Annotated in this window: 51 protein-coding genes, 1 tRNA gene and 1 pseudogene (2 of these 53 running past the window's edge); 36 read left to right on the top strand and 17 right to left on the bottom strand. The window is 71.2% G+C overall.

Features of this window, described 5'->3' with window-relative positions; genetic code table 11:
• A protein-coding gene (locus BS80_RS30990; protein WP_035804513.1) for a LysR family transcriptional regulator crosses the window boundary here: on the top strand, positions 1 to 871 show its 3' portion. It extends 53 nt beyond the left edge of the window; only the last 871 of its 924 coding nucleotides appear in the window; the start codon falls outside the window, past its left edge; it ends in the stop codon at positions 869 to 871.
• Positions 872 to 1019: 148 nt separating this feature from the next.
• Positions 1020 to 2390 (top strand): tetratricopeptide repeat protein, encoded by a 1371-nt coding sequence (locus BS80_RS30985; RefSeq protein ID WP_051967446.1) that lies wholly within the window; start codon positions 1020 to 1022, stop codon positions 2388 to 2390.
• A gap of 104 nt (positions 2391 to 2494) precedes the next feature.
• Here BS80_RS30985 and BS80_RS30980 read toward each other — a convergent pair whose 3' ends face one another.
• Entirely contained in the window at positions 2495 to 3106 is a 612-nt protein-coding gene (locus BS80_RS30980) for a TetR-like C-terminal domain-containing protein (RefSeq protein ID WP_035804511.1), read from the bottom strand.
• A 113-nt stretch (positions 3107 to 3219) separates the two neighbouring features.
• Here BS80_RS30980 and BS80_RS30975 point away from each other — a divergent pair, with 113 nt between their 5' ends.
• From BS80_RS30975 to BS80_RS30965, 3 genes are all read left to right on the top strand, one after another.
• Positions 3220 to 4422 carry an alpha/beta hydrolase family protein gene (locus BS80_RS30975; RefSeq protein WP_035804509.1) on the top strand — a complete coding sequence of 401 codons (1203 nt, stop codon included), beginning with the start codon at positions 3220 to 3222 and terminating at the stop codon, positions 4420 to 4422.
• Positions 4423 to 4991: 569 nt separating this feature from the next.
• Complete coding sequence (locus tag BS80_RS30970) at positions 4992 to 5381, top strand: aggregation-promoting factor C-terminal-like domain-containing protein (RefSeq protein ID WP_035804507.1); 390 nt, start codon at positions 4992 to 4994, stop codon at positions 5379 to 5381.
• A gap of 159 nt (positions 5382 to 5540) precedes the next feature.
• Complete coding sequence (locus tag BS80_RS30965) at positions 5541 to 6695, top strand: carboxylate-amine ligase (protein WP_083975591.1); 1155 nt, start codon at positions 5541 to 5543, stop codon at positions 6693 to 6695.
• Positions 6696 to 6771: 76 nt separating this feature from the next.
• Here the strand turns inward: BS80_RS30965 and BS80_RS30960 are convergent, their stop codons facing one another.
• Entirely contained in the window at positions 6772 to 7845 is a 1074-nt protein-coding gene (locus tag BS80_RS30960; protein WP_035804505.1) for a glycoside hydrolase family 19 protein, read from the bottom strand.
• A gap of 279 nt (positions 7846 to 8124) precedes the next feature.
• The gene (locus BS80_RS30955) at positions 8125 to 8718 is read right to left on the bottom strand and encodes a TetR/AcrR family transcriptional regulator (RefSeq protein WP_035804503.1); all 594 of its coding nucleotides are present in this window, start codon (positions 8716 to 8718) and stop codon (positions 8125 to 8127) included.
• Between the two features lie 122 nt (positions 8719 to 8840).
• On the opposite strand from BS80_RS30955, the gene BS80_RS30950 reads away from it, so the two are divergent.
• From BS80_RS30950 to BS80_RS30940, 3 genes are all read left to right on the top strand, one after another.
• Positions 8841 to 9953, top strand: a complete 1113-nt coding sequence (locus tag BS80_RS30950) for an FAD-dependent oxidoreductase (RefSeq protein ID WP_035804502.1) — start codon at positions 8841 to 8843, stop codon at positions 9951 to 9953.
• 112 nt (positions 9954 to 10065) lie between these two features.
• A complete protein-coding gene (locus BS80_RS30945; protein WP_035804496.1) occupies positions 10066 to 10923 on the top strand; it encodes a YwqG family protein in 858 nt (285 codons plus the stop codon).
• Positions 10924 to 11297: 374 nt separating this feature from the next.
• Entirely contained in the window at positions 11298 to 11579 is a 282-nt protein-coding gene (locus BS80_RS30940) for a hypothetical protein (protein ID WP_157536711.1), read from the top strand.
• 104 nt (positions 11580 to 11683) lie between these two features.
• Here the strand turns inward: BS80_RS30940 and BS80_RS30935 are convergent, their stop codons facing one another.
• Complete coding sequence (locus BS80_RS30935) at positions 11684 to 12787, bottom strand: beta-propeller fold lactonase family protein (RefSeq protein ID WP_035804493.1); 1104 nt, start codon at positions 12785 to 12787, stop codon at positions 11684 to 11686.
• 391 nt (positions 12788 to 13178) lie between these two features.
• On the opposite strand from BS80_RS30935, the gene BS80_RS30930 reads away from it, so the two are divergent.
• A complete protein-coding gene (locus BS80_RS30930) occupies positions 13179 to 13643 on the top strand; it encodes a hypothetical protein (RefSeq protein ID WP_035804491.1) in 465 nt (154 codons plus the stop codon).
• Between the two features lie 149 nt (positions 13644 to 13792).
• Here the strand turns inward: BS80_RS30930 and BS80_RS39970 are convergent, their stop codons facing one another.
• The 4 genes from BS80_RS39970 to BS80_RS39965 all read right to left on the bottom strand — a co-directional run bounded on the left by BS80_RS39970 (position 13793) and on the right by BS80_RS39965 (position 16932).
• Positions 13793 to 13984 (bottom strand): response regulator transcription factor, encoded by a 192-nt coding sequence (locus tag BS80_RS39970; protein WP_332262223.1) that lies wholly within the window; start codon positions 13982 to 13984, stop codon positions 13793 to 13795.
• Between the two features lie 345 nt (positions 13985 to 14329).
• Complete coding sequence (locus BS80_RS30920) at positions 14330 to 15340, bottom strand: AraC family transcriptional regulator (protein WP_035804484.1); 1011 nt, start codon at positions 15338 to 15340, stop codon at positions 14330 to 14332.
• Between the two features lie 374 nt (positions 15341 to 15714).
• Positions 15715 to 16491: an integrase core domain-containing protein gene (locus BS80_RS30915; protein WP_035804483.1), complete on the bottom strand. Its 777-nt coding sequence runs from the start codon at positions 16489 to 16491 to the stop codon at positions 15715 to 15717.
• A gap of 126 nt (positions 16492 to 16617) precedes the next feature.
• On the bottom strand, positions 16618 to 16932 hold the full coding sequence (locus BS80_RS39965; protein ID WP_083975589.1) for a hypothetical protein: 315 nt from the start codon (positions 16930 to 16932) through the stop codon (positions 16618 to 16620).
• A 373-nt stretch (positions 16933 to 17305) separates the two neighbouring features.
• Here BS80_RS39965 and BS80_RS30910 point away from each other — a divergent pair, with 373 nt between their 5' ends.
• The 6 genes and pseudogenes from BS80_RS30910 to BS80_RS30885 all read left to right on the top strand — a co-directional run bounded on the left by BS80_RS30910 (position 17306) and on the right by BS80_RS30885 (position 23083).
• The gene (locus BS80_RS30910; protein WP_051967444.1) at positions 17306 to 18874 is read left to right on the top strand and encodes a hypothetical protein; all 1569 of its coding nucleotides are present in this window, start codon (positions 17306 to 17308) and stop codon (positions 18872 to 18874) included.
• A 230-nt stretch (positions 18875 to 19104) separates the two neighbouring features.
• A complete protein-coding gene (locus BS80_RS30905; RefSeq protein WP_332262208.1) occupies positions 19105 to 20016 on the top strand; it encodes a tetratricopeptide repeat protein in 912 nt (303 codons plus the stop codon).
• Between the two features lie 46 nt (positions 20017 to 20062).
• Entirely contained in the window at positions 20063 to 20662 is a 600-nt protein-coding gene (locus tag BS80_RS30900; protein ID WP_063772123.1) for a hypothetical protein, read from the top strand.
• A pseudogene (locus BS80_RS41290) lies at positions 20659 to 20793 on the top strand (ADP-ribosylglycohydrolase family protein); the annotation flags it as partial. The gene BS80_RS30900 and the pseudogene BS80_RS41290, both read left to right, overlap by 4 nt.
• A gap of 566 nt (positions 20794 to 21359) precedes the next feature.
• A complete protein-coding gene (locus BS80_RS38275; RefSeq protein ID WP_157536710.1) occupies positions 21360 to 21899 on the top strand; it encodes a hypothetical protein in 540 nt (179 codons plus the stop codon).
• Entirely contained in the window at positions 21896 to 23083 is a 1188-nt protein-coding gene (locus BS80_RS30885; protein ID WP_083975588.1) for a PrsW family intramembrane metalloprotease, read from the top strand. Before BS80_RS38275 ends, BS80_RS30885 begins: the two co-directional genes overlap by 4 nt.
• Before the next feature lie 90 nt (positions 23084 to 23173).
• On the opposite strand, the gene pip is transcribed toward BS80_RS30885, so the two are convergent.
• Positions 23174 to 23998 (bottom strand): prolyl aminopeptidase, encoded by an 825-nt coding sequence (pip, locus tag BS80_RS30880; protein WP_083975587.1) that lies wholly within the window; start codon positions 23996 to 23998, stop codon positions 23174 to 23176.
• A 90-nt stretch (positions 23999 to 24088) separates the two neighbouring features.
• Positions 24089 to 25636 (bottom strand): alpha/beta hydrolase, encoded by a 1548-nt coding sequence (locus BS80_RS30875; protein ID WP_035804477.1) that lies wholly within the window; start codon positions 25634 to 25636, stop codon positions 24089 to 24091.
• 93 nt (positions 25637 to 25729) lie between these two features.
• On the opposite strand from BS80_RS30875, the gene BS80_RS30870 reads away from it, so the two are divergent.
• A complete protein-coding gene (locus tag BS80_RS30870; RefSeq protein ID WP_035804475.1) occupies positions 25730 to 26668 on the top strand; it encodes a MerR family transcriptional regulator in 939 nt (312 codons plus the stop codon).
• A gap of 644 nt (positions 26669 to 27312) precedes the next feature.
• Here the strand turns inward: BS80_RS30870 and BS80_RS30865 are convergent.
• From BS80_RS30865 to BS80_RS30850, 4 genes are all read right to left on the bottom strand, one after another.
• On the bottom strand, positions 27313 to 27813 hold the full coding sequence (locus tag BS80_RS30865; protein ID WP_035804473.1) for a hypothetical protein: 501 nt from the start codon (positions 27811 to 27813) through the stop codon (positions 27313 to 27315).
• Between the two features lie 5 nt (positions 27814 to 27818).
• A complete protein-coding gene (locus tag BS80_RS30860) occupies positions 27819 to 31706 on the bottom strand; it encodes an RHS repeat-associated core domain-containing protein (protein ID WP_051967442.1) in 3888 nt (1295 codons plus the stop codon).
• Positions 31703 to 33370, bottom strand: a complete 1668-nt coding sequence (locus BS80_RS43225; protein WP_456298583.1) for a WXG100-like domain-containing protein — start codon at positions 33368 to 33370, stop codon at positions 31703 to 31705. The genes BS80_RS30860 and BS80_RS43225 overlap by 4 nt, the downstream gene beginning before the upstream one ends.
• Before the next feature lie 16 nt (positions 33371 to 33386).
• Positions 33387 to 33471: transfer RNA gene (locus BS80_RS30850), tRNA-Leu, on the bottom strand.
• A 476-nt stretch (positions 33472 to 33947) separates the two neighbouring features.
• On the opposite strand from BS80_RS30850, the gene BS80_RS30845 reads away from it, so the two are divergent.
• On the top strand, positions 33948 to 34457 hold the full coding sequence (locus BS80_RS30845) for an ATP-binding protein (protein WP_063772122.1): 510 nt from the start codon (positions 33948 to 33950) through the stop codon (positions 34455 to 34457).
• Positions 34458 to 34478: 21 nt separating this feature from the next.
• Here BS80_RS30845 and idi read toward each other — a convergent pair whose 3' ends face one another.
• Complete coding sequence (gene idi, locus BS80_RS30840; protein ID WP_035804469.1) at positions 34479 to 35087, bottom strand: isopentenyl-diphosphate Delta-isomerase; 609 nt, start codon at positions 35085 to 35087, stop codon at positions 34479 to 34481.
• Positions 35088 to 35647: 560 nt separating this feature from the next.
• On the opposite strand from idi, the gene BS80_RS30835 reads away from it, so the two are divergent.
• The 16 genes from BS80_RS30835 (at position 35648) to BS80_RS30760 (ending at position 54525) form a co-directional block, all read left to right on the top strand.
• A complete protein-coding gene (locus BS80_RS30835; protein ID WP_035804467.1) occupies positions 35648 to 36403 on the top strand; it encodes a phosphocholine cytidylyltransferase family protein in 756 nt (251 codons plus the stop codon).
• The gene (locus BS80_RS30830; protein ID WP_035804465.1) at positions 36391 to 37452 is read left to right on the top strand and encodes an iron-containing alcohol dehydrogenase family protein; all 1062 of its coding nucleotides are present in this window, start codon (positions 36391 to 36393) and stop codon (positions 37450 to 37452) included. The genes BS80_RS30835 and BS80_RS30830 overlap by 13 nt, the downstream gene beginning before the upstream one ends.
• Before the next feature lie 91 nt (positions 37453 to 37543).
• A complete protein-coding gene (locus BS80_RS30825; protein ID WP_035806324.1) occupies positions 37544 to 38281 on the top strand; it encodes a CDP-alcohol phosphatidyltransferase family protein in 738 nt (245 codons plus the stop codon).
• 161 nt (positions 38282 to 38442) lie between these two features.
• The gene (locus BS80_RS30820; RefSeq protein ID WP_035806323.1) at positions 38443 to 39288 is read left to right on the top strand and encodes a glycosyltransferase family 2 protein; all 846 of its coding nucleotides are present in this window, start codon (positions 38443 to 38445) and stop codon (positions 39286 to 39288) included.
• Positions 39289 to 39422: 134 nt separating this feature from the next.
• Positions 39423 to 40346 carry an ABC transporter permease gene (locus BS80_RS30815; protein WP_232246721.1) on the top strand — a complete coding sequence of 308 codons (924 nt, stop codon included), beginning with the start codon at positions 39423 to 39425 and terminating at the stop codon, positions 40344 to 40346.
• A 4-nt stretch (positions 40347 to 40350) separates the two neighbouring features.
• Entirely contained in the window at positions 40351 to 41160 is an 810-nt protein-coding gene (locus BS80_RS30810) for an ABC transporter ATP-binding protein (protein WP_232246788.1), read from the top strand.
• A 282-nt stretch (positions 41161 to 41442) separates the two neighbouring features.
• Entirely contained in the window at positions 41443 to 42378 is a 936-nt protein-coding gene (gene hpnC / locus BS80_RS30805) for a squalene synthase HpnC (RefSeq protein ID WP_035804464.1), read from the top strand.
• Between the two features lie 41 nt (positions 42379 to 42419).
• Complete coding sequence (gene hpnD / locus BS80_RS30800) at positions 42420 to 43277, top strand: presqualene diphosphate synthase HpnD (protein ID WP_051967690.1); 858 nt, start codon at positions 42420 to 42422, stop codon at positions 43275 to 43277.
• Between the two features lie 118 nt (positions 43278 to 43395).
• Entirely contained in the window at positions 43396 to 44814 is a 1419-nt protein-coding gene (hpnE, locus tag BS80_RS30795; RefSeq protein WP_035804460.1) for a hydroxysqualene dehydroxylase HpnE, read from the top strand.
• Positions 44815 to 44882: 68 nt separating this feature from the next.
• Positions 44883 to 45971 (top strand): polyprenyl synthetase family protein, encoded by a 1089-nt coding sequence (locus tag BS80_RS30790; protein ID WP_035804458.1) that lies wholly within the window; start codon positions 44883 to 44885, stop codon positions 45969 to 45971.
• Between the two features lie 190 nt (positions 45972 to 46161).
• Positions 46162 to 48087: a squalene--hopene cyclase gene (gene shc / locus BS80_RS30785; RefSeq protein WP_232246786.1), complete on the top strand. Its 1926-nt coding sequence runs from the start codon at positions 46162 to 46164 to the stop codon at positions 48085 to 48087.
• A complete protein-coding gene (locus tag BS80_RS30780; protein ID WP_063772121.1) occupies positions 48084 to 48782 on the top strand; it encodes a phosphorylase family protein in 699 nt (232 codons plus the stop codon). Before shc ends, BS80_RS30780 begins: the two co-directional genes overlap by 4 nt.
• A gap of 2 nt (positions 48783 to 48784) precedes the next feature.
• Entirely contained in the window at positions 48785 to 49813 is a 1029-nt protein-coding gene (hpnH, locus tag BS80_RS30775; protein WP_035804456.1) for an adenosyl-hopene transferase HpnH, read from the top strand.
• A gap of 153 nt (positions 49814 to 49966) precedes the next feature.
• On the top strand, positions 49967 to 51127 hold the full coding sequence (gene ispG / locus BS80_RS30770) for a flavodoxin-dependent (E)-4-hydroxy-3-methylbut-2-enyl-diphosphate synthase (protein WP_035804455.1): 1161 nt from the start codon (positions 49967 to 49969) through the stop codon (positions 51125 to 51127).
• Positions 51128 to 51212: 85 nt separating this feature from the next.
• The gene (gene dxs, locus BS80_RS30765; RefSeq protein ID WP_035804453.1) at positions 51213 to 53135 is read left to right on the top strand and encodes a 1-deoxy-D-xylulose-5-phosphate synthase; all 1923 of its coding nucleotides are present in this window, start codon (positions 51213 to 51215) and stop codon (positions 53133 to 53135) included.
• Positions 53125 to 54525 (top strand): aspartate aminotransferase family protein, encoded by a 1401-nt coding sequence (locus BS80_RS30760; protein ID WP_035804452.1) that lies wholly within the window; start codon positions 53125 to 53127, stop codon positions 54523 to 54525. The genes dxs and BS80_RS30760 overlap by 11 nt, the downstream gene beginning before the upstream one ends.
• An 18-nt stretch (positions 54526 to 54543) precedes the next feature.
• On the opposite strand, the gene BS80_RS30755 is transcribed toward BS80_RS30760, so the two are convergent.
• Positions 54544 to 54816, bottom strand: coding sequence for a DUF6343 family protein (locus BS80_RS30755; protein ID WP_035804450.1), 273 nt, complete (start codon positions 54814 to 54816; stop codon positions 54544 to 54546).
• Positions 54817 to 54979: 163 nt separating this feature from the next.
• Between BS80_RS30755 and BS80_RS30750 the strand changes: the two genes are divergently transcribed.
• Both BS80_RS30750 and BS80_RS30745 read left to right on the top strand, forming a co-directional pair.
• A complete protein-coding gene (locus BS80_RS30750; RefSeq protein ID WP_035804448.1) occupies positions 54980 to 55225 on the top strand; it encodes a hypothetical protein in 246 nt (81 codons plus the stop codon).
• 116 nt (positions 55226 to 55341) lie between these two features.
• The gene (locus BS80_RS30745) at positions 55342 to 55545 is read left to right on the top strand and encodes a hypothetical protein (RefSeq protein ID WP_035804446.1); all 204 of its coding nucleotides are present in this window, start codon (positions 55342 to 55344) and stop codon (positions 55543 to 55545) included.
• Between the two features lie 210 nt (positions 55546 to 55755).
• Here the strand turns inward: BS80_RS30745 and fabG are convergent, their stop codons facing one another.
• Complete coding sequence (gene fabG, locus BS80_RS30740) at positions 55756 to 56529, bottom strand: 3-oxoacyl-ACP reductase FabG (RefSeq protein ID WP_035804444.1); 774 nt, start codon at positions 56527 to 56529, stop codon at positions 55756 to 55758.
• A gap of 453 nt (positions 56530 to 56982) precedes the next feature.
• On the opposite strand from fabG, the gene BS80_RS39955 reads away from it, so the two are divergent.
• Positions 56983 to 57671: the 5' portion of a MarR family winged helix-turn-helix transcriptional regulator gene (locus BS80_RS39955; RefSeq protein ID WP_083975585.1), read on the top strand. 220 nt of this gene lie beyond the right edge of the window; 689 of the gene's 909 nt are visible here — the first part of the coding sequence; it begins with the start codon at positions 56983 to 56985; the stop codon falls past the right edge of the window.

Here is a 57671-nt window from a genome sequence, read left to right as displayed (position 1 = left end):
ACTGAACTTCGGTCGGGCCGCCGCCCGGCTGCTGATCGCCGGCCCGTCCCTGTCCCAGCAGATCAAGGCGCTCGAACGCGACCTCGGGGTGGTCCTGTTCGACCGTGACCGGCGCTCGGTCGCGCTCACCGCGGCGGGAACCGCGCTGCTCCCGCACGTGCACGCCCTGCTGGAGCAGGCCGACGACCTGCGGCGCCGGGCCGGGCGGCTGGCCGGTTCGGAGCCGGTCCGGCTGGGCTACGTCACCTGGCTGCCGCCCGATCTGACGGCGCGTACCTCCGCGGTGGCCCGGGTGCACATCGATGCCTGGGTCGCGCCCTCGCACGCCCAGGCCGCCCGGGTCGCCGACGGCAGCCTGGACCTCGCGGTGTGCTGGGTGCGCGACCAGGAGCTGGAAAAGCTGGGCCTGGTGGCCCGGTTGGTCGGCGTCAACCGGCTCCACGCCGTGTCCGTGGCGGGCGGCACCGGTGCCGTGCGCGCCCGGGACACCGCGGTGCTCCTGGACGACGACGTCAACTCCTGGGCGTCCTGGAACGCCTATGCCGAGGAACTGGTCCGCGACACGGGTTCCCGCGCTGAGCACATCGCGGACGGCGGTGTCATGGGCGCGGCGTTCTTCGACCATGTCCGCCGCCTCGACCGGCCGGTCGTCAACTCGCCCAAGGGAGGGACGGTTCCGCTGCCGCCGGACCTGGTTCAGCGCCCGATCGTGTCGCCGCAGGTGCACTGGACCTGGTCGCTGGTCCGGCGTGCCGACGAGCAGCGCGTCGAGGTGCTCGCCGTGGTCGACGCGCTCTGCGAGGCGGTCGGAAACCTCGGACCGCACGGAGCGCCCGGCCCGGACGTCTGGCGGCCGGCGGGCGACCGATAGCCGCGCTGACCAGGGCTGGAAGGCTGGGCCTACCAGGAGGGAGGCAGCTGGTCCTGGCCCTCTACGAAGTGCCCTGCCTACGGTGGCGGAGTCGACCCGGCGGCCGCAGCCGCGGCGGGGGACCGGCGCCCCGGGGGACGGACCAGTCGTGATCGCCGGTGACAGCAACGCCATCGCCTCCTCCGGCAAGAACGCCGGAGCCGTCAGCATGAAGGTCGTGAACGAATTGGTCGGCAAGCGCGAGACCGAGCCAGGCAAGGCCACCTTCGAGACCACCATTGACGGCGACGACCCGCACCGCACAACGGAGTTGGTCGGCGCCGCCCGGATCCGGGCCACCGAGCTCCTGCTCGAGGCGATGCCGGCCGACACGGAGGACCCCGCCGACTGGCCGGCCTGGCAGAGCCTGCTGCCGCGCATCGAGTCCCTGGCCATGCGTTCGGACCCGCAGGCCGACGACACGGACTCGATCATGCTGTTCACCGGCGCCGGGCTCTTCCTCCTGGATCAGGGCGCCGCGAACCGCAGCATCGACTACCTCCAGCGGGCACTGGACTGCTGCCACCGGACCCTGGGCGCGGACCATCCGACCACCCTCGCCGTCCTCGACAATCTCGGCCAGGCATGCCTGTCCGTCGGCGACGCGGACCGGGCGATCCCCCTGATGGAGCTTGCTGTCGCAGGGAGCATCCGCGTGCTGGGCGACGACGACCCCGGGACGCTGATCTGCCGCAACAACCTCTCCCACGCCTACCACGCGGCCGGAGACCTCCGGCAGGCGATCTCCCTGAGCGAAGCGGTCCTGGCCGACCGCGAACGCGTCCTGGGGGCCGACGACCCCCTCACCCTGACCAGCCGCAACAACCTCGCCGGCTTCTACCAGGCCGCCGACGAGCCGGGGCGGGCCATCGTGCTCCTTGAGCAGGCGGTCGCCGACCACGAACGCCTCCTCGGCCCCGACCACCCCCACACCCTGGCCACCCGCGACAACCTGGCCGTCTGCTACCAGAACGCCGGGCACGTCTCGGGGGCGCTCCTGCACTCGGAGCGAACCCTGGCCGACCACGAACGCGTGCTCGGCCGCGACCATCCCGACACGCTGACCAGCCGCAACAACCTGGCCTTCGCCTACCAGGAGGCCGGGGATCCGGAGCGGGCGATCCGCCTGCTGGAACAGAACCTGGCCGACACCGAACGCGCCCTGGGGCCCGATCACCCCCGGACGCCGAACGCTCGCAACAACCTCGGTGGCGCACTCCAGTTGGCCGGCCAGGTCTCGCGAGCGATCCCGCACTTCGTCCGCGCCCTCGCCGACCGTGACCGCATCCTCGGACCTGACCACCCCGACACGCTGGTCAGCTGCAACAGCCTTGCGCACGGCTACATGGCGGCCGGGGACAACGACGGACTGGCCCGGGTCATCTCCCGGATGCTCGCCCACAGCATCCGCGTGAACGGCAAACGGCACCCCGTGACCCGGGCCCTGCGCGACTTCCTGGAGAGTCGCCCTGACGCCTGACGCCTGACGCCTGACGCCTGACGCCTGACGCCCGACCTCGACGCCTGACCTCGACCCAACTCCACGCCTTCGTGACCTTCGTGGCCTTCGTGGGCAGCCGAGCCTCAAGCCGCGATCGCGGCCAGGATCTTGTCCGTCAGCCTGTCCAGGTAGTCGGGCGCGGTCGGCGCGTGCACGACGGCGAGCCGCCAGTAGAGCGGGCCGACCAGCAGGTCCAGCGCGAGGTCGCGGTCGACGTCGGCGGGCAACTCGCCGCGCTCGACCGCTCGTTCCAGCAGGCCGACCGCCCTGGCCCGGCGGGGGTCGCGTACGGCGGTGAGGAGGCCCTGCGCCAGTTCGGGGTTGCGGCCGCACTCGGCGAGCAGGTCGGGGATGATCCTGGCGGGGAGCCGGTGGCGCAGCGCGGCGGCGGCGTCGGTGACGAACGCGAGGACGTCCCCGCGCAGGGTGCCGCTGTCGCTGATCTCGACCGCGCTCGACGTGACCTGCGAGACCAGGGTGAGGGTCATCGCCAGTTTGGACGGCCAGCGGCGGTAGATGGCGGCCTTGCCGGCTCCGGCGCGCTTGGCGACGGCTTCCAGAGAGAGTCTGGCGTAGCCGACCTGGGCCAGTTCCTCGAAGAAGGCGGCCGCGATCGCCTCGGTCACCGAGTCCTGGAGGACCGGTCCGCCGGGGAGTCTGCGTTCGGGGGGCTGGGGTGACGGTTGGCTCGGCATGTCCCGAAGCTATCACGAGACGGAACGGTTGCGTCTCGACTACACGGGCGCTAACGTCTCCCTCGTAGCCGAGACGCAACCGTTCCGTCTCGACAGAAGTCGAGGAGTGCGCCATGAAGTTCCTGTTCGAAGACGAGTCGTTCTCCTTCGAGACGCTGCGCGCGGCCGGGTTCGCCAACGACGGCGGCGCCGACCTGGGCGAAATCGTCTCCACCGCCCGCAACATCACCGACGGTGACGAGGAGGCATGGCTGCGCGAGTGGAAGAACACCGCGCAGCGCGTCCACGCCATGGCCGACCGCGCCCAGGCGGCCGGGCACCGGGTCAGCGCCCGTGAGGCCCTGCTGCGTGCCTCGAACTACTACCGCACCGCCGAGTTCTACCGCCGCGACGACCCGGCCAACGACCCCGAGGTCAAGCTCCTCTCCACGCTCTCCCGCGAGACCTTCGCCGCCGCCGCGGCCCTGATGGACACCCCCGTCGAGGCGGTGCGCATCCCCTACGAGTCCACCAGCCTGCCCGGGTACCTCTTCCTCGTCGACGACTCCGGCGCCCCCCGCCCCACCGTCATCTTCACCAGCGGCTTCGACTCCACGCTGGAGGAGTCCTACTTCGTCGTCGCGGCGGCCGCGCTGCGCCGCGGCTACAACGTGCTCGCCTACGACGGCCCCGGCCAGGGCGCGGCGCTGCGCGAGCAGCAGTTGGTCTTCCGCCCCGACTGGGAGGCCGTGGTCACCCCGGTGGTCGACTACGCCCTCACCCGCGACGAGATCGACGCCGACCGGCTGGTCCTGATGGGCTACAGCCTCGGCGGCTTCCTCATCGCCCGCGCCGCCGCCTTCGAGCACCGCCTGGCCGCCCTCGTCCTGGACGACGGCCTCTACGACTACCACGACGCCAACGTCCGGATCATGCCCCCCTTCCTGCGCGACTGGGTCGAGGCCGGGCGCGACGACCTCGCCAACCCCGTGGCCGGCCTGCTCATGGCGGGCAGCACCCAGGCCCGCTGGGCCCTGCGCAATGGGGTGTGGACCTTCGGCGCCACCTCGGTCGCCGATTACATCCGCCGCACCGCCGACTACACCCTCGACGGCGTCGCCCGGTTCATCGACTGCCCCACCCTGATCCTGGACGCCGAGAACGACCAGTTCTTCCACGGGGAGCCCCAGCGCGTCGCGGCCGCCCTGACCTGCCCGCACACCCTGATCACCCTGCCCGAGGCCGAAGGTGCCGGAGAGCACTGCCACGTGGGTGCCATGTCCCGCTTCCAGCAGGTCACCTTCGACTGGCTGGACACCACCCTTCCCACCACCTGACCGACCCATCCACATCCACATCCACACTCTGAGTGCGGCCGAATCCGCACATCAAACCATCCCAAATCCCTCATAAACGGACATCGGAGGCCGCCGGCTCGTGACGGTGCTCACTCGCCGGATGTGTCTACGACGGTGGTTAGTGGATCGAAATTCCGGCCCGGCAGGTTTGGAGCCGCGTACGTCTCCCGCGCGGCCGACGTGATCATGGCGTCGGCCGCGTCTCACGTGTTTCCGCAGGTCAGCAGCGCGTGAACGGGATCGAAGACGCGGCGGAGGCCGAGGTTTGAGCCCCGGAGCGACGGGCAAAGGTGGCTGCCTGGCATCCGCAGGAGGCCCCTGCGGCTACGACGCACCGTCGTATCAGGGGGTCTTGGAACGCGCCCCGGGCCCCGCTAACAATGGCTGAGTCGCCAGATGCGGCGGGTGGCAGGTCCACCCCCGCAGAACCGCTCGGCACCCGCGTCAGACGCGAGGTCGCCTCCGTGCCACACCCCGACCGCCTGGGCCCATCGGCCCGCGGGACACCGTGGGGACCGGCACCCCGAATGATGAGGACGTACTCCCACATGCCCGTGATCACCACCCGCATGCGCAAGTCCGCCACCCTGCTCGTCACCGCCGCCGGCATCGCCGCGCTGGGCGCCGCGGTCGCCCCGACCGCGGCCTTCGCCGACACCCCGCAGTCCATCGCCGCCGGCATCGTGCCCGCGAACCAGCTGGCCTCGTTCGACCAGATCGTCTCCCACGAGAGCGGCTGGAACGTCACCGCGACCAACCCGTCCTCGGGCGCCTACGGCCTGGGCCAGGCCCTGCCGGGCAACAAGATGGCCAGCGCCGGCGCCGACTGGCAGACCAACGCCGCCACCCAGATCAAGTGGACGTACGACTACATGAACTCCCGCTACGGCAGCCCGAACCAGGCCTGGGCCTACTGGCAGGTCCACCACAACTACTGATCCGCACTCTCCAGGAGTCGGATCGCCGGGGCCCGGCGCGCACCAGCGGAAGCTGTCGGCGCGTTCGGGCCCCGCAGTGCTTTGTCCAGCCGTTGCCGAAGGCAGCGCGGTGTGGCACCCCCGGATGTGCTGACCGGGCGGACGTGGTACCCCGGAACCATGGACGCAGGAACCGGCAGAGCAGGCGTGGACCGGCCCTCCCCGAGCCCGGGTGACCGTCCGACGGTCGGGGTCGAGGAGGAGTACCTGCTGCTCGATCCGGAGAGCGGCCTGCCACTGCCCAGGGTCGACGCGGTGCGCGAACTCGCCGGGCTGCACCCCGCGATCGACCACGAAGAGTTGCAGAACGAACTGCTGCAGGCACAGGTGGAGGTCGCCACCCCGGTCTGCCACGACCTGGAGGAGGTCGGCGGCCATCTGCTGCGGCTGCGCCACGCCCTGGCATCCGCCGCGGAGGCCGAGGGCTGCCGGCTGGCCGCCTGCGGCACCGCCCCGTACGCGCCCGCCGCACCGCCGTTGATCGTCGATGCGCCGCGCTACCACTCGATCAGGAAGGTCGTGTCGCGGCTGGCCGACGAGGCGATGATCAACGGCATGCACGTGCACGTCGCCGTCCCGGATCCGCGGACCGGGGTGGAGGTGCTCAACCGTCTTCGGCCCTGGCTGCCGGTGCTGACCGCGCTGTCGGCCAACTCGCCGATCTGGTACGGCTCCGACACCGGCTACGCGAGCTGGCGCACGATCGTCTTCGGACGCTGGCCGATCAGCGGGATCCCACCCCACTTCGCGGACGCGGCGGACTACGAGAGCCGGATCGACCACCTGCTCGCGGCGGAGCTGATCCGCGACCGCGGGCAGCTGTACTGGCAGGCCAGGCTGTCGGCCAAGTTCCCGACCGTGGAAGTGCGCGCGATGGATGTGCAACTGCGCGCGGACGAGGCGGTGATGCTGGCCGGACTCGTACGGGCGCTGGTCGCCAGTGCGACGCGGGATGCCGCCGCCGGGCGCCGGTCGGATCCGCGGACGCCGGAGAGCCTCGAAGGCGCCGCCTGGCACGCCGCCCGGTACGGCCTGGACGGCACCCTGCACGACCCGGCGAGCGGACTGGCCCGGCCGGCGGCCGAGATCGTCCGCGGGATGCTGGACCACCTCGGCCCGGTCCTGGACGAAATGGGGGACACCCGGGCCGTGGCGCCGCTGGTCCACCGCCTGCTGGCCGAGGGAAACGGCGCCGGGCGGCAGCGCCGGTACCTGGCGGAACAGGGACGCGCCGGCCTGATCACGATGATCGCTGCGGAGAGCGCGGCGTCCTGAGCCCGTCCGGTTTCGTCACGCGTGTCCGCCGCCCCTGCCGGCAAGCGGGCAGGGGCGGCGGTGTGGGGGCGGTGGGTCAGCAGGTGAGGTTGGAGCCTGCCGGGACGCCGAGGATCGAGGTGAAGGCCTGGTAGTCGTTGACCCGGTCCTGCATCTCGGCGGTGTTGCCGCCGTTGCACTCGATGCTGCCGTTGATGGAACGGATGGTCTGCCCGAAGCCCGCGCTGTTGACCATGGCGTCGTGCGCGGTCATCGTGCCCGGGCCGGTCTGGGTGTCCCAGTACCAGAGGCCCGTCTTCCAGGCGGTGGCCGCATCCGTCTCGACCAGGCCGGGATTGTCGAGCAGGTCCACGCCCAGCGCGTCACCGGCCGCCTTGTAGTTGAAGTTCCAGCTCAGCTGGATCGGTCCGCGCCCGTAGTAGGCGTAGGTGCCGGCCGGGCAGCCGTAGGGCTCACTCGCGCAGTAGTTCCCGGACTTGTCGATCTCGGTGACGTAGACCAGCCCGCCGGTCTCGTGGTCGACGTTGGCCAGGAAGGCGGCCGCCTCCTGCTTCTGCACCGTGGCGCTTCCGGTGGTCGCGAAGCCCGGGTAGGCGCTCAGCGCGGCGACCAGGCCGCTGTAGGTGTAGAAGCCGTTCCGGTTCGGGAACATCTGGTTGAACTGGGCCTCGCTGACCACGAATCCGCCCGTGCCGCCGGAGCCGCCCGAGCCCGAGCAGGCGTAGGGCGACCAGTACCAGGTGCTGATGGTCGGGTCGTACCCCGGGTTGTCGTGGGTGGCGATGTAGTACTGACCGTTCGGGCCGTACTGCACGATCGCGCCGGTCGTGTACGCCTGTCCGGCCACCCACGCGGGGTACGAGCAGCCGCTGCCGCCGCCGGTGGTTCCGCCGCCGCCGCCCGCGTCACAGGTGCCCTGGTCGGCCCAGACGCCGGCACTGCCACCGGGGGTGTCGCCCTGGGTCCACCACTTCGCCTGCCAGTTGTGGGAGTTGTACGAGCTGCTGTTGCCGTTGACGTAGACCGTCGACGAGCTCCACGCCGCAGCGCAGGGCGTCGCCGCCGTGGAGGAGGAGGCCGGCAGGAACACGGCCAGCCCGGTCGTGAGGAGCAGAGCCGACAGGAAGGCCACGATGCGTGGTCTGTTCATGGTGTCACTCCTTCGTGCGGGTGGGGCCGCACGTGGGCGAGGACGGGGAGAGCCTCCCTGAGGCGAGCGCGGAAGCCGGCCGGGGCGGCCACCCGCACTAAACCCGAATCGGTCTAGACCTGTCAATGCATACGGCAGGAAAACGCCGACCGTCGAAGCAATGGAAATCCCGCCCCCCGCAGCATGTTTGACGGACCGGCTGATCGAGACTGATCGAGACCGCTTCCGCGCGCTTTCAGCGCCTGCCGGCAGTCGGGCCCAAGGTTGTCGCAGACCGGGTCAGTTGTCCGGATGGGAGGCCGCCCAGCCGTGTTCGAGCAGGGCGAAGGCCTCGTCGGCGGCTCGGCGCGGTTCGGCGTGCCGCAGGATGAGGCTGCGGGACTCCAGGGCGAACCTGGCCAGGGCGGCGCAGCTGACGTCGTCCTCGGGAGCGCCGACGGCTTCGGCGATGGCCCTCGTCAGGGTCGCTTCGTGGCGTGTCCACATGTGGTTGGCATAGTCGCGCAGTGCGGGCGTTTCCTGCACCATGCGCGAGAAGTCGGCGAACCGCGGGTCCGCGGCATGGACGGCGAACTGTGTCTGGCCCAGCAGGAGGTACTCGCGCAGGGCCTGCGGGATCGACTGGCCCGGGGTGCGGTCGCGCACGGCGGCGACGAGTGCCGCTTCCAGGTCGTCGTCCTGATCGAAGACCAGGGCTTCCTTGCCGGAGAAGTGCTTGAACAGGGTGGTCACCGAGACGTCGGCGAGGTCGGCGATGTCTTTGACCCCGACCTGGTCGTAGCCGCGCTCGAGGAAGAGCTCGAGTGCGGCGTCGGCCAGGGACTGGCGGGTCTGGGCCTTCTTGCGCTCGCGGCGCCCGGTCGGTTCGGTCACTCGCTCACCATACCGTGAAGTGCATTCACTGTGAAAGTTTAGTCGTTGCACTTTTTTAGCGAGTGTGGTTTCTTGGTGATGCCGGGCCTCCCGGCGGCCCACACATCACCGGAAGGACCCCCATGACCCCTGCCCGCGACTCCCGCATCGCGATCGTCGGCGCCGGCCTCGGCGGACTGACCTGCGCCAGAGTCCTCCAGCAACACGGCCGCGCCGTCACCGTCTTCGAGCGCGAGGCATCCGCCGACGCCCGCCCGCAGGGTGGCAGCCTCGACATGCATGCCGACACCGGCCAGGCCGCCCTGCGGTCGGCGGGGCTCCTCGACCGGTTCCACGCTCTCGCCCGTCCCGAGGGCGACGAGTGGCGCGTGCTCGACTTCGCCACCGGTGCTCTCCTCGCGCCGCGTCAGGGGCCGACCCCCGGCGGCGGCCGGCCGGAGATCGACCGGGGCCAACTGCGCGGCCTGCTCCTGGACTCGCTCACCGAGGGCACGGTGCGGTGGGACCGCGCCGTCAGCGGGGTCACCCCGCTGGCGGACGGCACCTGCCGACTGCTCTTCGGTGACGACACCGCCGAGGACTTCGACCTGGTGGTCGGCGCCGACGGCGCCTGGTCACGCGTCCGCCCGGCCCTCTCGCCCGCCGCACCCCACTACACCGGTGTCACCTTCGTCGAGACCGGGTTCGACCAGTGCGACACCCGCCACCCCGACCTCGCCCGGCTGGTCGGCAACGGATCGATGCTGGTGAAGGGCGTCCGCAGGTCCCTGGTCGCGCAGCGCAACAGCAACGGTCACATCCGCGTCTACATCGCGTTCCGTGAGCCGCAGGACTGGCACACGGCAGCCGGTCTTGACCTCGGCGACCAACAGGCCGTGGAGGCACACCTGTTGAGGATGTTCGACGGTTGGGACGAGAGCCTGCGCGACATCCTGCGGAACAGCGACAGCGGCTTCGTCAACCGGTCTCTGTTCGTCCTGCCCGCCGCGCACAGCTGGGAGCACGTCCCCGGCGTCACGCTGCTCGGCGATGCCGCGCACCTGATGCCCCCGGTCGGGCTGGGCGCCAACCTCGCCATGCTCGACGGCGCCGACCTCGCCCACGCCCTCGTCGCCGAATCCACCCTCGACGACGCCGTCCGCGCCTACGAGAGCATCATGCTGCCTCGCTCGATCGAGGCCGCGACGGCAAGTGCGCAGGGGCTCGACCACCTCGTTCCCGCGACGGCCGCCTGAGCCGACTCACACCGCCCCGGGTCAGGAAACCCTGTCCAACAAATCTTCGGAGCCTCTTGAAGACGGCTCCCGCCGGCGCCTCGCTGTCGGAGGCGTCCGGCATCATCGACGCATGATCTCGTGGAACGCCGAACTGTCCGCCCTCGCCCGCCAGCACCTGCCGGAGGACGTCGCCGAGAAATGGACCAGCCTGCTCCGGCCATGCGCGCGCCTCGCGGCCGGCGCCGACGGGAGGGCAGCCGGCCGGCTCGGCGGTGTCCCCGAGCTGCCGGCCGGAACCGAGTGGCCGGTGTGGAAGGGGAACGGCCCGCTGTCCTTCGTGGCCGCAGTCGACTGCGCCGCGCTGCCGACCAGCGAGCTGGACATACCGCTCCCGCAGGACGGCACGCTGCTGTTCTTCTACTTCGACGGCCAACTCGACGACGGCGAAGCCCTGGTCCTCGTCGATGACCGGGAGAGCTGGGACGGTGCCCGGGTGCTCTACGTGCCCGCCGGCACGGAAACCGTCGAACACCCCACCCCGGAAGGACTGACGGCCTATCCGGAGGTGCGGCTCACCGCGGAGGTGACGGCCTCCGACCTCGGCCCGTGGCACCCCGACACCCGGAGCGCCTTCAGCCCTGGCCCCGGCTGGGATCCGCGCGACCACCCGATCTGCGCCGGGCCCTTCGTGGAGGCCGTTGAAAAGACCTGGGACGGCCCGTGCCACCGCATCGGCGGCCACCCGATGTCGGTCCAGAACCCGGTCGAGTACGAGGTCGCCCACGCCCTCCTCGGCGGCCAGGCGGCGTGGGACTCCCCGGAGCTGACGAGCGAGGCCCAGCGCTGGGTGCTGCTCGCGCAGATCGACAGCGACGCCGACGCCGACATGATGTGGGGAGACGTGGGCTCGCTGTACTGGCTGATCCGCCGCGAGGACCTGGCCGCGAAGCGGTTCGACGAGGCGGTCTTCACCTGGCAGTGCTGCTGATCGAGACCTGTGCTTCGGCCGAGGTCGACAGCGCGCCGAGTCGGTGCCGCTTCCGCAGTACGGCCCGGGTCTGACTGCCGGCCCCTGACCGCAGGGGCCGCCCGGTCGCCGACCACGAACTGTCTGTGCAGCCGGTTGTCGTGGTGTCCGCGGACAACAGCGTCAGCCGCTGGGGCACAGCGGCACAGCGGCACCGCGGCACCGCGCTCCAGCCGGACCTGGGATCCGTACCAGGCCCGGCACTACCTCGGCCACCTCGCCCGCCACCTGGAGCGTCCCGACCACCGCGACCGTCAGGACCTGGCCTGGTGGCGGCTGGCCGACGGCCTGAGCATGCCCGCCCGCCTCCTGGCCGTCGCGCTGTGCTGTGCGAGGTGCTTCTGTACCCGGCCTCAAGAATCAGCCTCGGCGCGGGGGCGGTCGAAGGTGACAGTGGTGGGCCTGCCCGTTCGATCCTCACCCGCCAACTACTCCACGGCCCGTTCGGTGGGCCCGAGAAGTTCCACACGTCGCTCGCGCAGGCACTCCTGGCCGGGCTCATCACTCCCAGCTGCTACGTCCTCGCCCTCACCGCCTGGGGCCAGCGGCTGCTCTTCGCCCGCCTCGTGCTCCCGCTCCGCGGACAGCTCCCCTGGGCGACCCTGACGCCGGAGTGACGGCCACACCGGTCGGGGCCGAGTAGAGGCGGCACCGCCGGGCCGCCGCCTCGCCGGGGGACACCGCGGTGGGCGTCCCCCGGCGCGGTGGTCAGAAGCAGTGGTCAGAAGTCGAAGATCTGCAGCTCGGCGCCGTTGCTGTCCCCGCCGGTGCCGTACATGGTCTGGCCGTCGGGGCCGATCGCCAGGCCGACGAGGTCGTCGACGTCGAAGCCGAAGACGTCCTCGTTCGGGACCTCGGCGCCGGTGGCGGTGTCGAAGGCGAGCACCGAGGGGGCGCCGGACGGGTAGGAGTTGGCCACGAAGAGCCGGGTGCCGTCGGCGGAGACCAGCGGGGAGGCGAGCTGGGAGTAGCCCTTGGTCAGGGTCAGGTGGGCCGTCACGGTGTCGTGGTTCAGGTCCACCCGGATCGCGGTGCCGTCGCCGACCGCGTTCACGGCGTAGAGCGAGCTGCCGTCGGGCGTCAGCGCCAGCCCGTCCACCTGCGCGTTCGCGGTGCCCGGGACGGTGCCGAGCACGGTGGGCACCGCGCCGGTGGTGTCCAGGTGCACGATGCCGGTCTCGGTGCTGACGTACGCGCTCCTCCCGTCGGGTCGGACCGCGATCGAGCGAGGGTCGCCGCCGGGCAACTGGACGCTGCCGGTGACGGCCCGGCGGGCGGTGTCGTAGACCCAGACCAGGCCCGCCGTGGGCACCGAGGTGCCCGGCGCCGGACCGTCCTGCGTGACGTAGACCAGGGGGCCGTTGACCGCGATCGTCCCTGCCACGCCGGGGCCCCAGCCGGTGGGGCGCGGCTCGTCCGGCAGGTCCAGCGAGTTGAGCACGCGGTCCCGGCCGGTGTCGATCACGGACAGGGTGAGCCCGTTGAGCACGTACAGCCGGCGGCCGTCCGCGCTGAGCGCGGGACGGTAGCGGGTCCACTTCTCCATGCCCAGGTCGATCGTGGCCACCACCCGGTCGGCGACGGTGTTCACCACCCTCACCCGGGTGTGGTTGTCGGTGTCGTTGGCGATCGTGTAGGCCCGACGGCCGTCCGGGCTGACCAGCGGCGTCCCCGGCGGCAGGAAGCTGCTGCCGATCTTCACCAGACCTTCGGTGCCAGAGACCGGGACCGGGTCGGCTTGGGCGATGCCGCCCGAAACCGCGAGCAGCGCCCCGGCGGTCACCAGGGCAGTGGCCCAACGGGCCACCGTACCAATCGACTTCATCGTTTCCCTCCCCAGTTGAAGCACCGCTGAATGCGGTGCCTCGGGCAGGCTATTGCACCCTGGTACCCCAACGCGGTCCAATCGCCGACTAGTTGCTCCGGCAAACATCACTGGGCCGTGCTCGGTTCGGCTTGAACTCACCTTCGGGGGAAGCTCGGTAGCCGAAGCGCCGTCGGGCGGCGCTGGTGTCGGACCTACCGTGGCACCCGACCAGACACCTCGCCCGGCACCTGCCGACCCGGCTGCTCGGGCCGGAACCGCGGACCGCTCTGGCCCGCGATCGATCAGGAATCGAGAAGCCGGGCGGCGGTGCGGGACGTAGCGTGAAACACGGCGCCGGGAGATCCGGCACCGGTGGTCCACCACCGGCCACCGTCATCAGGAGGTCTCAATGCCGTACACCGTCGACTTCGAGAACGTGTCCACCGTTGGCCTGGAATCGTCCCCGGTCGCGGAGGCGCTCGCAGGATTGCGCGCCAACGAGGCGCGTTACTTCAAGAACAAGTACGGCCACGTCTTCACCGTCCGGCCCGCGAGCGAGGCACCGGAGGCGCTCGACTCGGTGACCCGCATCCTCTCCGAGGAGCGCGGCATCGTCATCTCGGCCCGGCCGCTCGAGGTGACCGCCTTCGAGGTGGGCGGATTCCGGATGGCTTACGTGTTCTACGAGTCCGGCCTGTCGGTCAACGTGATGTACGGCATCGAGGACGGCACGAAGCGCGCGGTGGGGTTCAAGCTGTCGGCGGGCATGGACGTTCCCGAGGAACTGGCGTCGAAGTTCAAGTTCGCGCGCCAGAAGTCGAAGCTGGCCGGAGAGATCCGTGGCTCCTACTTCGTGATCAAGGGCGAGTACTGAGCGCCCCGTCCGCGAGTCGGCTGGCGCCCACCTGTGCGTTTGATTCCCATGTGACAACGCTGGGACGCGATGGATCAGCCGCTCACTCGACTACCGGCCTGCCCGCTGCGCTGCGGGCTGTGCTCGCGTTGCGGAATGGCGCGGAATGGCTACGGCTGGAGCCGTCCCTTCTGGGCCGCTTTGACGCTGGCTTCGAAGCGGCTGCTGGCGCCGAGGCGTTCCATGATCGAGGACATGTGGCGGCTGACGGCGCGGGCCGACCGGCCGAGGCGCTGGCCTGCGGTCTCGTCGGTGAGGCCGGTGCCCAGGGTGCGCAGGAGTTCCCGTTCGGTGTCGCTCAGGCATGGCCTAGCGACCGCGGCGGCCGGTGCCGTCAGGTCAAGTGCTTCCAGCCCGGATCCCCCTCGTACGACCTACTGCCGTGGCCCCGGCGCCCCGGGCGCGGACGGCGCCCGGGGACGTGAGCGGCCCCGGCGGCGTGGGCGGCGCCGGGCGGCCTGAGCAGTCGGCCGGCCGGCGCCTACCACGCGACGAGTTTCCCCCGTGGGACGAACGTCCGGCCGCGCGGCGGCCGGGCGTGACGCCTCAACTCGTCACGCCAAGCCTTCCCGAAGGGTGATCATGTGACTATCCACTTCGGAGCGTTGGTCCCGCATCTTTGCGGATAGCGCCCGGGCGGCGGGCGTTCAGCGGCGAGGGTCCCCGCGGCCGCCGCTGCGCAGCGTCTGCGACGGTGACTGCTGGTAGGTCCGCCGGTAGTCCGAGCTGAAGCGTCCGAGGTGGGTGAAGCCCCAGCGGCAGGCGACCTCGGTCACCGTGCCGGTCGCCCGGCCCTCGAAGACGGCGAGCAGGTCGCGGTGGGCGTGGTCGAGGCGCACGGCCCTCAGGTACGCCAGCGGAGTTGTCTGCAGGTGAGTGCGGAAGCCCGCGCGCAGGGTGCGCAGGCTGACCCGGGCGGCGCGCGCGATGTCCGCGACGGAGACCGCCTCGTGTGCGTGCTCCGCGCAGTAGTCCGTCGCCCGGCGCAGCGGACCGGGCAGCAGGCAGGCGCCGCGGTCGGCCACCGCGTCGCTCCACGAGTGCGGTTGGGCGTCGAGCAGGCCGTCGATCAGCAGCTTCTCGAAGTGCTGCACGGCCAGCGGTGAGCGGCGGCTCAGGGGCGACGCGGCGAAGGCGTTGAAGCTCCACGCCAGCTCCGTCCACGCCTTCACGGCCGGATTGCGGTCGTCGAGCACGTGGCTGAACCGCGCCGGCCGCGCCGGAGCGTCGCCCAGCCGTACGGCGAGGGCCTGCTCGACGGTAGGGGCGGGGATGATCAGCACCCGGTTCAGCGCCTGGGCGTCCCACTCCATCGAGAGCCGCTCACCGGGCCCGACGATGACCTGCGACGAGGGCAGGGCCTTCCCGTCCACCAGGACCCGCCCGCCGCCGGCCACCGGGAGCTGGACGTTGTGGAAGTCGGGCAGCTCCCCGGGGTGGACGCTGACATCGGCCCCGTAGCCGATCTCGTAGAGCGCGATCGAGCCCTCATGGATCAGGTGCAAGCGCCCGTTGATCTGTTGACCGCCCGTGACCGCCATGCGGTGGGGCGCGAACCGCTCACTGACGGCTTGGTGCAGGTGCTCGACGCTGCGCCCCTCGTAGAGGGTGAGCGGTCCGCTCCCACCGCCGTCCGTACCAGGTCCGCTGACCGTCAACGCCGCACCTCGCTTCCGTCGAATCGGGGCCCGATGCTGCTGGAGGGGCGCAACCCAGATTAGCTGACCTGGACATGATGACTCGCCGCGATCCCGCCAGGCGAGTTGGCGACAGCCGAAAGCTGTTCCACGGCCGTTGATCTGCGACGAAGCTCTTGATCGCCGGTACGGGGAACAGCCCGACCGGCGGCCGGACGAAGCAGCACCGCTTGATGCGGCCGGACCACTGACTCTCCTCACAGACGGGCCACTGCCATGATCCGCTCCGGCTTCGCCACGGTCGTCGCTATCACCATCGGCGCCGAGCTGCTTCTCCCGGTCGCTGCCGCCTCGGTCGGCAACCCTGTAGGTGCCAAGAACCACGTCGGTGCTGGTCACGCTGCATGTTGGTATTCGTGCAGGATGCCGCCGAGGCGGTCGCGTCGGTGGACGCCGAGGTGGGTGAGCCGGTCGGGTTCGGTGATCGGTTCGGGCAGGGGGTGGAGGGGCGCGGCGCTGGCGAGGCTGCGGTGGGGCCTGTGCGTGTTGTAGAACTGCTCGTACTCGCGCAGTGCGTGGAGTAGGTGGGCGCGGTTCCAGATGAGGGTGCGGTCGAGGAGTTCGGTTCGGCAGGATCGCACCCATCGTTCCGTGATCGCGTTCATGCGCGGCATCCTGACGCCGGTCTGGACGACCTCGATGCCCTCGGCCTGCAGGACGACGTCGAAGGCGGCCGGGTAGCGGACATCCCGGTCCCGGATCAAGAACTTCGCCCTGGCGCCGGTGTCCTGGAGGTCCATGACCATGTTCCGGGCGAGCCGGAGCACCACGGAGCGCACGGAGCGCACGGTGCGCGGTCGACCGGGACGTTTGGGGCGGGAGGCCTTCGCGTGTCGGCGGCGCAGAAGATCGCGGTGCCAGTGCAGCAGCGTGTCGGGGGACACGATCAGCTGGAGCCGACGACGGCGTGCCCGGGGGAGGTGGTGCAGGAGGGCGGCGAACAGCGCACGGTCGGGCCAGGAGAGCTTCGGTTTGTCGGTCTGCCGCTGCAGCACGGCCAGTTGGTGGCGTAGCGCCAGGATCTCGGCGTCCTTGTCGCGGTCGCGCATCGGCAGGAGCCGTATCAAGGTGAACACGCTCGTCAAGGTCAGGTAGAGCAGTCGCAGCAGCACCAGACCATCCTGGAGCCGGCCGGCAATCACCAAGCGAGACCCCCACCGTCACTCGTCCGCCCGGCCTCGCGACAACGCCCACACGTCGACTGACCAGCACGGACGTAGTTCTTGGCACCTACAGGGTCAGGTGAGCCAGAGCGCGCTGTGGCGATGGCGTGCCGGGATGATGTCCGGGATGTCGGTACGGGCAATGGCAGGTCGCCCGTCCGTGCGCGCATTGAGCTGCTGTCGGACGAGGCCAAGATCGGTGCGAAGCCGCTGTCGAGCCCGGCGTTCCTCGTCGCACGCCAGCCGAGACACGGAGCGGTCCCGGACGATGGAGCGGGCATAGGAGTAGACGTCCACACGGCGGCGGATCGCCCGGGGCTGAGGTCGGCGACGTTCCTTCGCGGCCTCGGTCAGACTCCGAGTGCTGTAGCGCAGGTCGACGACAGCCACCGACCTCCAGGGCCGACCAGGCTGCCAGTCGACTCGCGGTCCAGCCTGGGCAGTTGGGACATGGTGAGCAGTGCGGGCCACAGGACTCCCTGGGTAGATCCGCCAGGTATCTCCTGGCGGATCTACCTGAAGCCGGTGGGACTCGTCGAGCGCTCCGCTGCCATGTATGGAAAGGTAGCGGATCACGATTGTCCCCTGCCACGCTCCGCCCGGGGACGGGGTGGACTGCGGTCCTGACCATCCAGCCCTGACCGTCCGAGGACGCGTTGCAGGCGAGCGCACGGAGCTGCGCAGCGATCAGCAGGATCCGGCCCTCCCGAATCGAATCGAGGGCAGCACGGCGAGCCGGAGAGCCTGCTGGTACCGTCCCGCCATGACAGGCCATCACCGTGCTCTCCAACTGCTCCGGGAGCGTCCCGATCTCGCGGAGCTTGCGGCGTACCCGTTCAACTTCGACATCGCCCGGGAGGAGCACGTCGAGGCCGTCCGGCTGGCCTCGGGTGCGGGGCTGGTGGCGGTGGCGGGGGACGACACCGGCGGGACGTTCTTCGTCTGCGCGGGTGGGGAGGTCCTGTACGCCGGTTCCGAGGGCGAGGCCGGACTGGTCGCCGACTGTGTGGACGAGGCCCTGGAAGTGCTGATCGGCCTGCCGGGCTGGCACGACTACACCGGTCTCGACCCGCACGCCGACGACGCCACGCTCGCAGCAGCGGCGGCAGACACCGAAGACGACCATCGCGAGTACTACGGCCCGGACCTCGACGCCGACCGCAGCGCCCTGCTCGCCACACTGGGACTGCGCGAGCTCCCGCAACCGCAGCTGATCCGCCGCCTGCACCAGGCCCTACTACGCACCGAGCCCGACTTCCTGCTCCTCAACGCGCACGAGGGCTGCGCCTACACGTTGCTGGACCGGCTGCCGCGCCCACCGCTGTGGCATACCGTCCTTGACCCCGGGCGGGCGGACCTGACCCTGCTGCGCACTGACTGCACCCGCTGGTCCGAGGTGGCGGGCGATCCGGCGCGGCGGGCGACAGCCCTGCGCGCGGCCCAGTACGACCGGCGCGCGACGGATCTGCCGTTCCTGCGCGTTCTGCTCCAGCACGAAGCCCGGCACGGCGCCACGGACGAGCTGCGCCTAACCGCCGTCCTCGTGGGCCTGCACGGCCAGGAGCGCGACCACCAGCTCCTGCGGTCGCTCCGCGACGCGAGCTTCGACACCCGCGGCCTACTCGGAGGATTCCCTGCCACCGCAGAGCAGTTGAGTAGGTGGGCGGCCGACTTCGACGAGTCCAATTACGGCGTGGACCCGGAGGACGAGCCTGACCTCACCTGGGCGGAGCTGGCCCGCCGCCAGGGGCGCACCGAGTTGGCCCGCACCGCGTTGCTGCGTCTGCTCGACGACGCCGGGCCACGTGACGGTGCCCTGCTCGCGGGCCTTGCCGGTGAGCTCGCGAGACTCGGGGACTTCACCCAGGCAGCTCGCGCCCGGCACTTGTACGTGTCTCTCCAGGACGACCACGCGTGTCGCGGTGCGGCGCTGGCCGACCTCGCCTCGCTGCAGCGCAGAGCCGGCGTCGTCGAGGCAGCCTGGCGCTCCCTGCAGCGGGCCGTCACCGCACTCGACGGCCCGCCGCCGCCACCGCCCACGGACCAACTGGCACTCGATCTCAACCTTCCGAAACCGCAGTGCCCTACTCTCACTTGGCGCGCGCTGGGTCTCGGCCTGAGTGTCACCGAGGAGCACCTCCGCATCGCCCAGGAGGCCACCACGGTCGGCCTGCCCGCCGTCGCCCGGGCAGCGCTCGCAGCCGGAACCTCGCTGCTGCTGGAGTTGCCCCGCCCGACAGCGGATCTGCACTGGTTGGCCCGGGAGACGACGGCGATGCTGGGCGGCGGCCCGTCGCCCGTTCCCGATCAGCCCGATAGCGCGGGCGGCTGATGGCTGCTTCGGCTGAGCCAGGTGCGGTTTCCCGGAGTGATGGTGCGGCCGGCTTTGATTGTGCGTTCTGGAAGCAGTCCGGGGCCTGGCTTCAACTCCGTGCCGAAGCCACTGTCCGGATCGCCTCTGGTCGGCACCGCCCTTGGCGGGGTTCTGTTCACGACATCCGGGAGCGTGTCCGTGGCTGCCCCCGGTGAGGCGCTCGGATCGGGCCGTGGAACACTTCGGCGGTGGATTCCCAGGTGGCAGGCCTGGACGCGGTTGATCGGGGAGTGGCGTCGGTGCGCAAGGGTGAGGCGAAGGCCCTGTTGGAGGAGGCTCGGGCGGCGTGGGAGGCGGAGCAGTGGCAGCTCTCCGCGGACCGTTACGAGGAGGTGCTGCGGCACTACCCTGACGAGGAGCCGAGCGGGATCTGGTGGTTCGACGCCGCGTTGGCGTACAAGTTCCTCCGCAACTGGGACAAGGCGTTCGCGCTCGGCAAGGAGGCCGCGGCGCGGGCGCCGCGCGGGGAGGGCGACCCCGCGTACTGGAATCTGGGCATCGCCGCGACGCTGCTGCGTGACTGGTCGGTGGCGCGTGATGCCTGGTCGGGCTTCGGTATCACGCTGCCTGAAGGCGAGGGCGAGATCGTCGGCCGCTTCGGGATGGCCTGCGTTCGGCTGGAGAGCGCCGGTGAGTACGAGGTGGTGTGGGCGCAGCGGCTGTGTCCGACGCGGGCACGGGTTGTCAGTGTCCCGGTGACGGCGGGACGTCGGTTCGGTGAGGTCGTGCTGCACGACGGGGCGCCGACCGGTGAGCGCGTCGTCGACGGCCAGGGCTACAGCGTCTTCGACGAGATCATGCTGTTCGAGTCCTCCGACCTGCCGACGCATACCGTCACCCTGACGGCCCCGGCGCCGGACGATCTGGAGGCGCTGGTCGAGCTGTTCGCCGAGCGGGACTTCGGGGCGGAGCCGGCGAGCAGCGTCAACGTGCTGTGCAAGTGCTGCAGCGAGGGCAGCCACGAGCAGGAGCGCAGCGTGAACGCCGGGACCCAGCAGGTCTCGCTCGCGGCGCCGGTGGACGAGGTCGGAGGCCTGCTCGACACCTGGGCCGGCGCGGGCCTTGGGCGAGCCTGGCGGGATCTGGAACTCGTCGGCTGAACATGCCTGAAGGCGAGGAGTTGGGGGCCGAGGGGTGAATGATCACATGGAGTCTGCGATCTGGTCCGCGCTGTCGGAGGTCGTCCGTGCCGAGGTCGATGCCCTGGTGCGGCAGGATCGGCGGATGTGGGCGGTCAAGGTGATGCGGGAGAGCTGTCCGGAGCCGAAGCCGGGTCTGTACGCGTGCGTTGACGTGGTGGTCGAGCGGTACCGTGTGCTGGGGCAGGGCTTCGAGAGGGCCCCGACCCCGCCGCTGGACCTCGACGTGTTGACCGCCGCTGTGGGGGCGCTGCCCGGACGTCCGGTGGCGATCGAGGCGCTGTGGGACGGCGACACCGAGGGGTGGTTCGTGGTGCTGCTCGCGCTCACGGACGATCCGCAGAGCGAACACCAGCTCGCGCTGGTCCGGCATGGCGGCGACATCCGACTGTTCAATGGGACTGTCCCGCCCTGGCCCGAGGCCCGGGAGGCCGAGCAGGTGGGACGGGCACTCGCCGACCACCTCGGTGTGCCGTTCCACTTCCCCAGCCCTGACCGGCCCGATGACGAGGCACCACGCTGGCGGACCACCGGAGAGCGGGCACCCGACCCGAGGGCGGTGGGACGGCCGAGAGCCGGCGAGGGTCCCGGTAGCCTGACGATGTGATCGACAGTCAGCGTGCGGCCGGAGCCCTGGTCGGCTCCGCGGTGGGGGATGCGTTGGGAGCCCCGTTCGAGTTCGGCCCTGCAGGGGCCTTCTCGAGCCGCTTCCCCGTGTCGGCGCCAGGCGGTGAGATGAACCAGGCGGCGCCCCTGCGTGCGGTTCCCGAGCCGATCACCGATCCGGTCCGGGGCGAATCGCCCGTCTGGATATACGCCGACACGATCGGCTCGGCGGAGTGATCCACGAGTACCGGCATGCCGCTTGACCTGGCCGGATGAGATATCCGGCAGGCGCAACCCTCCGCTCCCATCCGGCAGTTCTACGGGCTCAAGGGCCTCCCAGTGCACCCGGGCGTGCCCTTCCCGCTCGACGAACGCGGCCAGCGCCTGCAGGCCCTGCTGGAACCGGTCCGACTGTGAGCGCTTCGGCTTCGCCGCGGCCGCTGCCCGGGCGGCCGCCAGCTCCGGATCCTCCTCGATGCCGACCGAGGCCAGCAGTTCCACGCTTATGGGATTATTCGGGGCGCCATGGCGCGGCCGGGACGGCCGCCGGGGCCAGTGGAGCTTTCGAGGGGATGAGCGGTGTGAGTGCGGTGGACGTGGACCCGGGGGTTCCTGCGGGTCCGATAGTTGTGGAGCACCGGCGTTGGGGCCTTGATCGGGGCAGCCTACTGCCCGCCGCCGTGGTACTGGTGATCGGGTTGGTGCTGGCGGTGCTGCTGCCAATGGTCGACCGGTCGGTGGCGGACCATGCGGTGGTGCGAGCGGGCGACCGGCTCGACCTGGGAGCGGGCCTGACGCTCGCTCCGCCCGAGGGGTGGCGCCTGGTGAAGGGGGTCACGCTCGGCACGCCCACCATCGCGCCGGTGCCGGGCAAGGGCAAGGCGGTCGTCACCGACGGGACGGTGACCGCCGCGCTCCAGGTGGGCCCCTACCGCGGTGACGCGTGGCAGCTGCTGGATCAGGTGAACGCCGACGAGGAGCACACGACCGACCCGCCGGGCTTCCGGGCTGCTGGCGACCGGGTGCACGTCACCGCGACCGGCGAAGTCAGCGGGGTGCGGGAAACCTACCGCGCCACCTCCGGAGCGGGGGTGCTGGCCAGCTACGCGCTGTCCGACGGCAGAGGCCTGACCATCCTTGTCTCCGCTACCGACGACGGGCAGCTGACCACCCGCACCGACCAAATCCAGCGGATGCTGTCGAGCGTCGCGCTGACCACCGAGGGGGACCAGTCGTGACCACCGTCATCACCGGCCGGGAGCTGGAGGAGGCGAGGGCCGCGGCGCTCGACGCCTCCGGCTGGGGCACGCCGTTCAGGATCGTGCAGTGGCGCAACGCCTGCTTCTGGGTGCTCGTGCTCGGACTGCTCGCCGGAGCGGAGCAGCTGGTGGAGTTCTACCGGCGCGGCGTCGGCGCCTACGGGACCGGACTGGCCGTCGGCGCGATCGCGTTCGGCCTCTACACCGTGCCGTGGGTGTTCCTGCTGCGCCGTCACAACCGGTACACCAGCCTGCCGGTGCGGCTGTTCGTCGTCGCCTTCGCCTGGGGCGTGCTGGCCGCCACCTTCGTGATGGCGCTGCACGCCAACAGCGCGGCCATCTCGCTGGAGGGCAAGCTGTTCGGGCACGGCTGGATCGGCGACTGGGGCCCCGGCCTGACCGCCCCGTTCACCGAGGAGAGCGCCAAGGCCACCGCGCTGGTCCTGCTGATCGGCCTGGCGCCCCGGCTGGTCCGCTCGCCGTACCACGGGCTGCTGATCGGCGCGTTTGCCGGACTCGGCTTCCAGATCGCCGAGGACGTCCTGTACGCGTACAACAGCGCCGTGGAGTCATTCGGCGCCGACCAGACCGGTGCCGCCCTGCTGGTCGTGGTGGGGCGCTCGGTGACCGGCTTGACCACGCACGCGCTGTTCAGCGCGGTGTACTGCGCCGGACTGATGTGGCTGATCGGCCGCGGCGGTTCCGCGCACCGGCTGCGCGGCCTGCTACTGGTGGCCGGTGCGATGCTCGGGCACGGCTTGGTGGACTGCCTGGTGTCCATGGGCCCTGCCCTGGGTGGCGGGCTCGGCGGGCTCGCCGCCCTGGGAGGGCTCGTCCTGCTGTCCATCGCAAGTCTGCTGCTGCTCCGGCTCACCTTCAAGCTCGCCTTGCCGCAGGAACGGCGGTGGCTGCGCGACATCCTCACCCCCGAGGCCGCCGCTGGCCTGTTCACGGAGGCCGAGCTGACCGCCGCCACCGGGTCCCGCAGGGACCGCCGTGCCTTCCGCCGCTCCCTGCACGGCAGCTACCAGCGCGGCATTGGTAAGCGCGTGCTCGCCGCCGTCCGCCGGCTCGCCCGGCAGCTCGCGCTCGCGCAGGGCGGCAGCACCGACGAGGTCGCCCGCGCCCGCGAGGAGGTCTTCCGGCTGCGGGCCGGCGGCTGATCTGCGCGCCCATGCCGGACGGTGCGGTCGCGGGGCAGCCCGCCGACCATCCCGCCCGGCACGGCTACCCGTCGGCCGCGCCGTTGCGGTTCACATGCGCCGGATCCGGCCGCGGGCATATCCATAGAGGACGCCCGGGATCCCGCCCAACCGCCCCGCCTCGCGCAGCAGTTGGCCTTCCTCCAGCCAGACGCCGTGCGAGAAGTAGTGCGCGCAGATCCGGACGAAGGCGATCTTGGCCGCCGCCGGGCGATCGCCGTACGGCTTGGCCGTGGTCTCCCCGGAGAGCACGGCGTCCTCCCAGGCGACCCAGTCGGCGGTCGCCTTCTCCCGGACGGAGGCATCCGGATGCTCGGTCAGCCGGGCGTACGCCGCCACGATGTCGCCGTCCCGGGGCGTGCCCACCGCACCGGCGAGGAAGCGCTCCCACTCCTCGGGGAAGTACCGCCCCACCCCGCGGTCCAGCCACTCGGTCTCCGACCGCCTGGTCATCGTGACGGCCGCGATCACGATCGCGCTCACCCGCTCCGGGTGCCGCTCGGCGTACGCCAGCAGCAGCGTCGAACCCCAGGAGCCCCCGTACAGCAGCCAGCGGTCGATGCCGAGGTGCTCGCGCAGCCGCTCCATGTCGGCGATCAGGTGCGGGGTGGTGTTGTGCCGCAGGTCGGTGCCCGGATCACCGGCGTGCGGGGTGGAGCGGCCGCAGTTGCGCTGGTCGAACAGGACGACCCGGTACCGCTCCGGATCGAAGTACCGGCGCATCCGCGGGGTGCAGCCCGAGCCGGGCCCGCCGTGCACCACCAGCGCGGGCACGCCCTCCGGGTTGCCGCAGACCTCCCAGTACACGAGGTTGCCGTCGCCGACGTCCAGCATCCCGCTGTCGTACGGCTCGATCTCCGGGTGGAGCTCGCGCATGTCCCCTCCGCATCCGTCTCGTTGTGCGATCACGCTCGCACGGCCGGGGTCGGAGTGCGGCGGAATTTCCTGCCGCAGCCGGGGGCTGGTTCAGGCCCGCAGGTGGCCGAGGACGGCGTGCATCGCCTGGGCCACGGCCGCGCGGGACTCCTCGGTCTGCTCCAGGCCCTCGAAGCCGTGGTGGCCGTTCGGGACGTCGATCAGCTCCAGCGCGGCCCCGGCGTCCTCGGCCGCCGCGACGAAGGCCGCCACCGTCGCCGCCATCTCGCTGGTCTCCAGCCCCGCCCTGGTCAGCACGATCGGCAGCCGGCCCGCGCCCGCCACCACCTCGACCGGCCGGAAGCGCGGCTCCAGCGAGTGCCAGCCCGGCAGCGGCGCCAACACCGGGTAGTTCGCCGCGAGGCAGCGCAGCCAGGCCGGCGGCGCGGCCAGCCAGTCGCTGGTGAGCAGGCCGCCGCCGGAGAAGAACCAGAGCGCGACCCGGTCGCCGTCCACCCGGGGGTCGGCCCGCAGCGCCTCCACCGCCTCGGCGACGTCCGCCGCCGCCCGCCCGAAGTCGCCGATCCCGTACAGCCGGTGGTCGACGGTCGCACCGACCACGCCCAGGCTCGCCGCGTACCGGGCGTAGCCCAGGTAGAACTCCGAGTCCCGCGGCGTCGGGCGGGCGTCCGGTGCCACCGGGCCGCCGTGCACGAACAGCACCGCCGGGCGCGGGCTCTCGCCCTCGGGCAGGTGCAGGTCCACCCGGCCGGTCCGCACCCGGGGCCGCTCCGGCACCTCAAGCAGGAACGCGCGGCCGTACGGGACCTCGTGCTCGGCCGGCGGAGTCAGCCGCCGCCCCTCGCCCGCGGCGGCCGCCATCAGCACCTCGGCGAGCTCCCCGGGACAGGAGAGCATCGGCCAGTGCCCGGTCGCCAGCTCGAAGAAGCCCACCCGGGGGTCCGCCAGCGCGCGGATCTGCGGCGGACCTACCGCCACCAGCGCCTGCACCGAGTCGATCGTCATCCCGCTCGCCGTGCACAGGATGCCGCTGGTCGGGATCGCCGCCGCTCCGCCCGACAGCCGCAGCGGCCGGGTGAACGTGCCGCGCGACTGCGGGGCCGACAGCTCCGACAGCAGGGCCAGCTGCTCCTCGGCCAGCCCGGCCGTGCTGCCCCAGAGCTGCCAGCCGTCCGGCGCGGGCGGCGGCACCGGGGTGTCGCCCCCGTCGCTCCCGGACGCCAGCAGCGCGTGGACGGTGTGGTCGGGTACCAGGGCGAGCGGGAGGTCGCCGTCCTGCGGCAGACCGGCGTCCAGGTAGACGATCCGGGCCACCCGCTCCGGGCGGCGGTCGGCCGCACCCAGCACCGGGTGGATGCCGTAGTCGTGGCCGACCAGCACCAGCTCGGGCGCGTCGGCTGCGTCGATCAGCCGCAGCACGTCGGCGATGTGGGTCTCGAGATCGGTCTCCGGCCCGGCCGGGACGCCCCCGGTGCCGGTGCCGGTGCGGGTGTCGGTGTCGGTTCCGGCTCCGGTGAGCGTCGCCGCGTGCACCTCGCAGCCCGCCTTGCGCAGCCGGGCAGCCACGTCGGACCACACCCGGCCGTCGGTGAACGGGCCCGACACCAGGACGAACGCCGCCTTCGCTTCGATGCTCATGGGAATCCTCCACGCCTCGCTCCGCGCGGACGGCCCAACCCGTCCGCGCACTGACCGGTACGGTAGGAACTCCCCCTGCGGGAGGTTCAAGCCATGGTCCCGGACGACCTGCTCAGCATCGGCGAGCTCGCCCGACTCGTCGGCGTCACGGTCAAGACCGTGCGCTTCTACTCCGACCGCGGCCTGCTGCCCGAGGCCGACCGCAGCAGCGGCGGCCACCGCCGCTACCACCCCGAGGCGCTCGACCGGCTGCAACTCATCCGTTCCCTCCGCGCCCTGGACCTGTCGGTACCGGACGTCGGCCGGGTCGTCGAACCCGAGGGGGCCGTCGACGGCGGTCTCGACAGCGCCCTGGAGGACGCCGTCGCCCGGCAGCTCACCGAACTCGGCACCCAACTCACCGCCCTCCGCTGGCGCGAGGCCGCCCTCCGGGTGCTCCACGACTCCACCCCCGCCCAACGCGCCGAACGGCTACGGCTGATCGGCGCCATGACCACCCCGCCCGACACCGGCACCGTCGCCCGCTTCTGGCGCCGCGTCCTCCCCACCCGGATGCCCGCCCGGCTGACCACCGCGATCGTCGACGCGGCCGTACCACAACCGCCTCCGGACCCCACCCCCGCGCAGGTCCTCACCTTCGCCCGGCTGCACCACCTGGTCTCCGGCGTCAGCGACGCCTGCCTCGTCGCCGCCCGCCGACCCGCGGACGCCGGGCGGCCCGACGTCCTCTACGACGGCCTCCGCGAGGCCTACGACCTCGCCGCCGACGACCTGACCACCCAGCGCGCCCCCCACGACGGCGCCGCCCTCGACTGCTTCGTCGCCGCCCACGCCCACTCCCTCGACCAGCCCGACACCCCGGCCTTCCGCCGGCAGCTCAGCAACCAACTCACCCGCACCGCCGACCCCGTGATGGCCCGCTACTGGTCCCTCGCCGCCGAACTCACCACCCCCGCCGAGCCCCCCACGCTCGGCGCCGCCCACGACTGGCTCCGCGCGGCCCTGGACACCCAGCTCGCCGAGACCGGCTGAGACCAGTGGCTACTCGAGGTCCTCCCGGTAGCCCTCCATGGCTTCGACAAGCCGGCCGATGTCAGGGTCGGAGCGGTCGCCGTGCTCACGAAGCAGTTCCAGCGGCTCCCGAGCGCGTCTGTCGCCGCGTCCGGCTCGCCGAGCTCGTGAAGCGTGACGGCGAGGCCGAACAAAGAAGCGGATCGTGACTGTTGAGTCGCGACCCGCATCTTCTGTGTGCGTAACGAAGTGTCCGAGGGGGACACGCACCGTGAGCCGACGGCGGTCGGGGGTGTTGGGGGAGCTGGAGCTGGGTGTTCCCCGATGATCGGGAGCTCTCAGTCGCGGTCGAAGTTCGGTGGCCTCAAGGTCAGTGTGCCAGTGTCGTGGCGGCTGGCGGCAGCCGAGGGCCCTGTCCAGCGCCTCCAGTGCGGGGTCGGCCTCGGCATCGTCGGCGTACTCCGCGTCCATGACCCTCTGCACCATCGCAACGGCCGCCTCACGAGCCATCACCACCACGTAGCCCTTCGCAGAAGGGGAGCCCAGCGAACTGCGTGATCGACCGGACAGCTCCTTGGCCTGTCCCGCCGTCCTCACTCCTGCCGCCGGTCCGGCTTCTGCCGCACCAGACCCGGGCCGTTCGGGCTCTGTTCTGCGAGGACCCGTCAGTCCTCTTCGTCGAGGAGGAAGTCGTAGTAGTCGGTCGGGCCGACGAGGATGGACTGGAAGTACAGCGGCTCGCCGTCGTTGTCCAGGGGCACGTCGTGTCCGGCGACGCGGCCCAGGCCCAGGGAGAGCTTGGGGACCACCCAGTGGTTGGGCTCGTTGTGCAGGACTGTCAGGCCCAGTTCCTCGAGCTGCGTGACCAGTTGCAGGGCGGGGGTACGGAAGACGTCGATCCCGCGGAAGCGGACGGTGATGTCCTGCGGGCCCTCCCTCGGGATCCACACCTCCGCGGCGCGCAGCGTCTTGGAGTCCTTGATGTGGAAGACGATCTCGAACTGGGGGTGCAGTGCGAGGACCTTCATGGGGCGGAATCGCGCGGTGGAGCCCTCGTTGGAGACGTCAACGCGGCCGAGTGCCGCGGCGGACGCTTTGACGTCCGCCGCGGGCATGCCCAGTGGGAAGTCGGTGATGCCGTTCGGCGGGTCCAGTTCGATGTCCATGGCCGTCATTCTAGGAGGCAGTAGCGGATCTTCCAGCCATGGTCGGAGAGGTACTTCTGGAAGGGTTTGTTCACCTTCATGTGGTCGGTCATCTCCTTGATGGCGGCGTCGTACTTGGTGCCGTGGGCCTTGCGGATCATGCCGATGTCCATCTTCATCGCCACGTCGAACTTGCCCTGCCGGATGAGGCTGCGTTGCTTGGCCCGCCAGGCGATCGACTCGTCGCCGGAGCCGGTGCTGATGAACTTGCGGTGGTCGTCGTAGTCCATCCGGATGGCCGGGCCGGCTCCGTAGCCCAGCTTGGCACCCGCGATCTTGAGGTACGCGTCACGCGCCGGCATGTGGTTGCGTTCGTAGCTGTTGTTGTCGCTGCCGTCGGTCCAGTTGCTCGGCCGCAGGCTGTAGTGGGAGCCGCCCCAGCCGACCGGTTGCCGCTTGGGTGCAAGACCCAGCGGGTCGATCCAGAAGAGCGGGTTGGGCACGTAGCTGTGCGGGTTGGGGCCGGCGTCAAGGCCGTAAGGGTCGCAGCTCAAGTAGCGACCGGTGGCCGGGTCGTAGTACCGGAAGTAGTTGTACTGGAGACCGGACTCGTCGTCGTGGTACTGGCCCGGCCGGCCCAAGGGGCAGGTCGGCGTGCCCGCCTGCGCATCGGGCCGGCGCAGCTCCCGTCCCCAGAGGTCGGCGTCGGCGGCCCACACGATGTGGCCGTCGTCGGTGACCAGTTCGCTGGGGGCGTCGACGAGATCGGTCACGATGGCGAAGAACCGCCTGTCGACCTCGGCGGTCGAATGCCACGAGCGCTCGCTCTGGCCGACGGGCCGCCAGGTGCCGGGTTCCCAGTCCCAGGTGAGGGTGTGCCCGGTGCCGCCGGCACCGGCGGTGTACTGCTCGGTGAGCTGGACACCGTCCCAGGTGAAGAAGGTCGTCTCGTCCGCGCCTTCACCGCCGGCCTGGTCAAGGCGCCGTTTGCTGGTGCGGCGACCGAGCGGGTCGTAGGTGTAGGCCCAGCTGCCGCGGCTCGGGGTGTCGACCCGCGTCAGCTGGTCCTCGGCGTTCCAGGTGTATCGCCACTCGTGGCGTTGCCCGGAGAGGGTTCGCGTGACGCGGCGTACCAGTCGTTGCTGGTCGTCGTACGCGTACGAGGTACGTCCGGCGGTGTGCAGCAGTGATCCGGTGTGGGTGCGCTCGCCCGCGGTGGCACTGTCGGGCCGGCGGGTGTCCTGGGCGTGGGTGATGTTGCCGAGCGGGTCGTAGGCGTAGGTCTCGCTCCACGTCTGCGCGCTGACGCGGGTGACGCGGCCGGCTGGTGTCAGGGTGAAGTCGCGCCGTCCCCGGAGCCGGTCGGTGACGGTTTGCGGCATGCCGTCCGAGCGGTAGGTGTAGGTGCGTTCTTGTGTGTTGGTGAAGGTGTCGGGGTCCCGTGCGTGGCCGCGAGCCCAGATGGATTGGGCGCTGAGGCGGTCGCAGGCGTCCCAGGTCTGGGTCAGGGCCGCGCCGGTGCCGATGTAGCAGGTCGTTTCGCGCCCGCTCTGGTCGTGGGCGAAGGACAGGGAGGCCAGCGGGCTGGTCAGGGCGGCCGGTTGGCCGGTGGCGTTCCATGTCCAGGTTGAGGTGAGGCCGGTGGGTGTGGTGCGGGCGGTGCGTCGTCCCAGGAGGTCGTAGGTGTAGGTGGTCGTCCGCCCGTCCACGCTCTCGCTCAGGACGTGGCCGGTGGCATCGTGGGTGTACCGCAGTGTGCTGCCGGCACTGTTGGTGATCGCGGTCAGGCGCCCGCGGTCGTCGTACCCGAGGCGGGTCGTCGAGCCGTCGTGGTTGCGGCGCTCGGTGATCTGACCGGCCTGGTTGTAGTCGAAGGCGGTGGTGCGGCCGGCGGAGTCGATCGTCTGGAGCAACTGGTCGGCGCCGTCCAGACGGTAGGTCAGGGTGCGGCCGTTGAAGTCGCTCTCACCGACCAGGTGTCCGGCCTCGTCGTAGCGGTAGCGCCAGACCAGGCCGTTGGTGGTGACGGCGAGGAGCTGCAGCTCGGTGTCGTACTCGAAGTGCTGTTCCTCTCCGTCCGGCAGGACCCGGCTGGCGGGCTGCCCGAAGGGCCCGATCCGGAACTGGGTGATCGCGCCTGCCTGGTCGCACGTCTGGGTGACGTTGCCCTCGGGGTCGTGGGTCCACGTCTCGCGGGTGCCGTCGGGATGTATTCGCTCGGTGACCTCCCCCTCGATCCGTCGCACCACGCGGGTGGTGGCGCCGAGCACGTCGGTGGAGCTGGCGATGCGGCCGAAGGCGTCATACGTCGCGTGAACGGTGCGGCCGAGCGCGTCGGTGACGGTGGTGATCAGGCCCGCCGGGTTGGTCTCGATGCGCTGGGTGTGTCCGAGCGGGTCGGTGACGGACACCGGTCGCCCCTGGCCGTCGTACTGCTTGACGGTTGTGGCACCGGCCGCGTCGGTCGCCGTGAGGAGGTTGCCCGTCTCGTCGTAGGTGAACGCGGAGGTGAGAACGCCCGCTTGCGTCACGGAAGCCAGTTGCCGCAGAGCGGTGTAGGTGAGGGTGGTGGTGCTTCCGTCCGGCTCGGTGATGCGGGCCAGGTCGCCGTTCTCGTCGAGGTCGAAGCGGGTGGTGCGGCCGATCTCGTCGGTGCGGGCGGTGATGCGGCCCTGCGCGTCGTAGCTGGTCGTCGTGCTGCAGCCGAGGGGGTCGACGATCTGCGTGACGCGGTGGTGTGCGTCCCAGTGGTATTCGGTGGTGTGCCCGAGACTGTCGGTGGAGGTGGTGACCCGCCGGTCCGTGTCGTAGCGGAAGGAAGCGTTGAGGAAACGATTCTGCCCGGTGCCCGTCACAGCCCGGCCCTGGTCGTCGTAGGCGTACTCGTAGCTCTGGCCGTTGCGGTCGATCCACGCGGTCATCCGGCCGGCGTCGTCGTACTCGTAGACGTAGGGCAGACCGGAGGAGTTGACGACGCCGGCCAGTCGACCGTCCGGGTAGTACTGGTAGGCGACGACCGTGATGTCGTCGCTGCCGGGTATTCGCAGCTGCTCGACCCGCGGCCCCTGTGGGGTCACGACGGTGTCAACGGCGACCCGGTACCCGCCGGTGTGGGCGACCTCGGTCGGCAGGCCGCGGTCGTCGCGCTGGAAGGTGATCCGGTGATCATTGCGGTCGGACAGCGCCGAGATCGAGCGGGTCTCCCCGATCCGGTACGCGCCGGCGCCGGCGCCGGCGCCGGCGCCCGTGAAGTGGCGCGTCCAGCCACGGTCCGGATCTTCGATGCGGAAGTCTCCGCTGTGCTGGTCCCAGGTCAGTGGCCAACGGGCCCCGGCCGACGGCAGGACCGCCAGCCCGGGCTGCCCGGGGTGGGGGTAGTGCAGGATCTGGGCGTCATCGCCCGCGAAGTGGATACCGTCGGCATCGATCTCGATCCGCTGGTCGAGGGTGGAGGACCAGCCCTGCCCGTGCAGCCGGCCGCCGATGTACCCAGAAGCGTAGGAGCGCCGGAGAATGACCGGCAGCAGACCGGCGAGGACCAGGTCGATCTCGGTGGTGAGCACCTGGCCGGACACCACGTCGACCGGGTCACCGGCGGTCTTGCACCCACCGTTGCCGTCGACGGCCTGTCCGCTCCTGCCACCCCGGCCCAGGGGCTGCTCCCCTTCGCCTCGGCCGCGCGCGCCGCCGGCCAGGTGGGGCCCGTGCGGTTCGTCGTGCTTGCCATCGTCGAGGATCTTCTTCAGAGCGGCTTCGTGTTCGGCATCGGTCTCGGCTGTCCGCTTGGCCACCGTCTTCAATTTCGACGACGCCGAGTGGTAGAAGTCCTTGACCGTCTTGCCGGCATCCTCAGCGAGGGCCTTGCCGAGCTTCTTGGCGCCGTCCTCGAGCGCTTTGACGATCTGGTTGCTCATGTGAAGTCCACCCCCGCCAGCTTGCCGCGCAGCGCTTCGGCGTGCCCGGCGACTTCCTGTGCGTGTCCGTTCATGGTCTCGGCGTGGTCCTCCAGCGCGGCCGGGTCGATCTTGAAGCCGGTCCCTCCGCTGTCCGCACTGCCGGAGGCGCCCAGGATTCCGGCGACCGCGGAGAACGCCAGTCCGTTCACGGCCTTGGCGACGACCGCGACAAGCGGAGTGATCGCCGCCTCGATCACCTGGCCGATGACGTACTGCTCAAGCTGCTGCTCCAGATAGTCGGTGATCTGTTCGGCACCCTCGACGATCAGTGCCATTCCGGCCTCGGCCAGGCCGAGCGTGGCCACTGCCGCGGCCTGGTCGGCCACGAACGTGACCGCCAGCGCCGCCAGTTCGGCGACCGCCTGCATCTTCATCGCCACGATCACGTCGGCGGCGGCGTCCAACGCCGTCGCCACGGTGTGACACGCGCCCACCAGATCGGACATGTGACTGGACGACAGGTGCGCCCAGTTCGACACCAGCGCCTCGTAGGAACCACCCTGGTAGTCGGCGGCCATCGCACTGACCGTCCCGGTGGCCTTCTGGTGCGTCCCGTCCACACAGTCCGCGAACTCGCGCACATGCGAGGCGAGCTCACGGACTTTGTCCTCATTGACATTCGGCCAATTCACACCGATGAACTGGAGCATCGACACCACCTCGCCAGGCAGCTCGATCGCCATGGAGTACCCCCCGCAGAGCGTTGACACTGGCACAGACCGTAACCCAGGCGACAGGGTTGCGCACACCTGTACGAGCAGGTCACACCGCCTCACCCGTCGCCCGGGTTGCACCACTGCCACTGGCCGGCAGTGACGAGCCGCTCCACGACCGAGGAGAAGTGGGTCTGGTCGGACCGGATCGCCCACCCGCCCCTGCTCGCCCGTGAAGGTTTCGAGAAGGTCCAGCAGATCGTGTTCTCCCGCAGTCGGCACAACTCCGCTCGCGATCGGGTCCGTTCCGTCCACCCCTATCTCCTGCGTGGCCGGGTCGCCTGTGTCCTGTGCGATCGGAAGATGGGAAGCCACTGGGTCCACGAGGAGGCCTACTACCGCTGCCGCTACCCGGAGGAGTACGCGCTGGCCAACAAGGTCACCCACCCGCGCAACGTCCTCTTCCGGGAAGCGAACGTCATTCCCACCCTCGACCGCTGGCTCGCCGTCCTCTTCGCCCCCGGCCACCGCGCCGCCACCATCCAGCGACTCCACGCCGCCCAGGGAACCGGTGCCCCGGCCGGCAATCAATCGGCCGAGATCGAAGCCCGCGCCGAGATCGCCGCCTGCGACCGTGAACTCGCCCGCTATCGCCAGGCCCTCGCCACCGCCGACCCCGGCGCGACCGCCCTCATCACCCGGTGGATCGCCGAGAGCGAGGCCCAGCGCACCCGGGCCGAAGCCCGCCTCCGCTCCGTCACCGGCACCCGCCGCCCCCAGGGCCTGACCGAACAGCAGATCGTCGACCTTGTCACCCAGGCCGGCAGCATGGTCGACGTCCTGCGTGACGCGAACCCCGAGACCAAGCGGCAGACCTACGCCGCTCTCGGCCTGCGCTGCCGGTACAATCACGCGCAACGCAAAATGCAGGTCAGGATTGCTCCTGACCTGCATTCCCTGGCCAACCATGTTGGCCAATGGGTCGTGTCCGAGGGGGGACTTGAACCCCCACGCCCGATAAAGGGCACTAGCACCTCAAGCTAGCGCGTCTGCCATTCCGCCACCCGGACAGGGTGTGTGCCTCGGGGTTTTTCGTGCTGTCCCCTTGGCGACAGAGAGAACATTACCAGGCGTTCGGGGTGCTCTTCACCGGCGTTTCCGCTGGTGGGGTAGGCGGGGCGGCGGACGGTCGTAGCGAGCAGGCGGCGTGGGGCGGCGCGGGCGGACGTGGGGGTGCGGTGGGGTGCGGTGGGGGAGCGCGGCGGGGCTGCTGGGAGCGTGAACGATCCTGCTGAGGTGGCGAACGCATTCGGTGCGTAAGTGCGCCAAAGAACGCCATGATCGGTCGGAATCGGTCCGCCAGGGGCAAGTTCCTCGTCCGCGCCCGGTGATTCCGGCGGCTCTCCTAGCCTCTGGAGACCAAGGGGAGCCCTGAACGGAACGCCCCGTTCCCGAAAGGCCGGCCGGCGCCGGCGACGCCTCCCGAGTCCTGCGCGAAGGGTGGCACGACGTGGATCAGAGCAGCGGGGCGTGGCCGGCTCCGACGATGTCGGCGATGCCGGCGACGTCGGTGGCCTCCGGCCTGTGGCGGATCGTCGCAGCCGCGCACGAGTCCTCGGTGCCGCAGGTCAGACACGCGGTCCGGGATCTGTTGCGCGCGCAGGGCCTGGACGGGCCGTGCTACCAGGACGTGACCGACGGCCTGCTGTTGATCGTCTCCGAGCTCGTCACCAACGCGGTCACGCACGCCGCGCTGCTCTCCCCCCAGGTCACCACCGAGGTGGTGATCGGGGGCGGTCAGGTCCGGGTCGCGGTGGAGGACGGGCACCCGTACCGGCCCAAGGCGGTGCAGAGCGACCACGGGCAGACCGGGGGGCGCGGGCTGATGCTGGTGAAGAGCATCGCGCTGGAGGCCGGCGGCGCCTGTGACGTGGAGCGGACCGGCGACGGCGGCAAGGTCATCTGGGCCTCACTGCCGCTGCCGCCCTCCGCCGAGAAGTCGGCGCAGGGCGGCAGCGGCAGTGAGGCGGGCAGCACGGCGGACACCAAACACTGAGGCCCGGCCGCGCGCGACGACCTACCAGTCCCGGCCGGCGATCTCCCGGATCCCCGGCAGCGCGGCCTCGAAGACGGTGCTGAACCAGACCGAGAGCGGCCGCTCGGCCCGCAGCTCCTTGAGCTCCTGGGCGGTGACGAAGCGGGTGTCCTCGACCTCCTCCGGATCCGGCCGCAGCTCGGCGGTGATCAGGCCGACGAAGAGGTGGTTCCACTCGCGCTCGATCAGTCCGGAGGCCTCGTCCGGCAGGTCGTAGCGGACCGTACCGGCCTCGCAGAGCAGCGCGGGTGCCGCGCCGAGTTCCTCGGCGGTGCGTCGCGCGGCGGCGGCGAACGGGGTCTCGCCGGGGTAGGGGTGGCCGCAGCAGGTGTTGGACCAGACGCCGGGGGAGTGGTACTTGCTCAGCGCCCGGCGCTGCAGCAGCAGGCGCCCCTGCTGGTCGAAGAGGAAGACCGAGAAGGCCCGGTGCAGCCGCCCGGGCTGCTGGTGCGCCCAGAGCTTCTCCGCGGTGCCGATGGTGTTGCCGGCGTCGTCCACCAGCTCCAGCAGGATCTCGTCGGTCGTGACGGACGCGGTGGACGCCGGGTCCCCCGCGGGCTGGGTCGGGCTGGTCGGTCGGCTCTCGGGCATGCGGCCTCTTTCGGGGCACGGGGACCGGCGCCGCCACCCGGGTGCGCCACCCGGGACGGCCCCCCGGTCCAGCGGACGGCAGAACGCCCGTCGGTGCGAGCTGCGGGCACCGGTGGGCGTCGGGGTCCCAGTCTGCCGTATGGCCGGTCCGGCCGGAGGCATTCGCGGCACAGAGTACGCGTCGGTGGGAAACGCCGTTCCCGCTGGTCGAGCAGCTGTTCGGGCGGTCGGGACGGCGTCGGCCGGCTGCCCCGACGGCGGCCGCAGCCCCGCAGCCGCCCGGGGCCCGGGAGGCTGTTGCGGGAGCCCGCCCGGCCCCGGGGGGCCCGGGTGCCGTTCGGGCTGGTCGTGGCCGTCGCCTACCATCGCTTAGGACACGGAGACCTCCCGCACAGCGGGACCGGAACGCCGGACGACGGGTGATGTGGGGGCCCCGCCGTTCGTCCGCCCGGAACGACGAACCCGACGAGACAGCCGATTCGACGATTTCGACGAACCCGATTCGACGAAGCCGACGGACTTGACGACCTCGACGACCTCGACGAAACAGGAGACCCCGCATGATCGGCCTCGTTCTGGCGGCCGGAGCCGGCCGCCGGCTCCGCCCGTACACCGACACCCTCCCCAAGGCGTTGGTGCCCGTGGACGGCGAGAAGACCGTGCTGGACCTCACGCTCGGCAACTTCGCCGAGGTCGGCCTGCGCGAGGCCGCGATCGTGGTCGGCTACCGCAAGGAAGCGGTCTACGACCGCAAGGACGCGCTGGAGCAGCAGTACGGCGTCAAGCTCACCCTGGTCGAGAACGACAAGGCCGAGGAGTGGAACAACGCCTACTCGCTCTGGTGCGCCCGTGAGCTCTTCGCCGAGGGCCTGCTGCTCGCGAACGGCGACACCGTGCACCCGGCCTCGGTGCAGCGCACCATGCTGGACGGCAACGACCGGATGATCGCCGAGGGCCGCGCTCCGGGCATCCTGCTCGCTCTGGACACCATGAAGAAGCTGGCCGACGAGGAGATGAAGGTCATCGTCGACCCGGCCACCGGGGTGCGCCGGATCACCAAGCTGATGGACCCGGCGGACGCCACCGGTGAGTACATCGGGCTCACCGTGATCAACCCGTCCGCCGCCGCCGACCTGACGGACGCGCTGCGCACCACCTTCGAGCGCGACCCGCAGCTGTACTACGAGGACGGCTACCAGGAGATGGCCGACCGCGGCCTGCGGATCGACGTGCAGCCGATCGGCGAGGTCTCCTGGGTCGAGGTCGACAACCACGAGGACCTGGCGAAGGCGCGGGAGATCGCGTGCCAGTACTGACCCGGCTGATCCCCTCACCGCTGCTCGTCGAGATCCGGCACGGCGCACTGGACTCGCTGGCCAGCATCCTCGCCGACCAGCGGCTCTCCGCCTCCGGGCGGATCGCGGTAGCGATCAGCAACGGGTCCGGGGAGCTGCTGCGCGAGCGCCTGGAGCCGTTGCTGCCCGGCGCGGACTGGTACCACGTCGACGACGGCACGCTGGACGGTGCGGTGAGCCTGGCGGAGGCGATGCGCGGCGGCCACTATGACGTTCTGGTGGGCATGGGGGGCGGTAAGATCATCGACGCCGCCAAGTACGCCGCCGCGCGTGTCGGGCTGCCCGTGGTCGCCGTGGCCACCAACCTGGCCCACGACGGCATCTGCTCCCCTGTGTCGACGCTCGACAACGACGCGGGTCGCGGTTCCTACGGGGTGCCCGGACCGATCGGCATCGTGGTCGACCTGGACGTGATCCAGAAGGCCCCGAGGCGATTCGTGGCGGCCGGCATCGGTGACGTGATCTCCAACATCTCGGCCTGCGCCGACTGGGAGCTCTCGCACCGGGAGACCGGTGAACCGGTGGACGGACTGGCCATCGCGATGGCCCGCTCGGCCGGTGAGAACCTGCTGCGCCACCCGGGAACGCTGGAAGATCCGGACCTCCTTACGGCGCTCGCGGAAGCACTGGTACTGTCCGGCATCGCGATGAACATCGCAGGCAGTACCCGGCCTTCGTCGGGCGCCTGTCATGAGATCTCGCACGCCTTGGACGTGCTGTATCCCAAGCGCTCCGCCCAGCACGGTGAGCAGGTCGGCCTAGGGGCCGCCTTTGCGAGCTTCCTGCGGGGCGAGCACGAACTGGCCGGCCTGATCGTCGACCGCCTGACCGCCCACGGGCTGCCGGTGACCGCCGATCAGATCGGTTTCACCGAGGCGGAGTTCACCGACGCGGTGCACTACGCTCCGAATACCCGGCCGGGCCGCTTCACCATCCTTGAGCACCTCGACCTCTCCCCTTCAGCGATCAGGGACGCGTACGCCGACTATGTCCAAGCCGTCAACAGCTGAGCCCCACCAGGCTGCCGCCGACCGCCCCGCGGTCGACCTCACGATCCGCCCCTCCATCGCGGAGCTGCGCGCCGTCATCCACCCCGAGGGCATGCTCCAGCGCCGCAGTGCCGAGCACTGGGCGGGCCGGCTCTACATGCGGCGGATCTCGCTGCGGATCACCCGGGTCCTCTCGACGGTCACCGCGATCACGCCCAACGGCCTGACCTACCTGATGATGCTCACCGGAGTGCTGGCGGGGGCCGCGCTGGTCATCCCGGGCATCGCCGGAGCCATCGCCGGAGCGGTCCTGATCCAGCTCTACCTGCTGCTCGACTGCGTGGACGGCGAGGTGGCCCGCTGGCGCCGGCAGACCTCGCTCACCGGCGTCTACCTGGACCGGGTCGGCCACTACATGTCCGAGGCGGCGCTGCTCACCGGCGCCGGTCTGCGGGCCGCCGACCTCTTCCACAAGCACGGTCCGACCTCGCAGTGGGAGTGGGCCTTCCTGGGCACGCTGGCGGCCCTCGGCGCGATCCTGATCAAGTCGGAGACCGACCTGGTCGACGTGGCCCGGGCCCGCAGCGGGATGACCGCCGTCGAGGACAGCGCCTCGGTGCCGCGGGCATCGGGCGTGGCCAAGGCCCGTAAGGCGGCGGCCTTCCTGAAGTTCCACCGGCTGGTCGGCGCGGTCGAGTGCTCGCTCTTCCTGCTGGCCGCCGGGATCGCCGACACGGTGCACGGCGGGCTGTACTTCACCCGCCTCGCGGTCGTCCTGCTGGCCGCCATCGCGATGCTGCAAACCGTGCTCCACCTGCTCAGCATCGTCCTCTCCAGCAGGCTGCGATGAGCGAGGCCGCGATGAGCGAGACCGAGGTCGGCGAGGCCCCCGAGGCAGCGACCGAGGCAGCGACCGAGGCACTGGCCGAGGCGGCCCCCGAGGCGCTGGCCGAGGCCGGGACGGAGGCCTCCGCCGCCGACCGGTTCCGGCTCGGCGCGGTCATCATCACGATGGGCAACCGCCCGGCCGAGCTGAACGCGCTGATCGACTCCGTGATCGACCAGGAGGGCCCGGACGTCGAGCTCGCCGTGGTCGGCAACGGCGCCCCGCTGCCCCCGCTGCCCAACGACGTACGCACCGTCGAGCTCCCGGAGAACCTCGGGATCCCGGGAGGCCGCAACGTCGGCATCGAGCTCTTCGGCCCGAACGGCCGGGACGTCGACGCCGTGCTCTTCCTGGACGACGACGGGCTGCTGCCGAACACCGACTCGGCCCGCCTGCTGCGCGAGGCGTTCACGGCCGACCCGGGCCTGGGCATCGTCAGCTTCCGGATCGCCGACCCGGACACGGGCGAGACGGCCCGCCGCCACGTGCCGCGACTGCGGGCCGGCGAGCCGCTGCAGTCGTCCCGGGTGACCACCTTCCTGGGCGGCGCCAGCGCCGTCCGGTCCGAGGTCTTCGAGCAGGCCGGCCAGCTCCCCGCGGAGTTCTTCTACGCCCACGAGGAGACCGACCTCGCCTGGCGGGCGCTGGACGCGGGGTGGTCGATCGACTACCGCGCCGACATCGTGCTGCACCACCCGACCACCTCCCCGGCCCGGCACGCCACGTACTTCCACAACGTGGCCCGGAACAGGGTGTGGCTGGCCCGACGGAACCTTCCGGCCCTGTTGGTGCCTCTCTATCTGTGCACCTGGTTGCTGCTCACCCTGGTCCGCCGCCCCTCGGGTCCGGCGCTCAAGGCCTGGTGGGGCGGTTTCCGGGAGGGCTGGCGCACACCGTGCGGTGCGCGGCGGCCCATGCGGTGGCGTACTGTATGGCGATTGACCAGGTTGGGCAGACCGCCGGTCATCTGATCTGACCGGCCGACGAGTGCCCCCGTCGGCCGAACTCCCCCCGTGATCCGCAGGGATCTTCCAGTCGAAAGACCGGCGACTGCCCCCGGCCAGCAGCCGGACTTCCGAATCCGTGAAGGACGAATGTGTCGACAGTGAGTGAAACGATCAATCTCTCCGCCCCGGGAGGTGTTGATGCCGGGCTGAGCCAGAAGCAGCTCGCGGACAAGTACGGCCTGAAGGTCAGCGGTGCCCGCCCCGGAATAGTGGCGTACACCAAGGAACTCTGGGGTCGTCGGCACTTCATCGTGGCCTTCGCGACCGCCCGCCTGGTCGCGCAGTACACCACGGCGAAGCTCGGTCAGGTGTGGCAGGTCGTCACCCCCCTGCTCAACTGCGCCGTGTTCTACCTGGTCTTCGGTCTGATCCTGCACAACCGCGACATCCCGTACTACATCGCCTGGCTTTGCACCGGCGTCTTCATTTTCCAGTTCACCCAGAGCGCGGTGCAGGCCGGCACCCGGGCGATCTCGGACAACCTCTGGCTGATCCGGGCGCTGCACTTCCCGCGTGCCTGCATGCCGATCGCCTTCACGGTGATCCAGCTCCAGCAGCTGCTGATCTCGATGGTCGTGCTGGTCGTCATCGTGCTGTGCTCCGGGATCCCGATCGGCATCACCTGGCTGCTGGTGATCCCCGCGCTGCTCCTGCAGTTCGGCTTCAACACAGGCCTCTCGCTGATCATGGCCCGGATCGGGTCCAAGACCAGCGACATGTCGCAGCTCATGCCGTTCGTCCTGCGCACCTGGATGTACCTGTCCGGCGTGATGTACAGCATCCAGGGCAACACCAACACCTGGAGCTGGCCGTTCCGTCTGATCATGACGATCAACCCGGCCTCGGTCTTCATGGAGCTCATCCGGCACGCCCTCGCGCCGGTGATCTACTCGCACCACACCAAGAACCACCAGACCATGCCGCACCACCTCTGGTACATCGCGCTCGGTTGGTGCGTCGTGTCCATCGTGTTCGGCTACATCTACTTCTGGAAGGCCGAGGAGGAGTACGGCCGTGGCTGACACCATCGTTGACCGTGCTGAGCGCGACGCCCAGGCCGTCGCCAACGCCAAGCAGACCCGCATCCCGACCGTCGTCGTGGACGACGTCCACATCGTCTACAAGGTGCACGGCGCCGCGGCCGGCAAGGGCAGCGCGACCTCCGCGCTGAACCGGCTGATCTCCCGCAAGCGCTCGCCCGCCATCACCGAGGTGCACGCGGTGCGCGGCATCAGCTTCACCGCGTACAAGGGTGAGGCCGTCGGTCTGATCGGCTCCAACGGCTCGGGCAAGTCCACCATGCTCTCCGCCATCGCCGGCCTGCTGCCGACCGAGCGCGGCGGCATCTACACCGACGGCCAGCCGTCGCTGCTGGGCGTGAACGCGGCGCTGATGGACGACCTCACCGGCGAGCGCAACGTGGTGCTCGGCTGCCTGGCGATGGGGATGTCCCCGGCCGAGGTCAAGGCGCGCTACCAGGAGATCGTCGACTTCTCGGGCATCAACGAGAAGGGCGAGTTCATCAACCTGCCGATGCGCACCTACTCCTCCGGCATGGCGGCCCGTCTGCGGTTCTCCATCGCGGCGGCGAAGACGCACGACGTGCTGCTGATCGACGAGGCGCTCTCCACCGGCGACCAGGCGTTCCAGCGCCGCAGCGAGGCCCGGATCCGTGAGCTGCGCAAGGAGGCCGGTACGGTCTTCCTGGTGAGCCACAACAACAACGCGATCCGGGACACCTGCGAGCGGACCATCTGGATCGAGACCGGCGAGCTCATCATGGACGGTCCGACCGACGAGGTCGTCGGCATGTACGAACGCGGCGAGCGCCCCTGAGAACGGGGCCGCAGCACGGGGCCGGTGTCCGGACGCGAGGCGTTCCGGGCACCGGCCCCGCCGTGTGCGCCGCGCGGGTGAGCGGCTCCGGCGCGCCGTGAGCCGGTCTTCCCGCGGCCTGCCCGGGCTGGCAGGCTGGGCCCTCGCGCGCGGCCGTTCCTCCTCCGGTGTCCCGGTGGGGGCGTCCGGCGTGGGGCTGGCCGGTGGGCCGGGGGCCGACGGAGCGTGTCCGAAGATGGTTCATGGTCGACACCGGTGTAGAACGGGGGAGTGACGGTACCAATGACTTCGACTCATTCGGAGCGCCAGTCGGCGGGGGACACCCTGGACAAGGCGGCCCGGGAGAACTTCCCGGTCGCCCCGGGCTTCCTGCCCGCGGCCTGGCGCGACGACCTGATGGCCGTCTACGGCTTCGCCCGGCTGGTCGACGACGCGGGTGACGGCGACCTCGCCGACCCGGCCGGGACGGCCGTCCTGCTGGGCGCCGCCGCTCGTTCGGACCAGTCCGATGAGACGGCTTTTCGACTGGGCCTGCTCGACGGCCTGGAGCGGGACCTGGACCGCGCCTTCGAGGCCGCACTGCCCGGCTCCACCGGTGAGCAGCCCCGGCATCCGCTGATGCGCGCGCTGGTTCCGCTGGTCGGCACCCACGCGCTCACCCCGGAGCCGTTCCGCCGGCTGATCGAGGCCAACCGGGTGGACCAGACCGTCGCCCGCTACGCGACCTTCGACGACCTGATCGGCTACTGCACGCTGTCCGCCGACCCGGTCGGCCGCCTGGTGCTGGCCATCGCCGGCGTCTCGACGCCGGCCCGGGTGGCGTACTCCGACCGGGTCTGCAGCGCGCTGCAGGTGATCGAGCACCTGCAGGACGTCGCCGAGGATCTGGCGCGCGGCCGGATCTACCTGCCCGCCGAGGACCTGGCGCGGTTCGGCGTCACCGAGCAGGACCTCGCCGCACCCACCGCCGGACCCCGGGTCCGCGAGCTGGTGGCCTTCGAGGCGGCCCGGGCCCGGACCCTGCTCGACCGCGGCGCTCCGCTGGTGGGTACGGTTCGGGGAAGGCTCCGACTGCTCCTGGCGGGATTCACCGCGGGCGGCTACGCGGCCCTGGCGGCCATCGAGGCCGCCGGGTACGACGTCCTGGCCCAGCAGCCGAAGCCCGACAAGCGCCGCCTCGCGTTGAAGGCGGCGGCCATCTTCGCGAAGGGAAGGTGAGCGCCCGCGTGGCGGCATCACCACTGGCGTCGGCGCAGGTCATGGCGGCGTACCGGTACTGCGAGGCGGTTACCGCCCTGCAGGCCCGCAATTTCAGCTACGGCATCCGGCTCCTCCCGGAGTCCAAGCGGCTGGCCATGTCCGCGCTCTACGCCCTGGCCCGCCGGGTCGACGACATCGGCGACGGCGAGTTGTCCCCCGAGCGCAAGGCCGAGCAGCTGGGCGCCACCCGGGCGCTGCTGGACGAGGTCCGGGACGGCGCGGTCGCCGAGGAGGACACCGACCCGATCAAGGTCGCGCTGGCCGACGCGGCCCGCCGCTTCCCGATCCCGCTGGACGCCTTCGACGAGCTGATCGACGGCGTCGAGATGGACCTGCGCGGAGCCGAGTACGGCACCTTCGACGACCTCAAGGTCTACTGCCGCTGCGTGGCGGGCTCGATCGGGCGCCTCTCGCTGGGCGTGTACGGCTGCGAGGACCCCAAGCGCGGGGCCGAGTACGCCGACACCCTGGGACTGGCCCTGCAGCTCACCAACATCCTGCGCGACCTGCGCGAGGACGCCGTGAACGGCCGGACCTACCTGCCCGCCGAGGACCTCGCCCGGTTCGGCTGCGAGCAGGGCTTCGCGCTGGCCACCCCGCCGGCCGGCGCCGACTTCACCGGCCTGGTGGCCTTCCAGGCGCAGCGCGCCCAGGGCTACTTCGAGGAGGGCCTGCGGCTGCTGCCGATGCTCGACCGCCGCAGCCGGGCCTGCACCGCCGCGATGGCCGGCATCTACCACCGGCTGCTCGGCCGGATCGCCGCCGAGCCGGAGTCGGTGCTCCGCGGCCGGGTCTCGCTGCCCGGCTGGGAGAAGGCGTATGTCGCGCTGTCCGGCCTGGCCGGAGGCCGTTCTTGAGCCACGCGCACACGCCGTCACCTTCTGTCAGTAACGGATCACTCAGCGGGGAATCACTGCGGGGGTCATCCGTGTTCCCCTTGGGGACGGAGTGCACCACGAGCTGCGGGGAGGGCCGATGAGCGGGCGGGTACCGGTGCGCAGCCGCAGCGCGGTGGTCGTCGGCGGCGGGCTGGCCGGCCTCACGGCGGCGCTTCGGCTGTCCGAGGCGGGCCTGCGGGTGACGCTGCTGGAGACCAGGCCGCGCCTGGGCGGGCTGGCCTTCTCGTTCCGCCGCGGCGAGTTGACGGTGGACAACGGCCAGCACGTCTTCCTGCGCTGCTGCACCGCCTACCGCGGCCTTATCGAGCGTCTCGGCGCCGGTGGCCAGGTGGCGATCCAGCCCAGGCTGGACGTCCCGGTGCTGTCGGTGGAGCACGGCCGGCACCGGCTGGGCCGGCTGCGCCGGGCCGCGCTGCCGGTGCCGCTGCACCTGGCGGCGAGCCTCGCCACGTACCCGCACCTCTCCGCGCTCGGCCGGCTGCGGGTGGTCCGCGGCGCCCTGGCGCTGCAGCGGCTCGACCTGGCAGACCCGGCGCTGGATGGGACGTCCTTCGGCGACTGGCTGCGCGCCCACGGGCAGAACGCCGAGACCATCGACGCCCTCTGGGATCTGGTGGGCATCGCCACCCTGAACGCCCGGGCCGACCAGGTGTCGCTGGCGCTGGCCGCGATGGTCTTCAAGACCGGCCTGCTCTCCGACCCCGGCGCCTCGGACATCGGCTTCGCGGCGGTCCCGCTCGGCGCGGTGCACCACGACGCGGCGCTGGCCGAGCTGGCCCGGGCCGAGGTCAAGGTGCTGCTGCGGGCCAAGGCCGTCGAGCTGAAGACGATCACCACCGAGGGCGGCCCGCAGCACGTGGTCCGGCTGGAGAGCGGTGAGCTGCTGACGGCGGACGTGGTGGTGCTGGCCGGCGCCCAGGACGCCGCCGCCGCGCTGCTGCCGGCCGACGCGATCGACGGGCAGCACCGGTTGGCCGAGCTGGGCACCGCGCCGATCCTCAACGTGCACGTGGTCTACGACCGCCAGGTGCTGCGCCGGCCGTTCTTCGCCGCGCTCGGCTCGCCCGTGCAGTGGGTCTTCGACCGCACCGCGCACTCGGGCCTGGCGCAGAGCCGCCCGGGCGCGCAGTACCTCGCCCTCTCGCAGTCCGCCGTAACGGACGAGATCGAGTTGCCGGTCGCCGAGTTGCGGGCCCGCTACCTGCCCGAGCTGGAGCGGCTGCTGCCGGCCGCACGGGGGGCGGAGGTGCTCGACTTCTTCGTCACCCGCGAGCGCACCGCCACCTTCGACCCGGCGCCGGGCACCGCGGCGCTCCGTCCGCACGCTCGCACCAAGGTCCCCGGGCTGCTGCTGGCCGGTTCGTGGACGGCCACCGGCTGGCCCGCGACCATGGAGGGCGCCGTGCGCAGCGGGCATGCCGCGGCCGACGCCGCGCTCGCGCAGACCGGGGCGCGCGTCCCGGTGGACCGCGGCGACGGGCGGTGGCCCCGGTGACACTCGACGGCCTGCGGGCCGACCGTCCGACCGACACCCGCACAACAGATCATGGAGAGGGTACGTACGTGGAGGCACGCCTCAGCACGGCCGCGGGACCGACCGAACCGGTTGGGCCCGCCTCGGTAGCGGAGCTGCTGGCCCGTGGCCGCACACTCTGCACCCCGCCGCTGCGCGCGGCGGTCGCCCGGCTGGCGCCGCCGATGGACGCCGTCGCGGCCTACCACTTCGGCTGGACGGACGTCGACGGCAAGCCCGTCGCCGGGGACGGCGGCAAGGCGGTGCGCCCGGCGCTCGCGCTGCTCTCGGCGCAGGCCGCGGGCGCCTCGGCGCAGGCGGGAGTGGCCGGCGGTGTCGCCGTTGAACTGGTGCACAACTTCTCCCTGTTGCATGATGATCTGATGGACGGTGACGAGACTCGTAGGCACCGGGCCACCGCCTGGACGGTCTTCGGTCCGGCCCAGGCGATCCTGGTCGGCGACGCGCTGGCCACCCTCGGAACCGAGGTCCTGCTCGACGCGGGACTGAACGGCGAAGCCACCGCGGCCGACGCCGCCCGGGCCGTGCGCCTGCTGACCACCGCCACCCGGAAGCTGATCGACGGCCAGGCCCAGGACCTCTCCTTCGAGCACCGCGACGTCGTCACCGTCGAAGAGTGCCTGGAGATGGAGGGCAACAAGACCGGTGCCCTGCTCGCCGCCGCCTCCGCGATCGGCGCCGTGCTGGCCGGCGCGGACGACCGCACGGCCGACGCCCTGGAGCGCTACGGCCACCACCTCGGCCTCGCCTTCCAGGCCGTCGACGACCTGCTCGGCATCTGGGGTGCCACCGAGGTCACCGGCAAGCCGCACTGGGGCGACCTGCGCCAGCGCAAGAAGTCGCTGCCGGTGGCGGCGGCCCTCGCCGACGGCGGCGCGGCCTCGCGCCGGCTGGCCGAACTGCTCGCCGACCCGCAGGGGCGCGGCGAGGAGACCGAGGAGGTGCTGGCCGGCCGGGCCGCACTGATCGAGCAGGCGGGCGGCCGGTCCTGGACCCAGGACGAGGCCCGCCGCCAACACAAGACCGCCCTCGCCGCTCTGGACGAGGTGCCGATGAGCGGCGAGGTGCGCGAGCACTTCGTCGCACTCGCCGAATTCGTGGTGGTACGAGAGAGGTGACGTCAAGTTGACAGCAACCGCGGACGGCCGGCTCGACCCTGAGTACGATTCCGAGCCGGTCGCGGTGGAGGAGCGGCCACCGGTGGAGGCCTTGACCCAGGTGGTCCTGGCACCCGGCGGTGGCCCGTGGGAAGTCACGGGGTCGGAGACAAACCGACCGCGAGAAGATTCACCCCCGGACCGTGCGGCGATCGAGGACACCCTCAACCGCGCCACCGCTCACCTGCTGTCCCTCCAGGACGACGGGGGCTGGTGGAAGGGCAACCTGGAGACAAACGTCACCATGGATGCCGAGGACTTGTTACTGCGTCAGTTCCTGGGCATCCGTACCGAGGCCCAGACCAGGGCGACCGCCGAGTGGATCCGCTCCCAGCAGCGGGAGGACGGCACCTGGAGCACCTTTCACGGCGGTCCGCCGGAGATCTCCACCACCGTCGAGGCGTATGTCGCGCTGCGCCTGGCGGGGGATCCGCCCGAGGCGCCGCACATGCTGGCCGCCGCCCGGTTCGCCCGGGAGTCCGGCGGAATCGCGGCCACCCGGGTCTTCACCCGGATCTGGCTGGCCCTCTTCGGCTGGTGGCCGTGGGAACGGCTGCCCGAGATGCCGCCGGAGATCATGTTCCTGCCCAAGTGGCTGCCGCTGAACATCTACGCGTTCGGTTGCTGGGCCCGGCAGACCATCGTGCCGCTCACCGTCGTCTCCGCCCACCGGCCGGTGCGACCGGCCCCCTTCACCCTCACCGAGTTGCACACCGACCCGGACAACCCCTTCCCGCTGCGCCCGCTCGCGCCGCCCACCAGCTGGGACGGCCTCTTCGAGCGGCTGGACCTGGTGCTGCACGCCTACCACAAGCGGGCGGTGCGACCACTGCGGCGGCTGGCACTGACCCAGGCGGGCCGCTGGATCGTCGAGCGCCAGGAGGCCGACGGCTGCTGGGGCGGGATCCAACCGCCGGCCGTCTACTCGCTGATCGCCCTCCACCTGCTCGGCTACGAGCTGGAGCACCCCGTGATGCAGGCCGGTCTGGCCGCCTTCGAGCGCTTCACGGTGCACACCGAGGACGGCATGCGCTGGATGGAGGCCTGTCAGTCCCCGGTCTGGGACACCTGCCTGGCCACCATCGCCCTCGCCGACGCGGGACTGCCCGCCGACCATCCCGCCCTGGTGAAGGCGACCGACTGGATGCTGGGGGAGGAGATCACCCGGCGCGGCGACTGGTCCGTCCAGCGGCCGGGCCTGGCCCCCGGCGGCTGGGCCTTCGAGTTCGAGAACGACACCTACCCCGACATCGACGACACCGCCGAGGTGGTGTTGGCGCTGCGCCGGGTCGCGCACCCCGATCCGGCGCGGCTGGAGGGCGCGGTCCAGCGGGGCGTCGAGTGGAATCTCGGCATGCAGTCCAAGAACGGCGCCTGGGGCGCGTTCGACGTCGACAACACCAGCACGCTCCCCAACAAGCTGCCCTTCTGCGACTTCGGCGAGGTGGTCGACCCGCCCTCGGCCGACGTCACCGCCCATGTGGTGGAGATGCTCGCCGAGGTCGGCAGAGCCGACGACCCGCGCACCCGGCGCGGGGTGGACTGGCTGCTGCGCAACCAGGAGGCCGAGGGCTCCTGGTTCGGCCGCTGGGGCACCAACTACATCTACGGCACCGGCTCGGTGCTGCCCGCCCTGGTCGCGGCGCACGTCCCGGTCTCCGACCCGTCGATCCGCCGGGCGGTGCGCTGGCTGGAGGAGCGGCAGAACCCGGACGGCGGCTGGGGCGAGGACATGCGCTCCTACGACGATCCGGAGCAGTGGTCGGGGCGCGGCGAGTCGACCGCCTCGCAGACCGCCTGGGCGCTGATGGCGCTGCTGGCGGCCGGTGAGGGCCCCGGCGGCCGGTACGCGCCCGAGGGCGGCGGGGGCACCGCGGCCGTCGAGCGCGGGGTGGGCTGGCTGGCCGCCACCCAGCTGCCGGAGGGCAGTTGGGACGAGCCGCAGTTCACCGGGACGGGCTTCCCGTGGGACTTCTCGATCAACTACCACCTCTACCGGCTGGTCTTCCCGGTCACCGCGCTCGGCCGGTACGTGCACGGCAACCCGGTGCTCGGCGGCATCCGGAGGCCGTCGTGAACCCGCTGCTGGTGCTGTGCGCGCTGCGCCCCGAGGAGTGGGCGCTGCGCGGCGGGGACTGGGCCGGCGCGCTCGGCGGCCCGCCCGTGCTGGTCCGTACGGGCCTCGGTCCGCAGCGGGCCGGCCGGGTGGCCTGCGCGCTGGTCGGCGCCTCCCGCGGGTCCTACGGCGCGGCGCTGGTGACCGGCTTCTGCGCGGCCGCGGCGCCCGGTGTCCGGCCGGGCGACCTGGTCGTCGCCGACGCGGTGCGCGACGAAGCGGGCGCCTCGTTCGCCGTCGACTCCCCGCAACCGCTGGTCGAGGCCTTGCGGGTGCGGGGCCACACCGTCCACTGCGGGTCGCTGTACTCGGCCGACCGGGTGGTGCGCGGCGCGCGGCGCCGCGAGCTGCACCGGGCCGGGGTGCTCGCGGTGGACATGGAGTCCGCCGCGGTGCTGCGCCGGCTGCCCGCCGGCCTGCCGGTGGCGGCGGTGCGGGTGGTGGTCGACACCCCCGAACACGAGCTGCTGCGCCCGGCCACCGTGTCGAACGGCCTGCGGGCCTGGCACACCCTGCGCGCCGCGGTCCCGGCCCTGATCGGCTGGCACCGCGCCGTCGCCGTCGGACCCGCCGCCCGCGGTCCGATATCCGAGCCGTCCGACCGTCTCTCCTTGACCCACTCTTCACTGCCGACGCTCCCTCAGGAGGCGAGCTAGTCATGGCCATGCCGCTGCGCCAGACCGTGCGGGTCAGTACGTACCTCATGCAGCAGAAGCTCATCAAGCGACGTGAGAAGTTCCCGCTGATCGTCGAGCTCGAACCGCTCTTCGCCTGCAACCTCGCCTGTGAGGGCTGCGGGAAGATCCAGCACCCGGCCGGGGTGCTGAAGCAGCGGATGCCGGTCGCCCAGGCGGTCGGGGCGGTGCTGGAATCGGGTGCCCCGATGGTGTCCATCGCCGGTGGCGAACCACTGATGCACCCTCAGATCGACGAGATCGTCCGGCAGTTGGTGGAACGGAAGAAGTACGTCTTCCTATGCACGAACGCGCTCCTGATGCGCAAGAAACTGGACAAGTTCACTCCTTCGCCGTACTTCACCTTCACGGTGCACATCGACGGGCTGCGCGAGCGGCACGATGAGTCGGTGGCCAAGGAGGGCACCTTCGACGAGGCCGTGGCGGCCATCAAGGAGGCCAAGCGGCGCGGCTTCCGGGTCACCACCAACAGCACGTTCTTCAACACCGACACCCCGCAGACCATCATCGAGGTACTCGACTACCTCAACGACGAGCTCAAGGTCGACGAGATGATGATCTCCCCGGCCTACGCGTACGAGAAGGCCCCCGACCAGGAGCACTTCCTGGGCGTCGAACAGACCCGGGAGCTGTTCCGCAAGGCGTTCTCCGGCGGCAACCGTCGCCGGTGGCGGCTCAACCACAGCCCGCTCTTCCTGGACTTCCTGGAGGGCAAGGTCGACTTCGAGTGCACCGCCTGGGGGATCCCCAACTACTCGCTCTTCGGCTGGCAGCGCCCGTGCTACCTGATGGCGGACGGGTACGTCCCGACGTACCGCGAGTTGATCGAGAAGACCGACTGGGCCAAGTACGGCCGTGGCAGGGACCCGCGCTGCGAGAACTGCATGGCGCACTGCGGGTACGAGCCGACGGCCGTGCTGGCCACCATGGGCTCGCTCAAGGAGTCCCTGCGTGCCGCCCGCGAAACGGTGGGCGGCAACCGGGGGCACTAGGCCGTGTCTGACACGGCTCCAGGGGAGCTCAAGCCCGGCGTGCGCTCGACACGCGCGCCGGGTACGCCCCTGATCGCGCTACCCAGCACGACGGGAACGGCCCGAGGCCGGACCATGGCACCAAGACGAACAGCACCCTGAGGATGAGCTCCCATGACTGCGATCTCGCTCGGTATTCCGTCCATGCCGCATCAGCCGCTTGCCACTCGTCGGGTCTCCCGGCAGATCATGGTCGGGAACGTTCCGGTCGGTGGTGACGCGCCGGTGTCGGTGCAGTCGATGACCACGACGGTGACGGCCGACATCAACGCGACGCTGCAGCAGATCGCGCAGCTGACGGCGTCGGGCTGCCAGATCGTGCGGGTGGCGGTGCCGACCCAGGACGACGCGGACGCGCTGCCGGTGATCGCGCGGAAGTCGGGTATCCCGGTGATCGCCGACATTCACTTCCAGCCGAAGTACGTGTTCGCCGCGATCGACGCCGGTTGTGCGGCGGTTCGGGTGAACCCGGGCAACATCAAGCAGTTCGACGACAAGGTCGGCGAGATCGCGAAGGCCGCGAAGGGCGCGGGCGTCCCGATCCGGATCGGTGTGAACGCGGGGTCGTTGGACCGGCGGCTGCTGGAGAAGTACGGGCGGGCCACTCCCGAGGCGCTGGTGGAGTCCGCGCTGTGGGAGTGCTCGTTGTTCGAGGAGCACGACTTCCGGGACATCAAGATCTCGGTGAAGCACAACGACCCGGTCGTGATGATCAACGCCTACCGGCAGCTGGCGGCGGCCTGTGACTACCCGCTGCACCTGGGCGTGACCGAGGCGGGTCCGGCGTTCCAGGGCACGGTCAAGTCGGCGGTGGCGTTCGGTGCGCTGCTGGCCGAGGGCATCGGGGACACGATCCGGGTGTCGCTGTCGGCTCCTCCGGTGGAGGAGATCAAGGTCGGTATCCAGATCCTGGAGTCGTTGAACCTGCGTCAGCGGGGCCTGGAGATCGTGTCGTGCCCGTCCTGCGGCCGCGCGCAGGTGGATGTGTACAAGCTGGCGGAGGAGGTCACCGCGGGCCTGGAGGGCATGGAGGTGCCGCTGCGGGTGGCGGTGATGGGCTGCGTGGTGAACGGTCCGGGTGAGGCGCGGGAGGCCGACCTGGGCGTGGCGTCGGGCAACGGCAAGGGTCAGATCTTCGTGAAGGGCGAGGTGATCAAGACGGTTCCGGAGTCGAAGATCGTCGAGACCCTGATCGAGGAGGCGTTTCTGCTCGCCGAGCGGATGCAGGCCGAAGGAGGCCCGACAGGCGCGCCCGCCGTGATCGCGGGAGGCTGATCACAGACACTCAGCAGCCCCCGCGGAGCCGATTCCCGGCCGAGCACCGACGACCTGTCAGCGTACCGACCCAAGAGGTGGAGCCATGTCACTCCTGTCGTCCGTCCAGGGACCAGCCGACCTCAAGCGGCTGCCGGCCAACCGGCTGCCGCAGCTGGCCCAGGAGATCCGGGAGTTCCTGATCGACTCGGTCACCCGTACCGGCGGCCACCTGGGCCCCAACCTCGGGGTCGTCGAGCTCACCATCGCGCTGCACCGGGTCTTCGACTCGCCGAACGACCGCATCCTGTGGGACACCGGGCACCAGGCCTACGTGCACAAGCTGCTCACCGGACGTCAGGACTTCAGCCGGCTGCGCTCCAAGGGCGGGCTCTCCGGCTACCCGTCCCGGGCCGAGTCCGAGCACGACGTGATCGAGAACTCGCACGCCTCGACCGTGCTCGGCTACGCCGACGGCATCGCCAAGGCGCACCAGCTCCAGGGCCGCGCCGGCCGGCACACCGTAGCGGTGATCGGGGACGGCGCGCTCACCGGTGGCCTGGCCTGGGAGGCGTTGAACAACATCGCCGAGGCGCAGGACCGCCCGCTGGTCATCGTCGTCAACGACAACGAGCGCTCCTACGCCAAGACCATCGGCGGTCTGGCCAACCACCTGGCCACGCTGCGCACCACCCAGGGCTACGAACGCTTCCTGGCCTGGGGCAAGGAGGCCCTGCAGCGCACGCCGGTGGTCGGCCAGCCGATCTTCGAGGCGCTGCACGGCGCCAAGAAGGGGTTCAAGGACTCCTTCGCGCCGCAGGGCATGTTCGAGGACCTCGGGTTGAAGTACGTCGGCCCGATCGACGGTCACGACGTCGCCGCCGTCGAATCGGCGCTGCGCCGGGCGCGCGGTTTCGGCGGCCCGGTCATCGTGCACTGCCTGACCGTCAAGGGCCGCGGCTACCGGCCCGCCGAGTTGGACGAGGCCGACCGCTTCCACGCGGTGGGCGCGATGGACCCCTACACCTGCCTGCCGATCTCGCCGCCCGGAGGCACCTCCTGGACCTCGGTCTTCGGCGACGAGCTGCTCGCGCTCGGCGGCCGGCGCGAGGACCTCGTGGCGATCACCGCCGCGATGCTCCAGCCGGTGGGCCTGGCGCCGTTCGCCAAGGCCTACCCCGAGCGGACCTTCGACGTCGGTATCGCCGAGCAGCACGCGGTGGCCAGTGCCGCGGGCCTGGCGACGGCCGGCCTGCACCCGGTGGTCGCGGTCTACGCGACCTTCCTCAACCGGGCCTTCGACCAGGTCCTGATGGACGTCGCGCTGCACCGGCTCGGCGTCACCTTCGTCCTGGACCGGGCCGGCGTGACCGGCAACGACGGCGCCTCCCACAACGGCATGTGGGACATGTCGATCCTCCAGGTGGTGCCCGGGCTGCGGCTGGCCGCCCCGCGCGACGCCGAGCAACTGCGCGCCCAGCTGCGCGAGGCGGTCGAGGTGACCGACGCCCCGACCGTGGTCCGCTTCCCCAAGGGTGAGGTGGGACCGGTCGTCCCGGCCGTCGAGCGGATCGGCGGGGTGGACGTGCTGCAGCGCACCACCGTCCCCGGCCGTACCGGCCAGGACGTCCTGCTCGTCTCCGTCGGCAGTATGGCGACGGCCTGCCTGGACGCCGCCGCGCTGCTCACCGCCGACGGGTTCGCCACCACCGTCGTCGACCCGCGCTGGGTCAAGCCGGTCAACCCCGCGCTGCCCCGGCTGGCCGCCGAGCACCGGCTCGTGGTCACCGTCGAGGACAACGGCCGGACCGGCGGCGTCGGCGCGGCGATCGCCCAGGCGATGCGCGACGCCGACGTCGACACCCCGCTGCGCGACCTGGGACTTGCCCAGGAGTTCCTCGCGCACGCGTCGCGCGGCGAGATCATGGAGGAGGCCGGCCTGACCGGGACGGGCATTGCCGCCGAGACGGCCGTCTTCGCCAAGCACCTGCTGCCTACCCGAGGAGTGAACGAGCCCCGTGCCAGCTGACCGTCCGGATTCCGGCCTCGACCTCGCCGCCCTGCTCGCCGAGCGCGGCGGCGAGCGGTACGACCTGCACAGCCGGTACCTCAACCCGCAGCTCCCGCGGATGCTGCACACCATCGGTTTCGACAAGACGTACGACCGGGCCGCCGGTGCGTACTTCTACGACGACCAGGGCCACGAGTACCTCGACATGCTGGCCGGCTTCGGCATCTTCGCCCTCGGCCGCCACCACCCGGTGGTCCGGGACGCGATCCGGCAGGTGATGGAGCTCGACCTGCCCGACCTGACCCGCTTCGACTGCCCGCCGCTGCCCGGGCTCCTCGCCGAGCAGCTGATCGCCCGCACGCCGGGCCTGGACCGGGTCTTCTTCGCCAACAGCGGCACCGAGGCGGTCGAGACGGCACTGAAGTTCGCCCGGTACGCGACCGGCCGGCGCCGGGTCCTCTACTGCGACCACGCCTTCCACGGCCTCACCACCGGCGCGCTCTCGGTCAACGGTGAGAGCGGGTTCCGCAAGGGCTTCGACCCGCTGCTGCCGGACACCGCGATCCCGCTCGGCGACCTCGGCGCGCTCGCCCGCGAGCTGCGCAAGGGGGACGTGGCCGCGCTGATCGTCGAGCCGATCCAGGGCAAGGGCGTGCACGCCACCCCGCCCGGCTGGCTGCGCGCGGCCCAGGAGCTGCTGCACGAGCACAAGGCGCTGCTGATCTGCGACGAGGTGCAGACCGGGATCGGGCGCACCGGCGCGTTCTTCGCCTACCAGGACGAGGAGGGGGTGCTGCCGGACCTGGTCTGCGCGGCCAAGGCGCTCTCCGGCGGCTATGTGCCGATCGGCGCCACCCTCGGCAAGAGCTGGATCTTCGAGAAGGTCTACTCCTCGATGGACCGGGTGCTGGTGCACTCCGCCAGTTTCGGCGCCAACGCGCAGGCGATGGCGGCCGGCCTCGCCACGCTGCACGTGATGCGGGACGAGCAGGTGGTCGAGAACGCCCGCCGGGTCGGCGACCTCTTCCGCGAGCGGCTGGCCGCGCTGACCGAGCGGTACGAGCTGCTGGCCGACGTCCGCGGCCGCGGGCTGATGATCGGCATCGAGTTCGGCCGCCCCAAGTCCCTCAAGCTGCGCACCGGTTGGACGGCGCTCCAGGCGGCCCGCAAGGGCCTCTTCGCGCAGATGGTGGTGGTCCCGCTGCTGCAGCGCCACCGGATCCTGACCCAGGTCTCCGGCGACCACCTCGAAGTGATCAAGCTGATCCCGCCGCTGATCATCACCGAGCGCGAGGTGGACCGTTTCATCGAGGCGTTCACCGAGGTGATGGACGACGCGCACCGCGGCAGCGGCCTGATGTGGGACTTCGGCCGCACGCTGGTCAAGCAGGCGGTGGGCAGCCACTGACCGCCGCTCCGGCCCGCGTCACAGCTCCACCTGGCGGCGCCGGATCACCACCCACAGGTCGATGGCGGCCACCACGGTGAGCACGAAGCAGGCGATCGCGAAGCCGACCAGGGTGCCCCGACTGGGCACGCTGTTCGGTTTCGCGAGGGCGGCGAAGACCGCGAAGGCGGCGGTGATCAGGGCGAAGAACGGGGTGAAGAGTACCGAGAGCAGGAACCGCAGCTTCAGATCGCTGCGCGCGTACCGCGGCTCGGTTCCGCTGCGCCAGCGGCGCGGTGTGGTGGCCCGCATGCCCGTCGCCTCCGTACCGTCTGCGTACCCGTCGCGTCCGGCCGGTCCGACCCGACGGTTCCAGGCTACGTCGGGCACGGTGGGACAGGCACTAGGCTCGTGGGACGGCCCTGTACGGGGAGGAACTCGGCCCCTGTCGGGGCGCACAGAAGGGAGGACCGGCGTGAGCATCGCGGTGTGCACCATCTGCACGGGCACCGGGCGGCTGGCCGGTCTGCAGTGCCGGACCTGCAAGGGAACCGGCACCACCGAGCGCGACGGCGGGGGGAACTGCTTCCTTTGCAAGGGCACCGGCACCTACACCCGTTACCGGGTCTCGGCCGACGGCAGCAAGCAGGCCTACCGGGAGGAACCCTGCCGGACCTGCGACGGAACCGGATCGATGGCCGGGCACAGCGCCGACAGCTGACCCCGCACCCGCGGCGCGGGAGGGTCCGCCCAGTGGGACGTCCGAAGGACGCCCTTTCTGATGGCGTATCAAGACGCTACGGTGAAGGAACTCTTCGTACCCGATGCGAGGTCGTCATGGTCGCCACCGTCACCTACTCCCGGTACTGCGCACACTGCGGTGCCCCGGTCTCCGAGGGGCCGGAGGGAGGGTACGTCTGCGGGGCCTGTTTCCACGTGGTGGAACCGGTCGGTGCCGACGAGGCCCGCAAGGCCCGCCGCGCCGAACGCGCCGCCATGGTCGCCGAGGCCGCCCGTCTGCGCGCGCTCGCCCAGTCCTAGCACACGTCGTAGAAGATCCACACTGCTCCGCGGCCTGCCGTTCAGGTCTCGCGCAGCTGGGGATGACCTGGGAATATGCCGGGAAAACATGTCCCGCGAATCGGCCGCCAGCGTGGAAAACCGATCACGGTGACCGGTCCGGGTGAATCTGCGGCCGCAGTGCTCCCGCCTCCCGGGGAGGTCCGGAGCACTGCGGCTACGTCTTCTGTACTAGTCGAGAGGTCCACCGGCGACGTAGATGACCTGGCCCGACACGAATCCCGCACCCTCGCCGGCGAGGAACGAGATGGTGTGCGCGATGTCCTCCGGGTAGCCGACCCGGTTGACCGGGATCTGGGTGGCGGCGGCCTGCTTGAAGGCCTCGAACTCCATGCCCACCCGGGCGGCGGTGGCCGCGGTCATGTCGGTGGCGATGAAGCCGGGGGCGACGGCGTTCGCGGTGATGCCGAACTTGCCGAGCTCGATGGCCAGGGTCTTGGTGAAGCCCTGCAGGCCGGCCTTGGCGGCGGAGTAGTTGGCCTGGCCGCGGTTGCCCTGGGCGGAGGACGAGGAGAGGTTGACGATCCGGCCGAATCCGGCGTCCACCATGTGCTTCTGCACCGCACGCGTCATCAGGAAGGCGCCGCGCAGGTGGACGTTCATCACGGTGTCCCAGTCGGACTCGGACATCTTGAAGAGCAGGTTGTCGCGGAGCACCCCGGCGTTGTTCACCAGCACGACAGGGGCGCCGAGTTCGGCCGCGATCCGGTCGACGGCGGCCTGCACCTGGGCGGCGTCCGAGACGTCCGCGCCGACGGCCAGTGCCTTGCCGCCGGCGGCGGTGATGCGCTCGACGGTGTCCTGTCCGGCGGCTTCCTCCAGGTCGACCACGGCGACGGCGTAGCCGTCCGCGGCCAGTCGCAGGGCGGTCGCCGCGCCGATGCCGCGGGCCGCGCCGGTGACGACGGCGACCCGGGAAGTGCTGGTCTGATCGGTCTCGGTCATACGAATAACTCGTCTCTCTCGGTGGTGAACCGGGCCGTGCTGCGGGCCTGCGGACGGGGTCCGGAAGGCGGCCGTCGAGGGGGTCCGGTGGGCACTGCCCGGTCACCCTACCGGCGGGTAGGATGGAGGGCCAGGAAGGGCGCAGTCCCTGGGCCGGGGAGTTCGTACACACGGTCAAACGGGTGCGTGCGCGCGGGTGCCCGGGAAGTCGGCACGGGACGAAATACCACAAGTCGCCCGAACATCCGTCTACTATCCGCCCCTGCCTGCCGCAACACGGCAAGCGTTTGTATAGTGTGCGCCAGCAGCCGTCGGCTGCACGGCGGAGCTCCCCTCGATCCAGGTCGACATCACTGCGGTTGGTGACGATCTGCCACCGGGGGAGACCAGCACGCCGCTACTGCCCCGCCCGGGTGTCCCACAGCACGCCGGGTGTGACATCAGGACGGATTCATGGTGCTGGGGGAGATCCCGACGACCCGTGTACCCGGGCGGCTTCAGCAGTCGCCCGGACACCTCATCCGCGTGGCCCAGCAGGTGCACACGCGGCTGTGGTCCGAACACGTCGGAGCCGAACTGACGGCTCCTCAGTTCGCTGTCCTGCTCACGCTCGCACTCGAACCGGGCGCCGACCAGCGCACGGTGGGGGAGCGGGCGTCGCTGGACAAGGCGACGATGGCCGAGATGGTCGCTCGGCTGGTGCGACGCGGCCTCGTGCTGCGCCGCCGCGACCCGGCGGACGGGCGGCGCAAGCTGCTCGCGCTCTCGCAGAACGGCGCTCAGGCCGTCCGCGAGGCCACCGGAGGCGTGGTGCGCGTACAGCGCACCCTTTTCGAGCCGCTCGCTCCCGAGGAGCAGCTCGAACTTGTCCGGGTGCTCGCCAAGATAGCCAGGCTGGAGCCGGCCGCCGTGGCCGCGCTCACCGACGCCCGGCCGCTGCTGGACGCCCAGCGGGCGGTTGGCTACCTCATCCGCGTGGGCCAGCAGGTGCACACCAAGCTCTGGTCCGAGTACATCGGATCGGATCTGACGGCGCCTCAGTACGCGGTGCTGGACGCCCTGGAGACCGAACCGGGCGCCGACCAGCGCACGGTCGGCGAGCTGGCGTCGCTGGACAAGGCGACGATGGCCGAGATGGTGAG

Source organism: Kitasatospora mediocidica KCTC 9733, assembly GCF_000744225.1.
Taxonomy (GTDB): domain Bacteria; phylum Actinomycetota; class Actinomycetes; order Streptomycetales; family Streptomycetaceae; genus Kitasatospora; species Kitasatospora mediocidica.
This window is presented reverse-complemented; position numbering and strand designations above follow the sequence as displayed.

What these genes read in the sequence shown, in the direction of transcription:
- hpnH (WP_035804456.1), top strand. Translation starts at nt 48,785, where the DNA reads ATGGCCATGCCGCTGCGCCAGACCGTGCGGGTCAGTACGTACCTCATG.
- BS80_RS30900 (WP_063772123.1), top strand. Translation starts at nt 20,063, where the DNA reads ATGGAGTCTGCGATCTGGTCCGCGCTGTCGGAGGTCGTCCGTGCCGAG.
- BS80_RS30875 (WP_035804477.1), bottom strand. Translation starts at nt 25,636, where the DNA reads ATGAGCATCGAAGCGAAGGCGGCGTTCGTCCTGGTGTCGGGCCCGTTC.
- BS80_RS30835 (WP_035804467.1), top strand. Translation starts at nt 35,648, where the DNA reads ATGATCGGCCTCGTTCTGGCGGCCGGAGCCGGCCGCCGGCTCCGCCCG.
- BS80_RS30745 (WP_035804446.1), top strand. Translation starts at nt 55,342, where the DNA reads ATGGTCGCCACCGTCACCTACTCCCGGTACTGCGCACACTGCGGTGCC.
- hpnE (WP_035804460.1), top strand. Translation starts at nt 43,396, where the DNA reads ATGAGCGGGCGGGTACCGGTGCGCAGCCGCAGCGCGGTGGTCGTCGGC.
- BS80_RS30975 (WP_035804509.1), top strand. Translation starts at nt 3,220, where the DNA reads ATGAAGTTCCTGTTCGAAGACGAGTCGTTCTCCTTCGAGACGCTGCGC.
- BS80_RS30930 (WP_035804491.1), top strand. Translation starts at nt 13,179, where the DNA reads ATGCCGTACACCGTCGACTTCGAGAACGTGTCCACCGTTGGCCTGGAA.
- BS80_RS30865 (WP_035804473.1), bottom strand. Translation starts at nt 27,813, where the DNA reads ATGGACATCGAACTGGACCCGCCGAACGGCATCACCGACTTCCCACTG.
- pip (WP_083975587.1), bottom strand. Translation starts at nt 23,998, where the DNA reads ATGCGCGAGCTCCACCCGGAGATCGAGCCGTACGACAGCGGGATGCTG.
- dxs (WP_035804453.1), top strand. Translation starts at nt 51,213, where the DNA reads ATGTCACTCCTGTCGTCCGTCCAGGGACCAGCCGACCTCAAGCGGCTG.
- BS80_RS30970 (WP_035804507.1), top strand. Translation starts at nt 4,992, where the DNA reads ATGCCCGTGATCACCACCCGCATGCGCAAGTCCGCCACCCTGCTCGTC.
- fabG (WP_035804444.1), bottom strand. Translation starts at nt 56,529, where the DNA reads ATGACCGAGACCGATCAGACCAGCACTTCCCGGGTCGCCGTCGTCACC.
- ispG (WP_035804455.1), top strand. Translation starts at nt 49,967, where the DNA reads ATGACTGCGATCTCGCTCGGTATTCCGTCCATGCCGCATCAGCCGCTT.
- BS80_RS30965 (WP_083975591.1), top strand. Translation starts at nt 5,541, where the DNA reads ATGGACGCAGGAACCGGCAGAGCAGGCGTGGACCGGCCCTCCCCGAGC.
- BS80_RS30825 (WP_035806324.1), top strand. Translation starts at nt 37,544, where the DNA reads ATGCTCCAGCGCCGCAGTGCCGAGCACTGGGCGGGCCGGCTCTACATG.
- hpnD (WP_051967690.1), top strand. Translation starts at nt 42,420, where the DNA reads ATGGCGGCGTACCGGTACTGCGAGGCGGTTACCGCCCTGCAGGCCCGC.
- BS80_RS30945 (WP_035804496.1), top strand. Translation starts at nt 10,066, where the DNA reads ATGATCTCGTGGAACGCCGAACTGTCCGCCCTCGCCCGCCAGCACCTG.
- BS80_RS30820 (WP_035806323.1), top strand. Translation starts at nt 38,443, where the DNA reads ATGGGCAACCGCCCGGCCGAGCTGAACGCGCTGATCGACTCCGTGATC.
- BS80_RS30860 (WP_051967442.1), bottom strand. Translation starts at nt 31,706, where the DNA reads ATGAGCAACCAGATCGTCAAAGCGCTCGAGGACGGCGCCAAGAAGCTC.
- hpnC (WP_035804464.1), top strand. Translation starts at nt 41,443, where the DNA reads ATGACTTCGACTCATTCGGAGCGCCAGTCGGCGGGGGACACCCTGGAC.
- BS80_RS43225 (WP_456298583.1), bottom strand. Translation starts at nt 33,370, where the DNA reads ATGGTTGGCCAGGGAATGCAGGTCAGGAGCAATCCTGACCTGCATTTT.
- BS80_RS30960 (WP_035804505.1), bottom strand. Translation starts at nt 7,845, where the DNA reads ATGAACAGACCACGCATCGTGGCCTTCCTGTCGGCTCTGCTCCTCACG.
- idi (WP_035804469.1), bottom strand. Translation starts at nt 35,087, where the DNA reads ATGCCCGAGAGCCGACCGACCAGCCCGACCCAGCCCGCGGGGGACCCG.
- BS80_RS30845 (WP_063772122.1), top strand. Translation starts at nt 33,948, where the DNA reads ATGTCGGCGATGCCGGCGACGTCGGTGGCCTCCGGCCTGTGGCGGATC.
- BS80_RS30980 (WP_035804511.1), bottom strand. Translation starts at nt 3,106, where the DNA reads ATGCCGAGCCAACCGTCACCCCAGCCCCCCGAACGCAGACTCCCCGGC.
- BS80_RS30755 (WP_035804450.1), bottom strand. Translation starts at nt 54,816, where the DNA reads ATGCGGGCCACCACACCGCGCCGCTGGCGCAGCGGAACCGAGCCGCGG.
- BS80_RS30935 (WP_035804493.1), bottom strand. Translation starts at nt 12,787, where the DNA reads ATGAAGTCGATTGGTACGGTGGCCCGTTGGGCCACTGCCCTGGTGACC.
- BS80_RS30950 (WP_035804502.1), top strand. Translation starts at nt 8,841, where the DNA reads ATGACCCCTGCCCGCGACTCCCGCATCGCGATCGTCGGCGCCGGCCTC.
- BS80_RS30870 (WP_035804475.1), top strand. Translation starts at nt 25,730, where the DNA reads ATGGTCCCGGACGACCTGCTCAGCATCGGCGAGCTCGCCCGACTCGTC.
- BS80_RS30910 (WP_051967444.1), top strand. Translation starts at nt 17,306, where the DNA reads ATGACAGGCCATCACCGTGCTCTCCAACTGCTCCGGGAGCGTCCCGAT.